Source organism: Ureibacillus endophyticus, from assembly GCF_003628435.1.
GTDB classification, from domain to species: Bacteria; Bacillota; Bacilli; order Bacillales_A; family Planococcaceae; genus Ureibacillus; species Ureibacillus endophyticus.
This window is the reverse complement of sequence record NZ_RBZN01000028.1, coordinates 1-45,886: the sequence shown is the minus strand read 5'-3', so window position 1 is coordinate 45,886 and position 45,886 is coordinate 1. Positions and strand designations below refer to the sequence as shown.

Genomic DNA, 45,886 nt, shown 5'->3' with positions numbered 1-45,886 from the left:
AAAATATGGGCGCAACCTTTTCGGAATGTTTGTCAAGAGCGATTGTCCCCTCGTTCGGAGAGTACTTATCGCCCAATACCTTGTGTTTTTCAATTTTTCATAGAAGTTTTGACACTACCCATGAATTTGAACGATATCCCCTTCTTTTATAGGTGTAAGGATTTCAGAGCGATGAATTAAAAGTTGATCTGTTTCTTCTGGGCGCTTTAGAAAAATAGCATAATCCAATTCAAATCGATCTAACGTATATAAATTGGACTCCATTTATAAAAACTCCTTTCATACGGATTACCTGCATTAATCTGTATTTAATATAACCATTTCTCTTCATTGCATCCGAAATGAAAAAGCCGCTACATCTATGCAGCGACTTTTTGTTTAATTATATAAATCATTTAACATCTTTATTTTTTTCTCGATTGCTTCTTCAAAGGTCATAATATATGCAGCTGGATCTTTTGGGTTGTGGAATTGTGTAATCTTCCCTGTTTCTGGGTTTACAAATTTCGTTGAAGCGCCACACCCAATTCCTAGAATCGTTTGTACTTCTTCCATGATGACAATATTATAGATACTTTCTTCACCCGGTTTACAGTATCCCACGTTTTCTAAGTTACCTAATATATTTTTTTGACGGTATAAATAATAAGGTACATAGCCATTTTCGCGAGTCCAACTACTTGCCATATCCATCATTTTCGTAACCGTTTCACGATCCGCCACTTTATACTTGTCCTTATTATGAGTCATTTCTGACGCACGTTTAAATGACAATGTATGAACTGTTAAGGATTCCGGTTGCATTTTTGCCGATTCATCCAAGGAATGTTGGAACTCTTCTATCCCTTCGTTCGGTAGACCAATAATTAAATCCATATTAATATTGTTCATACCGGAATTTCGAGAAAGCCAAAACTTATCGATTGTTTCCTGTACAGTGTGATGACGACCGATTGCTTTTAAAGTCTCATCTGTATAACTTTGAGGATTTACTGAAATGCGATCAATTCCCCATTTCTTAAGAACAGCAATTTTCTCTGGTGTTATCGTATCAGGTCGGCCTGCTTCTACTGTAATTTCTCGGATGTTTTCAGGATTTGGGAAGGATTCAAACATCGTTTTATATAAAGCGTCCATTTCCTCTGCTTCAATCGATGTCGGAGTACCCCCACCCCAATAAACAGATGTAATGTTTATATTATTGTCTTTCAACCATTTACCCATTGCGCGGATTTCAATGTGTAATCCGTCAATAAAGGATTCTACTCTACCAGACTTTCGGTTACTTTGGATGGCATAGGCTGGGAAAGTACAGTATGCACATTTTGTTGGACAAAACGGAACCCCAATATAGACTGAAATCTCTTTACCTAGTTCATCTAAGTCAGGGATAGTCACTAATTGGCGTTCAACAATTTCTCGCATAAGGGCTATTTTCGAATCAGATATACGGAAGTCTTGTTTTAAAACTTCATAAATCTGTTCATCAGAAAACCCTTGTTTACGATACTTATGATATAACTTAGTTGGTCGCACCCCTGTTAAGATTCCCCAAGTTTGTGTCATTCCTGTATATTGCTCAAGAACATCTAACATAACATGGGAAAGTGCACGTTTCATTCGAATTGCCTGTTCTTTTTCCGTTCCAACTGAGTCATATTGAATTGAATAGTTACTGCTATATGATTGACCATCTGCAAGCATTTCACATGAAGTATTGATTGTATTAGTTTCATCTATTAAATGTTGAAAACGAAAAGATAGTTCAGCATCTGGAGCAGATACTACTATTTTCGAGTCTTCAAAAAATAAATTTGCTATATGATTTAACACACGATTCCAATCTTCTTTAAATTCTTCATTTACTTCGATTATTTTCATCGTAGACTCACTTTCCTCTTTATTTCAATCATTTTATTATAAAGCATTTTAATATCGAAACAATAGTAAATCACTACTACAGAAAACTACTATTCACACTTAGTACTATGGTAATGGTAAATACTGTAATTAATGTAATTCAAATTTACTATAAGTTCTAGATATATTGAATCAACTCATATATAATATATAATTATTAAATTTTCAAAAAGTTAATAGAGGGGGTAACTACATGGTACTTTTCAAGAAAATCCCATACAAAAAATTAGAAAGTGTTAGCTTCACATCAATCCTTCAACAGCTAAGCATCGATTTTCACTCAATTCCTGAAGCTAAGTGTGATGAAAGGACACTGTATATTACGATTTCTCTCTCCTATTATAGTAAAAAGTCAATTTGTGACCTCATTTTCTTACTGGATAGACCAACTCTTGCTGGAGCAATTTCTCTAAATGAACATTATGATCCGATTCGAAGATTTTTTATGGAACATTTCGACTATACCCTTTGTTATGAAGACGAAATACTCATTGCAAATACCTTTATGAAAACCAATCGTTTCAAAGAGATCTATACGAATTACACTTCAAATATAAAAAGACCACACGAGAGTATCGTGCGGTCTTCTTATTAAAGTCCGTCGTATAACGATTGAATTGGTTTAACTAAAATACGGTTAACTTCTTCAATAATTTTACTTAGAGCCATTTCAGCTTCTAACATAGCAATTATTTTTGGACTACCCTGTGCCAATTGTGCAGCTTTTTGTGCATACACTAACTCATCTTCTTGCAATTCCTCACCGTTCATTTGTTTTTGTTGCAATTTCATTTGGATATCACGGAAATTCGTAAAAAGTTTTGTCGCTTCTTCGTCAGCGCGAACTGCTTCAACAGCTTCCTTTAATGCAATAAACTCCGGAGTTTGACGTAGCGTTGCTTCTAACTTATTAATGTCATTGTAAATGTTAATCAAAAGGTTTACCCACTCTCATTTATTAATTTATTAAAAAAACAATCAACCCTTGAACAATTCCAATTACTCCACCTAAAACAGCACCAAGTATTGTAATCATTTGAAGTTCGCGGTTCGCAATACCAATAACAATCTCTTCTAACTTTTGCAATGGGAAAGAGTTGACTTGCTCTCGAACAACTTCTTCTAGGTTTAGACGAATTAACATTTGTTCTAGTTGTTTTTCTGCCTCAGCAAACCCTTTATCAACTAATTTTGGCAGCAACTCATTATTTGCATAGTCAATACCAGTCGGCCAATAATGATTTATCGTTTGGTTTAGTCTGCTTTCAATTGCAAGTTCTCTCTTAGCGTATGATTGTATGTTTGATAATATTGGTTCGAAATCAATATCTTTAAGAAAATTTATCGCAGGTTGTTGTTTAATTTTATCCCATTCATTAGAGAAAATGCTAATTAAAAGAATTTTTGTACCAGGAGCGTTAATGAATTTCACAAGTTCTCTCTGAAGTTTTGTTACTAGGGATGTTGAATCACCTAAGAACATTTGGACCATCCCACCAAATGACCCTTTTGAAACTAAAAAATCATCCATCATATTTTTAATGGTTGTTTCACCTTGGGGAGATAAAAAATATTCTTCCCCTCTTTGAAGTAAATAGGAAACAGCCTCTGGGATTTTCTTTTCAATTGCTTGATGCATTTCTTCAGGTAGAAGTTCATTAATTGTTGTGGAAGATAAAGTATTCTTTACATTTAAAAATTGGTTTTCTATTACTGTATCGATTTTAGTTTCAATTGTATTAGGCAAATGTCCAAATCCTGCAATTTGTAACCATTGTAATATCGTTTTATCATCAGTAAAAACAGTGCTTTGAACCTTTTTTTGTGCAAAATCCAACACAGAATTTCGCATTTCTTCAGTAAAGAGCTTTTTTTGAAAGACTTCCGGTGTTAATAAATATTTATTTACCGTTACTCCAATTTGTGTTGCAAGTTCTTCTCTTCTTTTTGGTATAAGCCCAGGTGTAAAAGGTAAACGCCAATTTTTAATGTAGATTGCATTATGTGGTCGGAATAGCATTTTGATTGCTAAATAGTTTGTAAATCCACCTATAGCAGCTCCAACCAATGCCATAAATATTATCGTGACTAGTGCATTTTCCATAAATAACCTCTCCGTCATTTAAACTTGTGTTTATTATATCAAAGTGGTGGAACTTAAAGATAATAATAGCCTTTCATACCTATTTTTAGTACGATTAACTAAAGCTATAGGTTTCAAAGGGGGATTTATGGATGATACAACATTTTCACTTCAAACCATTATTTGAAAATAGTCAGTTACCTGGATGGGTGATTACGTTTTACTACAAACAACAATATTATAAAGCAGAATATAATAAGGATGGGTCGATAAAATGGATTGGTATAAAACCATCCGAAGAAGAGTTAGTAGCAGTTGAAAAAATGATTCATGAATTAATGCTCTTTCATGTTTATGATTAATAAATAGAATATCAGGGAATTTTTCCAAGGTAATATGTACTCTTTGATTAAAAATATTTTTTTAGTGAACAATAATAACTAAAAACAATTACTAACACTGTAGTAGTGCTACGGCTCAATTTCAACTTTTAAGCAGTGACAGTAATAGTACTTAACAGCTCTTTTTCCTATTAATTTATAGATACTAATATTCTCTAAAATTCAAAATTTTCTCTTTTAAAATTTGTTTTCACAATTTGTATTTTTTCATAAAATATTTTATCATTGTATTATTACATTATTTTTATTTCACGGGAGGTGTACTCTTTGATCGCCCCCCTCATTTGGGCTTGCGACAAAGAACGTATTTGGACGTAGACATAGTAGAGTTAACCATTAAGTTGGCAGCATTTTTCTTGTTAATTGCTGCTACGGCATTTTTCGTTGCAACTGAGTTTGCAATCGTAAAGGTGAGATCAACACGAATTGATCAATTAGTTGCTGAAGGCAATAAAAAAGCAATAAAGGCTAAAAAAGTTATTTCAGATTTAGACGAATACCTATCTGCCTGTCAATTAGGGATTACAATTACAGCCCTTGGTTTAGGTTGGCTAGGTGAACCTACATTTGATATGATGTTACATCCTTTATTTGAAATGTGGAATTTTGATGCAAGAATTTCTTCACTTCTTTCTTTTGCTATTGCATTCTTACTTGTAACATATATACACGTTGTCGTAGGAGAATTAACACCAAAAACGTTTGCCATCGAAAAATCAGAAGAGCTTACTTTAAAACTTTCGGGGCCTTTAATTCTTTTCCATAACGTCATGTATCCGTTTATCAAACTTTTAAATGGATCTGCACGTGGTTTATCTGGATTATTCGGATATAAAATGGCTTCTGAATCTGAAGTTGCTCACTCTGAAGAAGAACTTCGTTTAATTTTAGCGGACAGTTATAAAGGTGGAGAAATTAACCACTCAGAATACGAATATGTAAACAGTATTTTCGAATTCTCTGACCGCACTGCGAAGGAAATTATGGTTCCTCGAACTGAGATTGTTAGTATCGAAAAAGATTTAACAGTTAAAGACGTGTTCGAAGTTATGGGTGTCGAACAATATACACGTTACCCTGTTATTGATGGAGACAAAGACCACGTAATAGGTTTAATTAACTTAAAGCATCTTTTAACTGCTTATATCCAAAATCCTGCAAACGGTAACAAACCCGTTGTAGACTATATGCAACCAATTATTCGAGTGTTTGAAACCGTGCCGATTAGTGATTTATTACTTAAGATTCAACAAGAACGAATTCACATGGCTATTCTAATGGACGAATACGGTGGTACATCAGGATTAGTTACAATAGAAGATATTATTGAAGAAATTGTCGGCGATATTCAAGACGAATTTGACGAAGACGAAATACCGGAAGTTCAAGAAATAAGCAACGGTCACTATATACTAGATGCAAAATTGTTAGTAGAAGAAGTAAACGATATGCTCGGTATTGAAATTACTGACGAAGACGTTGATACAATCGGTGGCTGGTTCTTAACGCAACGCTTCGATGCTGTCGAAGGTGATAGCTATGACTTCCAAGGATATGAATTTAAAATTAAAGAATCGGATGGTCACCATATCCTTTATCTTGAAGTAACCAAACTACCTGAAGAAGAAAAAACGTCAGAAGAAGACACTGAAGGTAACGAACAGAATTAAACATACTTAATACAAACGACTTTCCATTATATGGGGAGTCGTTTTATCATGGGTTAAAGTTTTGCTTGGAGGAAACAAAGTGGAGTTATATACAAATTTACGAGCAGGGGAAAAAGGTGCTTGGTTATCAATTGGAACCTATATCCTTCTCAGCGCTATCAAACTAGCAATTGGACATTTCGGATCTTCAGAAGCATTAAAAGCAGATGGTCTGAATAATACAACAGATATCATTGCATCTGTAGCTGTATTAATTGGCTTAAGAATTTCTCAACGACCACCTGATTTAAATCACCAATATGGGCACTTAAGAGCAGAAACGATTGCTTCAGTTATTGCATCCTTTATCATGATGGTTGTTGGTTTGCAAGTACTCCTAAACTCAATTAAGCATTTGTTGAATCCTATTAAAGAAACGCCCTCCATCTTAACAGCGGTTGTTGCAATGGGTAGTGCAGTTGTAATGTATGGAGTATATCGATATAATCTTTCCTTAGCCCAAAAAATTAATAGCACTGCCGTAAAAGCCGCTGCTTATGATAATCGTTCAGATGCTCTTGTAAGTATAGGTACTGCTATTGGTATTTTCGGTGCGATAATCGGATTCCCAATCGTCGATACTTTTACTGCTTTAATTGTCGGTATCATCATTATTAAAACGGCTATTGAAATTTTTTGGGAAGCTGTACATACGTTGACGGATGGATTTGATATTGAAGAAGCTGAGACTTTATCAGTTTTAATTCGTAATGTTGACGGGGTAATTAGTTTATTGGATTTTAAAGGTCGTACTCATGGGAATATGAGTTTTATAGATGTAACGGTCACTGTAAATCCCCATTTAAATGTTTGGGAAAGTCATCGAATTACAGAGAAAATCGAATCAACAATCAAACAATCCAATCCTTTTTGTAGGGTACATGTTCATATCGAACCCCACGAAACTCCTAAGCCAACTGAAGAAGATTACCATTTCTAAATAAAAGTGCCGATTCTAAAGAATAGGCACTTTTTATTTCCATACTCTCTTCAATTTAAATACCTCTTCAATATAACCATATAAGGAGATTGGAGATAAAATAAATTGGTATGTTAAAACATATAAAATAAATCCCATTTTATTTTTTCGAATGCGGAGATTTAAATGCTTAAATACATTTTTCTGGTACTTATACAATATATAACTTTGCAGAAGAGCTAAAGGTAAAACTAGTAATGTCATTGGACCTGCTATCCATGTGATTCCGAAAAAGGCTAATATAAGACCTGGAATCCAAGCTAAAGAATAGACAATATCGATATACGGCATGAGTAAATTTAAAAATGTTGCATACCTTGGGAAACGATTCGGTTGTTGCCAAGGTTTAATTTGTTTTAATGCTTCAATCATTCCCCTTGCCCATCTGGAGCGTTGTCGCTGAAAATGTTTGAAAGTTTCTGGCACGTCCGTAAAAGCAACAGCTAACGGTTCAAAGTACACTTTATACCCTTTACCTAATAAAAGCCATGTTACAACAATATCTTCTCCAATTACATCTGGAAAACCACCGATATCAACTAGATTCTTTGTTCTAAAAATGGAAAATGCCCCTTGTGCTACTAATGTTCCTTGATACATCCCTTGCATTCTCTTAACAGAAGCAATTCCTAGGAAATATTCCCACTCCTGCAATTTCGTCCAAAAATTTTTACGACCATTTCGAACTAATATTGCTCCCGCCGTTGCAACGACATCGTCAGGTGCAGTTAGTTGTCTTGAAACAATATACCTTAACGATCCCGGCATTAATATTGTATCTGCATCGAGGATAATGGTATAGGGCGTATCCACCAATTTTAAAGCACTGTTTAAAGCATGATGTTTTCCCTTTTTTGATTCATGGATGACACGGATATCCATCTTAAATTTTTTTGCAAACTGTTGAGCATATTCAGCTGTTCGGTCCGTTGAATTATTATCAATAACAATTACTTTAATCTCACCAAGATAAAATTGTTTATATATATATTGCAAAGTCGTTCTAATATTTTTTTCCTCGTTATAGCAAGCTATTAATATAGTAATCGGTACAGTAGGATTCGATACTTTAAATTTTGGTTGACGGTCTAATAGAAGACTAATCACATTAAAGGCATTGATGTACCCCGGGATATAAGCAATTCCTCCAATAATAAATAGCGCAACAGGTAATGTAACAATTAGTGATAGTTCGTGTACCCAATTTAATGAAAGATAAATGGATAACAATAACCAAATAAGCGCACCGGAATGGGCTATTTTCAACTTTTTTAGTAAAGGGATGTATCCATCTGATTCCCTTTTAAACTTTCCCTTTAATTTATTTTTTGAGGAGGGTGCCTTTAAAATCAACCTAGTGTCCCCCTTTTCAACTTTTACACTATGAGGATACTATTAAGTATGTAAAAAAACAATAAAGATGCAAAAAAAACGCAAGAACCTTAAAAAATACTATTCTTGCGTAAAAATATGCTTTTATCTATCTGAACTTCCATCTGTTAAATTATGTTTTACTGCATAAAGTGCTGCTTGTGTCCGATCTTGGACTTCCAATTTTGTGAAGATATTTGAAATATGTGTTTTTACCGTTTTTTCAGTTACAAATAAGGATGCTGCAATTTCACGGTTACTTTTCCCCTTTGTTAACTCTGCTAAAACGTCTTGTTCTCTTGGCGTTAAAGGATTTTTTACGTGAGGTAAATTTTCTTCTTCTCGAAGTGTTTCTTCTAACTTTGAATTAGCTACAGGATGTAATATATTCTCTCCATTAATAATTTGACGAATCGAACTCACTAAATCATCAGGTTCTATATCTTTTAATTGATAACCAGCTGCCCCCGCCTCTAAAGCAGGCAATACGTGGTCTTTATCTGCAAAACTAGTAAGCATTAAAATGGAGATATCCGGCCATTGTTCTTTAATTTTTTTCGTTGCTTGAATACCATCCATTTCAGGCATCACTAAGTCCATTAAAACGATATCTGGTTGCAACGATTCAACAAGTTCAACCGCTTCTAATCCGTTTTTCGCTTCTCCTACTACTTCAATGTCTTTTTGTGTTTTTAAAAAAAACAATAAACCTCGTCGAACTACGTGATGATCATCTGCTATTAATACACGTATCATAATTTTCCCCCTAATAAGGTAAACGGATTAACAGTTCCGTCCCCTTACCTATTTCACTTACTATGTCCGCTGTTCCACCAACAGCATTGGCACGATCTTTTATGGATTGTAAACCGATTGAAGGAATGTTTAACTCGTTATCAATAATGAAACCTCTACCTTCGTCTTTAATTACAAGTAGAATATCAGTAGGTGTTACGTTCATATATAATGCCGCTTCCTGTACCCCAGCATGTTTTCGAACATTGTTTAATGCTTCTTGAGCGATACGGAATAATGTTTCTTCGATTCGAGATGGAAATTGAATTACACCAGAAACATGTACTGTTAAATTAATATTTAACATTTCAGCATAAGCTTTGATTGCTTCTATTAATCCACTTTCTAAACCTTTTGGACGCAATTGCCAGATAAGGGCACGCATCTCTGTCAGGGCTGATTGAGTAAGTTGTTGAATTTCCTTAAATGTTTCTTTAATTTCTTGTTGCTCGCTCATTTCAATTCCAGCTCTTGCAGTTAATGTAACCGAAAATAGTAATTGATTTACTGAATCATGTAAGTCTCGAGCAAGCCGATTTCGCTCCTGCACTAGTGCTATTTCTTGTTCCTGTTTCGTTAAATAAATTCGTTTGATAGCAGAACCCATTTGGAAAGCAACAGATTCAAGTAATTCTAATTCTTCATCAGAAAAACTAACTGTATTTGCCGAAGCGACATTCAATATTCCAAAACGTTCATCACCTGATTGTAAAGGAACTGTGGCATGATGGGTAATACCAGCAGGGTCCCCCACATTCGCTTCAAGAGCCGCTTCAATTCTCTGACATTCAATAATGTTAGAAGCTTTTTTCAATTCATTATTTCGATATCTTGAAACACACCAACAGCCACCAGTTTTCAAATGTTCACATTCATTATATTGAAGGGCTTCTGGTAAATTTTCATGGGCTACTAATTCAGCCTTACCTTTGTCATTTATAAAAAATATCCAACCAGTCTTAAAATTCGTACCATTTAAAAACTTACTTAAGGCACCATGTAACATAGGAATCATTTCGGTTTCTTCGTTTAATAGCTCAGCGATTTCTTTTAAAATTGTAATATTTGAGTTATCCTTCATAACCATTTACGTCACCTCGATTGCTAAGACTATAATATCATTGAAATCTTACGCTTAGAAAGAAACACGCTTGGACAATACAATAGTAAATTTGCTACTAGTTTCATTCGAATTAATAAGTCTTCAAATCAAATTATTTTAGAATAATAATCCAATATCATTTACATCTATTTATGAACACTCTATAATCATAACTGCAAGAGTAAACTTTACTTAGGAGAAAGCATTATGAATAAAAAACTAGAGAATAGTTTGCTATTTATTTGGCTTACGTCATTTGTAGCAACATTAGGTTCTTTATATTTTTCCGAAGTACGTGGCTATGAACCCTGTGAATTATGTTGGTACCAACGTATTTTAATGTATCCAATATTTTTAATGACGACCGTTGCATACATTCAAAAAAATGCTCGTATTGCTGTCACTACGGCAGTGTTTTCATGCATCGGTGGGTTGATTTCTCTATACCATTATGGAATACAAAAGCTAGATTTTTTATCTGAAAGTGCTCCAGCATGTGGTAGAGTGCCATGTACAGGTCAATACATCAATTATTTCGGTTTTATCACAATTCCATTTTTAGCTTTAGTTGCATTTATCTTAATTGCCATTACTAGTTTTTACATGATTAAAACCTTAAAGGAGGGTAAATAGCTTGAAAAAGTTAGGTATTATTGGAGCAGTTGTTGTTGTATTATTTATTGCTGTTATTTTATTAACGAACCTATCAAATAAGGATAAGTTGGCAAACAATCCGTACGACACAGATAATTTAAGACAGTCTACTATCGATTTATTAGATGACGAGAATTATCAAAACATCATTCTACCAGATGCATTAGAAGATAAAATTGCTTCTGGAGAACCTGTTGTAGCATACATGTTTAGTCCTGAATGTCCACACTGTAAAAAAATGACACCATCATTAATGCCGATTGCAGATGAATTTGGGGTTCAAATAGATCAGTTAAACATTTTAGAGTACGAACAAGGTTGGGATGACTACAACGTTGAAGCTACACCGACATTGATTTACTTTAATGAAGGAAAAGAAGTAAACCGTATTGTTGGAGACTACTCAAATGATACAAAAGTAATTTATGATTTCTTAGGACAAGTGGAAAAATAAAATTACTAGTACGATTAAGACAAGGTCGATGTTTCGACTTTGTCTTCTTTTTTAGCAATAATAATATCATTAATACATTTTGGAGGTAACATGTTTAAATATACAATTCCGCAAAGCAATTTAACCGTAGAACAATTGCTTCGAACAAAATGGCGCTTAGGAAAAAAGCTCGTTCATGAATTAAGAATGGCAAAAGCGGTTACTTATGAAGATGGCACTGCCGTGGTCTGGAATGATAAATTAGAAGCAGGAACGATCATTCAATTTACTTTTGAAATGCCAACATCCAACTATATTCCAACAGAGATTTGTGAAGTGAAAATTTGCTATGAGGACGATCATTGTTTAATCGTCTCAAAACCTAAAGGAATGGCAACTCATCCTAATGATGAACACGATACAGATACTTGTATGAACCATGTGATGGCGCATATAAAAGCAAACGGTGGCGATTATGCAGAGCACGTTCATCGATTAGATCGCGGAACAAAAGGTTTATTGCTGGTTGCAAAGCATCCGATTGCAAAATCCATATTCGACCGAATGATTGAGGAAAAGTCGATTATTCGTATGTACAGTGCAGAGGTTCAGGGGAATATTCGCCAAGAAAGTGGTACAATCAATGCATCGATTGGAAAAGACCGTCACCACGCAACGAGACGTGTCGTTTCCAAATCAGGACAACATGCCATCACTCATTTTGAAGTGGTAAAACGTTTTAAAAATACTTGTATTGTTCATTTAATTTTAGAAACAGGACGAACACACCAAATCCGTGTTCACATGGCACACATCGGTCATCCGATTGTTGGAGACACTATGTATAACGCTAGAAAAACTGCTTCTGGCGATTATGAACTCCACGCCATCCAACTGGAATTTGAGCATCCTTTCTTGAATGAGAAAATTATTGTGAAGGATGAATAGCTAAAATTGAACCGGCACTCGTGATTGAGTGCCGGTTTGTTTTTTGTTCTGGACGAGCTGCTTGTCGCCGGTCTCCAGTTTTTTCGCAGCTGATTAAGCCGCCTCCGCTTTTCTATTGTCCAGCTACGCGCGTTAGCTCCTCGGCAACTTCAGAATCGTCTTCAAGGGCAAAAAGCGCCCTTTTGCCGATTCTTCCAGTTGCTTTCAGAGCTGAACGAACGCGCTCCGCTTTTCTTATTTGTCCAGCTACGCGCGTTAGCCGTTCGGAAACTTCGACATCCTCCTGCGTGTGCGAGCACACTTCTCGGATGTCTCCAGTTTCTTTCACGGCTAATCGAACGCGCTCCGCTTTTCTACTGTCCAGCTGCGGCGGCTTGGCTCTCGCGTCGCTTCAACTTCTCCTACGAAGGCAAAGAGCGCCTTCTTGTCGAAGTCTCCAGCGCGTGTCGAGCCTGGACGAGCCGCCTCCGCTTTTCTTATTTGTCCAGCTCTGCGCGTTAGCTCCTCGGCAACTTCAGAATCGTCTTCAAGGGCAAAAAGCGCCCTTTTGCCGATTCTTCCAGTTGCTGTCGGAGCTGAACGAACGCGCTCCGCTTTTCTTATTTGTCCAGCTACGCGCGTTAGCCGTTCGGAAACTTCGACATCCTCCTGCGTGTGCGAGCACACTTCTCGGATGTCTCCAGTTTCTTTCACGGCTAATCGAACGCGCTCCGCTTTTCTAATTAAAAATCAAAGTGGAAGTTATCCGGATCTTTTCCTACGCGTTCGTTTTTATTAACGTTGTTGATGCGTGCGATTTGGTCGTCAGTTAGTTCAAAGTCAAAGATTGAGATGTTTTCTTCGATGCGACTGAGTGTTACTGATTTTGGGATGGTGATAACGTCATTTTGATAGTGCCAACGTAAAATTACTTGGGCTTCTGTTTTACCTACTTCGGAAGCAATTTTTGAAATTGTTTCGTCTTTCAAAACTACTCCACGGCCAAGTGGTGACCAGGCTGTTACGGCAATGTTGTGTTCTTTGCAAAATGCCCGTAATTCTTCTTGAGATAAATATGGATGCAGTTCAACTTGATTCACCATTGGCATTACATTTGCTTTTGCAAATACCTTTTCTAAATGATGCGCGTGATGGTTTGAGACTCCTGGTACACGAATTAATTTCTCTTCATAGAGTCTTTCAATTGCTCGGTACGTATCAACAAATTTCCCTTCCACTGGCCAATGTGTTAAATATAAGTCCACATACTCAAGACCAAGTTTTTTCAAGGATGTTTCAAATGCTCTTAACGTTTCATCATAACCTTGGTCCGAGTTCCACACTTTTGTTGTTACAAAAATTTCTTCACGATTAATTCCTGAATTACGAATTGCTTCCCCTACTTCTGCTTCATTATAATAAAGTGCAGCTGTATCAATTGCGCGGTAGCCAATTTCAAGTGCCTTTGATATCGCTTGAAGGGTTTCTTCACGGTCTGTCATTTTATAAACACCTAGACCCATATACGGCATTTCTACTCCATTTGCTAATGTTTTTGATGGAATTCTTGTCACCATGCTCACTCCCCTAATTTATTATCTTTATTATACGATGAATTAAATCGCTCTTAAACGAAAGCGACTTTCAAATTAATAGTTTATCTTTCTACTAAAATTCTCCTATTTTTCTCCTCTAAATGGTTCTATTTTATATTACTTTTTAATATATAAGTATGAAGGACTTTTGTCTCTTTGGATATTATTTGGAGGAGCTGATTGCTAATGATGGAAACACCTTTATTATTAACAAGTTTTTTAAAAAGAGCTGAAAAGTATTTTCCAGAAAAACTGATTATTTCTAGGACAAGTGCTGAAACAATTCATCGCATCCCTTACAAAGATTATGTTAAACGAACAAGGAAATTAGCCGATGCCTTAACAAAACTTGGTATGAAGCGTGGTACAAAGGTTGGCTCTTTTGCATGGAACCACCATCGTCATCTTGAGGCATATTTTGCAGTTCCTTGCACAGGTGCAATTCTCCATATGATCAATATTCGTTTATCTCCAGAACATATTATCTATGTAATTAATCATGCAGAAGATGAAATTTTACTGATTGATGGTGATTTATTCCCATTATTTGAAAAAGCCATCCCGTTTTTAAAAACGGTCAAACATATTATTGTCATGCAAGATAATAAAGAAGTTCCAAAATCTAGTTTCCCAAATGTATATTCCTATGAGCAACTTTTAGAAGAAGCGCGTGACGACTTTAAATTCCCTGAAGATTTAGATGAAAACCTTCCTGCAGGTATGTGTTATACAAGTGCTACAACAGGTATGCCTAAAGGTGTTGTTTATTCCCACCGCGGTTTAGTGTTGCATAGTCTTGCCCTAGGGTTAGCAGATAGTATGGGGTTGAGAGAAAAAGATATCATTATGCCTGTCGTTCCAATGTTCCATGTGAATGCATGGGGAATGCCATTTGCAGCAGTTAATTATGGATCAACACAAGTTCTGCCTGGTCCTATGTTTAATGCTCCATTACTACTCGACTTAATAGAGCAAGAAAAAGTAACGGTAACAGCTGGTGTGCCAACGATTTGGCTGGGTGTTGCTCAAGAACAAGAGAAAAATCCACGAGACTTATCATCATTACGTGCTGTAGTTTGTGGTGGATCTGCATCGCCAAAAGGATTAATAAAAACCTTTGAAGAGAAATTTAATGTTCCATTCATTGTTGGATATGGAATGACTGAGACAACGCCAATTGTTAGTTTATCTAACTACACTTCAGCAATTGAAGAATGGACTCCCGAGGAAAAGTTAGACACTCGCGCTACACAAGGTTTACCTGTTCCTCTTTTAAACACTGAAGTTGTCAATGAAAATGGTGAGGTTCCTTGGGATGGCAAAACAATGGGCGAACTACGTATTCAAGGCCCCTGGATTGCCGATGAATATTATAAAGATGAACGTACAGCAGAAGCATTCCGTGATGGATGGTTATACACAGGAGATATTGCCGTGGTAACACCAGAAGGATATATCAAAATTACTGACCGTACAAAAGACTTAATTAAAAGTGGTGGTGAATGGATTTCTTCTGTTGATTTAGAGAATGCATTGATGACCCATGAAGCAGTCTTTGAAGCAGCAGTTATTGCAATACCTCACGAAAAATGGCAAGAACGTCCATTAGCCTGTGTCGTTTTGAAAGAAGGAAAAGATGTAACGAAGGATGAACTACTAGCATTTTTAGAAGGACAATTTGCAAAATGGTGGCTTCCAGATGATGTAGTCTTCCTTAATGAAATCCCTAAAACATCAGTTGGAAAATTCTTAAAAGCTAAATTACGAGAAGACTTAAAAGATTATAAAGTGAACGTATAAAAATTTTATGGCTAGTCCGATTTAGCTTTTCGGTCTAGCCTAATCTTTAATTTTTTCTAGTTAAACTTTGCTTCTCATCATTATCATTATCAAGTTCATCGAATTGAATTGGATCTGGAAAACGCAAATCATCTTCCAATTGCGACCCATCACGCATCCGTTCCATCTGCTTTCCAAGCCAAATTAAATCTCCCATATTATTTGTCATATGCCCGCTCGGTTCCATTTTTTCTCTCTCCATTTTCGTCAACCTCCTTCTTTTACTATTCCCAAATAATAAGATTTGAACCAACTTAGACACAAATTAATGTAGTAAAGTACTATTAATTGAGCTATACTGAAAAGAGAGTTTTATTACATGAGGAGGATTACTTCATGAATTTAATTTTAATTCTGGGTGTTGTTGTCGCTTTCGTTTGTGCAATTTTCACAGCAGGTTATGAAGGAAACTACAAATCAGAAAAATAATTTCACCCAAAAGGACTGATACATTGATATCAGTCCTTTTTAATTTGCTTGACTTTATATTGATATACAAAATATACTTAGTTACATAAAGTAAGTATATTAATTAAGGAGGCTACCTATGCCGACACATTTTCATAAAAAGCCAAATATGTATGTTTCACACGTTCAAATAAAAGTTTCAAACTTAGACCGTTCTATCGAGTATTACAAAGATATCATCGGTTTTGATGTACTAGTACAAGATGAAAAAACTGCAGTACTCACGTTTGACGGTAGAACTAGTATTTTATCTTTGGAACAAGTTGATAATGCTCAACCTCTAGCAGGTGGTCAAACTGGTCTTTATCACTTTGCAATTTTGCTTCCAACTCGAAAAGACTTAGGAAACTTCATTCAGCATATTGCACAAAAAAATGTACGAATTGGTGCGGGTGATCACCATGTTAGTGAAGCACTTTATTTATATGATCCAGATGGTAATGGAATTGAAGTTTATATCGACCGCCCAGAAGACGAATGGATTTGGTACGGAGATTCTACCGTTCATATGGTAACCGAACAATTAAATATTCAATCAATCATGGCAGACGGCGATGGTCAGTGGAACGGACTTCCTGAAGGTACTGTCATGGGACATATCCATTTGTCCGTATCAGATTTAGCGAATACTGAAAAGTTTTATACAGAAGCACTTGGTTTTGAAGTAGTATGCCGATTTGGTATGCAAGCATTATTTATTTCAACTGGTAAATACCATCACCACATCGGACTGAACACTTGGAATAGTGAAGGTGGTAAGAAAGCTCCTGCTAATAGTGTTGGCTTAAAATCCTTTACGTTAGTGTTAGATAATGCTGAACAAGCTGAACAGATTAAGAAAAACCTAACTGCTATGGGTGCGATTGTGGAACAATACGAAGGTGCACCTAAATTTGGTGGGGCTCAACTATTTTCAACGGAAGATCCATCAGGCATACGTATCATTTTCACATTAGAAGGTGAATAAAAAATTCATAGTAGACCTTCTAGCTATTGTGGTAAATAATTGAGGTACAAACAATCTTTAGGAGGTCACTATGAAAGCAATTCAAATGACAACATTTGGTGAACCAGATGTTTTAAAGTACAAAACAATAGAAGATCCAAAGCCAAGCAATAATGAAGTTTGCGTGAAATTATTTGCTGCCGGGGTAAACCCAAATGAAGCTTATGTACGAACAGGCACATATGCATTTCTAATCCCAGACCTCCCTTATACACCAGGGTTTGACGGAGCAGGGATAGTAGAGTCTGTTGGTGAAGACGTTACCCGTGTAAAAGTTGGCGACCGTGTATTTGTTGCTGCATTACTAGCACAGAAAAACACTGGTACCTATGCTGAAAAAGTAGTATGTGATGCTAGTGCAGTTCACTTATTACCAGAGTCTTTTAGTTTTGAACAAGGTGCTGCTTTAGGAATTCCTGCAGTTACTGCTTATCGTGCTATTTTTCAGAGAGCTAATATTAAACCCGGAGAAACAGTGTTAATTCATGGAGCAAGCGGTGGCGTTGGACTACTTGCTGTTCAAATGGCGAGTAGCATCGGGGCAACAGTGATTGGTACAGCATCAAGTGAAGAAGGTAAAAATCTAGTACTTCAAAGTGGAGCTCAATATGTTTGCAACCATGTAACAGAAGATACTATCGAAGAAATTTTAGCGTTAACGAATAGTACTGGTCCTGATGTGATTATTGAATTCTTAGCCAATGCAAATTTAGAAACGGATTTAAAAGTTATCGCACCATATGGCAGAATTGTGGTTATCGGAAATCGAGGCTCTATCGAAATTAATCCGAGAAATGCAATGGCAAAAGAATGTGATATTTTAGGTACAGCTGTTTTTAATATTCCTAAGAAACAATATGAGGAATGCTTAATCGGGGTTTCAGCTTTATTAAAGTCGGGTGTTCTTAATCCTCAAGTAGGAAGTCGTTTGCCTTTAAGTGAAGCTAAACAAGCTCATATTGATATTATGTCTAAGAAAGCTAAAGGAAAAATAGTTTTAGTAATCGATTAATTTTAAAAGGAGGTGTCCAAAAAGTAATAATTTTTTGGACACCTCTTTTCTTTCTTGATAAATATCTCTTATGAATTATTGTTCCTGCGGTGGTTGTCACCATCCTCGTCACAATAAAAATGCTCCTGCAGTAGTAGAAATAAATTTCCACTATCCTCATCGCAAAGGAGTTGTCTCAAAATGACTTTTCAGACAACTCCTTCATTTTATTTTAATCCAGGATAATTTTGTTGTCTTAATGCCTCATAGATAACGATTGCTGCTGTATTCGATAAGTTTAACGAACGGACTTTATCGCTTTGAGGAATTCGTAAACACATTTCTCGGCGTTCATAGGCAAAGCCCTTAGGTAATCCCGTAGTTTCTTTACCGAACATAAAATAAATATCCCGCTCTTGATCACTAAAATCATGGGTAGTAAACGGTTCATCACTATAGGTTTCGATTAAATAAACATCCCCATCCTTTGAATATTCAACGAAATCTTCAAGTGAATCGTGATAAACGACATTTACGTGCTCCCAATAATCAAGTCCCGCACGCTTTAGCATTTTATCATCCGTCGAAAACCCGAGTGGACGAATTAAATGTAATGATGTATTCGTACCAGCACAAGTTCGGGCAATGTTCCCCGTATTTGCTGGAATTTCTGGTTGATATAAAACGATATGCAATGGCATATGGTGACACTTCCTTATTGAATTTTGTTCGTTTGTGTTTCCGTTTTGTGCGGATAGAGTATTGTTTCGTTCGCATAAGCTGTTGATTGGTGCGGATACGCTTTTGTTTCGTTCGGATAAATTGGCTTTTCGTTCAGATAGCTTCAAGCTCGGTCAATGAAGGACACTCGAATTAATTTTCCCTCGCGTTTTGTCCTTCATCACGGGTATGAAGGTCACTACATTCTATTTTCTCGTGCGATTTGTCCTTCATCAACGCTATGAAGGTCATTCGAATTAATTTTCTCTCCCGTTTTGTCCTTCATCACGGCTATGAAGGTCACTACATTCAATTTTCTCGTGCGATTTGTCCTTCATCAACGCTATGAAGGCCATTCGAATTAATTTTCTCTCCCGTTTTGTCCTTCATCAACGCTATGAAGGTCACTCGAATTAATTTTCACACGCGATTTGTCCTTCATCTCGGCTATGAAAGTCACTACATTCAATTTTCTCTCACGTTTTGATCTTCATCACGGCTATGAAGGTCATTCGAATTAATTTTCTCTCCCGTTTTGTCCTTCATCACGCCTATGAAGGTCACTCGAATTAATTTTCACACGCGATTTGTCCTTCATCACGGCTATGAAGGTCATTCGAATTAATTTTCTCTCCCGTTTTGTCCTTCATCACGGCTATGAAGGACACTCGAATTAATTTTCCCTCGCGTTTTGTCCTTCATCAACGCTATGAAAGTCACTCGAATCAATTTTCACACCCGGTTTTGTCCTTCATCCCAAGATAACTAAACCTCCAACAACAAAAGCCCCTTCTCAATCTCCGCCAAAACATCGGAATCACTTTCCTTCTCACGCGCGGCAAGTAAAGCTTCTTCTGCTAATGGTCCACCGATTTTTCCGATTGCCCATGCAGCCGTTCCGCGCATGACAGGTCGTTCATCTTTTTTCAATATCTCAATTAAATCGGGTACCGCTGCTTCCTCTTTAAAATGCGCTAGAGCAATAATCGCATTTCGTTGAATCGGCTTTTTGCCACGCCATGAACCAGACATCGGACCGAATTTCGCCTTAAACTCTTTATTTGAAATATTTAGCAATGGCTGTAAAAGGGGCTTTGCCAATTCTGGGTCTGGTTTAAATTCATCATGAATCCAATTGATTTTCCCTTTATTTTTCGGACAAACTGTTTGACATGTATCGCAACCGTAAATTCGATTACCGATTTTTGCACGAAATTCATCCGGTAAAAAATCCTTCGTTTGCGTTAAAAAGGCTACACACCTTTTTGAGTTTAGCTGGCCTGCTTCAACCAGTGCACCTGTTGGACAAACATCTAAACATAAGCGGCAATCACCGCACTCATTTTCGATTGGATTATCGGGTTGGAATGGAATATTCGTAATCATTTCCCCTAAATAAACATACGAACCAAACTCAGGAGTAATAATCGAACAGTTTTTTCCGCTCCAGCCAATTCCAGCACGTTCAGCAACTGCGCGGTCTACCAACTCTCCTGTATCGACCATGGATTTTAGCGTAACATTTGGCACTCTTTCTCTTAACCATTCTTCAATTAATTGAAGTCGTTCGCGAACAGCTACATGATAGTCAATTCCCCATGATGCCCGTGCAAATATCCCGCGTCTTGCTCCTTTTTTCCCGGTAGGTGCCTCTTCCATTTTTGAAGGATAGGCTAAAGCTATCGCTATGATACTTTCCGCACCCTCTAAAAGACGATGGGGTTCCGTTCGCAATTCTATGTCGGACTCTTCAAAACCAGATTGATAGTTTAGCTCTTGCTGGCGTTTCAATCGGTTTTTTAACTCTTGAAAAGGAGAGGCATGGGTGAAACCAATTTTGTCGACACCGATTGACTTTGCATATTCAATTAAGTCTTTTTGCAATTGTGCAATCATTTCACTTTTCCACTCCTTGTCTGCTAAACTATATATTAACGTGCGCTTAAGATAGCGCAACTTTGAATAGTAGGTGATTTTCAATGAATATTTCATTAAATGATTCACTTCTAGAAATAAATGACCAATTAAAAATCGGCATTATCCATTATACCAAAATAGTCGTATCAGAATCTCCTCAAATGATAAAAGGACGAACACAACTTTATCAAGAAAACCTTTATTTAGAACTTCAAGAAACTCCTGTAACAGAACGCCCTGGCATTAATGAATGGCGTAAAGTATGGAAAGCTTTTGGAGCAGATCCAAATCGCTACCGTCATTCCGCAGAAAGTTTGATGCGTCGAATAGGAAAACAAAATTATCTAACACCTTTCCACTCAGCTGTTGATTTGAATAATTTCTTCTCCCTCCAATACGAAATTCCTATTGGTATCTATGATGTAGCCAAATTACAAGGGGCCATCGAAATCGCTTTAGGTGACGAAGAAACAGGCTACGAAGGTTTAAATGGCCGATACAATACATTAAAAAATATTCTATATAGTAAAGATGCAGAAGGTGCTTTCGGTAGTCCTTTTGTTGATTCTTTACGCACTGCTGTTACAGAATCTACAACAGAAGCCATTCAAATCTTTTATTTACGACCATCACTTGATGAAAACGAGTGTGAACAACTATTATCTACTGCTGGTAAAATGTTTACACAAATTAGTGGTGGTGATTATACTACAACCATTTTATCGAAAAATAAAACTGTTATTTCAATATAAGGGGATGTGGCAAAATGAAAAAGATTCCACTAGCTGAAGGGATTAAATTAAAAAGCATTCTATCAAAAAAGATACAAGAATTAATTAGTGAAATTCATTTAGTTGCTCACGCAGTTGTTGAAAAGGGAGAAAAACCAAATCCATCCGGAAGATCCCTTGCTGAAGTGGAAAAAGAACTTGCACAAGTCCGTAAAGATGCTAGACTCTTAGACAAGCTTATTTATCGTGCAAATATTGATAATACAGTAAATTTCAAAGGTGAAGAACTTCCAATTGTAGAAGCGATTGAATTAGCCTCACAATTACGTGCTGAGGCTAGTCTTGCGAAGGAGTTAGGAAGATCTGAAAAAGAAAGACTTTATCATAGTACAGGAGAAAGTGTCATCTTCTATCAAGTGGCAATGTATGACCCTGCTGAATATCGTGCCCGAGCAAATGAACTAGAAAAAGAGGCTCATAGATTGTCCAACTTGATTAACGCAAAAAATTATCAAGTTGAAATCGAATTTGATGATTCGAATTACTTCTAATTGAAAGAATCCTCGGGGCGGTGAGACTCCAAACCGAGGCATAACGTCTGTTTTTTGCCTGTCGTGCAATTTTAATTCGTCAACCGATTACCATTTACCTGTTACTTTGTTACCGATGACTAATAACCAACTATAGTAAAGGTACACAATATAACTTTTTAAATAGTAATCTTGATCCAACAGACGTTATGTAAAGAAGCCGCCTCTTAAATAGAAGCGGCTTCTTTTTTACTCATTCAACCCCAGGTAAGATACGTAACAGTTTTGTATCTGCATCTAAGATTGCATCTACTCCTAATGGTACTGCAATATTCGGTTCGCAATGGCCAATTTTATAGCCTGCTACTGCAGGTTTTCCAAGTGGTTTTAAATATTCTTCAAAAATTGCCCATACATCTTCAATACAAGCGCCTTTTTCTAACTCTGCAAAATCTCCGATGACAAAGCCTGCAGCCTGATCTAACTTCCGCGCAAGACGTAGTTGATTTAACATACCATCTATTTTTTGTAATGGTTCACCGATATCTTCAAACAACAGGATTTTACCTCTTGCATCAAATTCAAATTTTGTTCCCATTGTGCTCATTAATCGATGAAGATTTCCACCTGTCAGTTCACCACGTACTACTCCAGGCACGATGGTATGAAGAGAAGAAATTTTTTCATCATACTGAATTTCAAATGGTGTAAATAGTTGCTGAAACATTCTTTTCGAGAAATCCGATAGTTTTTTCTGTACAACTGATGAAAGCATCGGTCCATGGAAAGTTACAATATCTGAGTACTCCTGAAAGGCATTATGGAAATACGTTACGTCCGAAAATCCCCAGAAAATTTTAGGATTTTCATTTAGCAGCTGATAATCTATTTTGTCTGCGATTCGAGCTGCACCATAACCACCTCTAAGGCAGAAGATTGCTTTAATTTCCTTATCTTCAATCATCTCATGTAAATCTTCTATTCGTTCATCATCTGTTCCTGATAAATATTTTCCCGTCAGACCAACCGTTTTTCCAATTTTAACTTTGAGTCCGAGTTCTTCTAAAAAATCAATCTTTTCAGGGAGTGTTTCCATTGCAAGTGGACTGCATGGTGCAAGAACACCAACTGTATCCCCTGGTTGTAATCGTTTTGGACGAATTTTCATAGGTTATTCCCTCCAATATCTATAAAGATTGTATCATATTTAGCTTCCAAAATCTGAATAGTGTGTTGAACTAGCAATTGCTATATAGCTATAATGGATACATTATGGAAAAATAAGCGCGTTTTCTACACGCAAAATTATAAAGGAGTTTATTCATGAAATTCCCACCACATATACTATTAATTTTAGCAACATTACTTTGGGGAGGAAATTTTGTTATTGGACGGGCCGTTACTGGAGAAATTCCGCCATTTACCCTCGCTTTTCTCAGATGGTGCGTAGCCTTTGTTATTTTCTTACCTATTGTATATAAGAACCTTAAAATTGACTGGCCAAAAATTAGGGCAAACTGGAAGATTGTTGTCATTCTTTCTTTAACAGGGGTAGCAGCATTTAATACGCTTGTTTATATAGGGGTATATTCAACTACTTCAATTAATGCTTCATTAATGAACTCGTTAACCCCTATTTTTATTTACATATTATCTTTTATTGTTTTAAAAATCCGCGTTACGAAACATCAAATGATTGGAACGATACTCTCCATTGTCGGCGTACTATTTATTTTATCAGGTGGTAAACTTTCTAATATTGTGAGTTTCACGTTCAATAAAGGCGATTTAATTATACTAGTAGCTGTGCTTTGCTGGAGCATTTACTCGTTACTTGTAAAACAATATTCTAATCAATTACCTGGATTCTCCACATTTTTAGTGACAATTGCTGTGGGGGCAATGATTCTTTTACCTTTCACTATTTATGAATTACTAACATTAGAGAATCCTATTATTTGGTCTCCAAAAACAATTGGTGCTATTTTTTATGTTGGAATTTTTGCTTCTATTATTGCTTTTTTAAGTTGGAATACCGGTGTAGTGAAGATTGGAGCTAACCGCGCAAGTATTTTCTTAAATTTCATCCCAGTGTTTGCAACAATATTTGCTACTATCTTTTTAGGGGAACAACTTCAAATTGCTCAAGTAATTGGTGGATTAGCAGTCATTAGTGGAGTAATTCTTACAAATCGTTCTAAAATCTAAGGGACGTTTCAAAAAACTTTGAAACGCCCCTTTTTTATATGATTAACAGTTGGTAGCCGTTAATAACTAAAATTAATAATTTGATTGTCGATACTTATCGCTAAATTCTTTAGTTGCTCAAATGAAATACCACTGGAGGCTAAAACAAATAGCATTTTGTTTCGTTGCCAAATAATATAGGTTTCTTCATTTATATTGTTTGAGCTTTGATAGCTATATACATCTGCAAGGATATTGTTAATTTTAATAGATTCTTTTTTTGTCCCTATAATAGTTGGTGAATTCACTGGGTTTGTTACAATTGATAAAAATGCCGCACCATTCTCAAACGGTGCAAAGGCTTTTATTAAAAATTCCTTTTCACCATACTTATTTACTCTAATATTATTTACAGTTGATCCTAGTTGAGGAACAGGAAAACCGACAAATTGATTTAGTTCTGCCGTATATCCTTCAAAAATTTTTAAGTCCTGCAATTCTTTATTAAATGGACCATCTTCACCATAAGCAATCGTTCCTAAATTTAATGTAGATGGGACAAAGTGATTCCTCTGAACATCCTCATAAGTTCCTGTGTACATAAAACTTAGCCCTGGTATTTTTGTTATCATATTGGCCATTGTAGGGGAAGAAAAACTACATATACCAACACTTACGATGATTATCCCTAGGAGTGTAATCGAATGAAACCATCGCCAATTCCTTTTGTTCTTTAACCTTGAAGATCCCCCCTCCCCTTTTTCTAAAGAGGACAATCCATCTTTATCTTTTCTCATATTAATCCTTCCCTTTTCGAATATGTATAAGTGCTTCTACGTTTAATAGAAGCACTTATTTTATTATTGAGCCACGTTATGAACTCGCCAACCTTCCCCTGTAACAAAGTGTAGTTCAACTTTGTTTATTTCATATTCATCAAAATCAGCAATTGGAACTTTTACCTCAAATACTTTTGAAGTTGTAGTGCTTTTCACTATTTTAGCTGTAGCCTTTTCCCAGTTAAGAAGACTTCCACCGTCTGCATTTGGTTGAGCTAGTTTACCATTATGAGTAATGAAACCAAGGTCTTTAAATAATTTTGCAGTTTGTTCTGGAGAATACCATTTTCCTAAGTAGTTTAATAGTTTTTCTTCAGAATCAAGCGTTTCACCCATATAGCGGTACTCTAAATCACCAACCATGAAGTTTTCTAGATTTCTAGGACCTTCACCACCAGAAACGACATACCAGTAAGCTTTATTTGCACCTGAGACAAGTTCTACTGCCTCTTTCGAAGTAACAATCGAATCATCTTCTTTTAAATGTGGCGTCTTCCCAATTGAAGTAATTTTGAAATCCATGTATCCTTTTTTAGAAACTAAGAAATACAGCTTATTTTCCCCTTCTTTAAGGAAATCTTGCTCTACATCATTTAGTGATGCGTTTAATGTTACAGAAAACTCGGTAACGCCGTTTAATCTTGCAACTTCTTTAAGTTCAACTAATTCAATTTCCTTAATGGCCTTACTTAAATTTGAAAGGTCTATGTTACCTTTTAAGTCTAGTAAACTTGGTATACCTAGTGGATTTTTCGATACATAATCAAACAGTTTAATAACTGGATTTACATTCATTGGAATATTGTATTGGTTTGGTAAAAAGTCAGGGTTCAATGCACGAGCCATGAATACAGAAAATTGATCTCTTGTAACCTTTGCTTTTGGTTTAAAAGTACCATCTGCAGATCCAGTTGTAATATCATTTTCAGCTAAAATCGAAATCGCTTTGTAACTCTTAGACGTCTTAGGAACATCTTTAAATTCCTTTGTTCCTGCACCTTCTAATTTAAATGCATTCACAAGAACCTCTGCCATTAATTCTCTCGTCATAGGCTCATTTGGTTTAAATTCTTTACTTGGTGGGAAAATTCCAGCTTCCACAACGGCCGCAATTTCTTTATATGAAGAATGAGTTTTTGGTACATCTTTAAATGTCACCTTAATGTTTTTTGTATTTAAATTTAGCGCTCTTACTAACATCACTGCTGCTTGTGCCTTTGTAATCGTTTTGCCAGGTAAGAAAGTGCCATCTGGATATCCTTTAATGATTTGCTGGTCAACTAAATATTCAATCTCATGCTGTGCCCAATAATCTTCTTTTAAATCCTTAAAAGACGCAGCAGAAGCGATGCTGCTTGTAAACAAAATACTTCCAGTAATTGCAGTTACAACTAACAATTTACTAAACTTCTTCAAATTAAAAATCCTCCTAATTTGTCAGTTAAATTCAAATCAACCATTAGACGGAGATAAAACGGAAAAGGTGACAAAAAATAAAAAGAAAATTTTTAAAAAAATTTAGCAGACTTTTTTTCGTCTAGGAGCAAATAAGCCGGAATTTTCAAGTTTTTTGTAAGTGACATGATTATGTAAAAGAATTATTCTAGACAATCTATAACACTTAGAGATTAGAAATCAACTGTTCACAAATACTTCTAAGGGTCTTATAATGAAGGAAATCATTGAAATGATAGAATTTTCAACTAGAATTACTTAACATTACCATGTAATATATCAGAAATCATTTTTTTAAAGGAGCAGGAGAAATGGCAAAAATTAAAATAGGAATTGTAGGTTACGGTAATCTTGGAAAAGGGGCAATTGAAGCTATAAAAGTTTCACCTGATATCGAATTAGTTGCTGTTTTCACTAGACGTGATCCTCAATCCCTTCAAATTGACGGTGTAAAGACTTTACATATTGGTGATGCACCAAATTATCAAAATGAAATTGATGTTATGATTCTTTGTGGTGGTTCTGCAACAGATTTACCTGAGCAAGCCCCTATTTTTGCAGAAATGTTTAACACAGTAGATAGCTTCGATACACATGCTAAAATTCCAGAATTTTTCGAATTAGTGAATAGAGCAGCTGTATCAAGTAAGAAAACATCCATTATTTCTGTAGGTTGGGATCCAGGTCTATTTTCAATTAACCGTGTATTAGCTGACGCAATTTTACCAGTGGGTGAAAACTATACATTCTGGGGTAAAGGTTTAAGTCAAGGTCACTCAGATGCTATTCGCCGCGTAGAAGGTGTAAAACATGGTGTTCAATACACAATTCCTTCAGAAGATGCAATGGATAAAGTTCGTAGCGGCTTAAATCCAGAACTTTCAACTGCAGAAAAACATAGTCGAGTATGTTACGTTGTGGCTGAAGAAGGAGCAGATCTTGCAAGTATTGAAAATGAAATTAAAACAATGCCTAACTATTTCGCGGACTACAATACTGAAGTAAACTTCATCACAGAAGAAGAATTACAACGCGATCATTCAAAAGCTCCCCACGGTGGATTTGTAATTCGTGGTGGTAACACAGGTAATGGCAATAAACAAATTTATGAATTCTCATTAAAATTAGACAGCAACCCAGAATTTACCGCGAGTGTATTAGTTGCTTATGCCCGCGCCGCTTACAGATTAAATAAAGAAAATCAATACGGAGCAAAATCTGTATTTGATGTAGCACCAAGCTATATTTCTCCGCGCACTGCTGAGGAGTTACGCAAAGATTATTTATAAGAATTTGATTCGCGGCTTACAATGAGTAGGTCGCGATTTTTTTACAAAATTAAAACCCGGAAATTAAATTCCGGGCTTGATTTCAACTTACATTAAATTCTCCATGACACACTGCCTCGCTTTTCGCAAAGATTTCATGAAGAAAACTTGCTATAGCTTATTCAGTTTTGATGGTTAATGAATCCCAGTCATCGGGTTAACCCTCCTAATCATAGAGATTGAAGTGAAATCATTTATAGTATAGGTTGTCTTTCATTTTCTATACATTGAAAATTTAAATTTCTATGGCACCACCATTAATCCTTTTAAATCCGCGCAATTTGCCAAGCTGTTCTACAAGTCTCAAAGCTGCTTGATCCTTTAATTTTGCTTCAATCATAATATCAGCAGATTTACCAAACGCTTTTAATGCCTGAATAAATGGTAAAGCAAAATCGATATCCACGTAATCCGCATGGGCTCGTATTAATTTCTCTGACTTCGGTGAGGAAAGATGAAATTTTGGTACCTTCCCCGTTCTTTCCCATGTTGCAAAAATTCGTTCTAGTAATTCCTCAAAATTCTCATCTTGTCGATTTACCCAATAATGATGATAATCAAAAACCATTGGGACATTTTGTTGCTCACAAATTTGCAACGTTTCCGCTGCGGTATAGGTTTTATCATCATTTTCTAAGGTCGTTTGCATTCGGATTTCTTTGTCTAGTTTGACAAAATTCTTATGAAACCTCGTCATCGCTTCCAATTTATTACCGTACATCCCACCTACGTGAATGTTTATATTCGCATCCTTATGTAATCCCATAGCCTCTAACATATTATAATGATAGGTCATGTCTATTATCGCATTTGCTGTAATATGTTTTTGGGGACTAGTAAACAAAGTAAATTGGTTTGGATGAAAGCTCACACGTAAATTATGTTTTTGAACCAATGACCCGATTTCTTTAAACAACTCTTTAAAAGGGGTAATATAATCCCACTTTACATCCGGATGGGTGGCAAGGGGGACGAGGGATGAGGACATTCTGTAAAGTTCAATACCATGTGCAATATTGTAATGAAGGACACGTAATGTATTTTTTAAATTTTGCTCGGTAAGATATAAAAGCTTATTGCTTCTTTCTTCTTCTTCTTGTTTATTCCAATTCGTAAAAGTGAGCGTTCTTGAAGGAGAAGCTTCCCATAATGCAAGGGCTGTCGAAACATAACCAAATCTTAGAATCATTCTTTACACCAACTTTTCATGATAGAATATAGCGCCCACAATAAGATTCATGAGCGCTTTACCTTGTTTATTTATCATGCTTATTTGCTATTTGCTTATTGATACCTCGATACATTTGAGTATACATAGTCCCTTGAACAACATGCTCCAAGAAAAAATCGCCGACTAACTTTAAATACTCATCATCGTCATACATCTTTCTATTTTGAATTTCCATTTCAGCCATTCCTTCATATGTCGCAAGAAGTGCATATGTGTAATCATGTCCAGTGATAGGAAGTAAAACTTCAACAGTATGATCGTAATTATCATTACGATATTTTTTCAGTTCTTGTAAGTTTTCTATCGCATCTTTAAATTTTTCTTGTTTTATTTCAAATGTTTGATAAACATAAACTGCCATTTCAATAACTCCTTTAAGCGATTTTACTTAATAATTTGTCCTATTACTTTAAAGTCATGAATAGGATGTACAAACCATTTTTACTTACTAAAGGAGTTATTAAATGAGCGCTTTTTTTGGTTACGTATTTCTAGGGATTTCTCTTGCAGCTCCAATTGGCCCCGTTAATGCCGCCCAATTAACAAAAGGTATTTACGGAGGCTTTTGGCATGCATGGCTAGTAGGCTTAGGAGCGATGTTAGCTGATGCCTTTTTTATGCTAATTGTATATTTAGGTGTATTTCATTTTTTAGAAACTGAATATATGCAAACTTTATTATGGTCATTTGGTTGTTTTGTACTTATTTATACTGGTGTTGAAAGTATGATAAATGCTGGAAATAAGGTACAAATGAAAAATACAAAAGACAATTCGTTAAAAAAATCATTTGGTTATGGTTTTTTATTATCTCTTTCAAATCCATTATCTATGTTATTTTGGCTTGGCATCTTTGGATCTGTTTTAGCCAAAACTGTATCAACTTATGATATTGATCATGTTATTTTATATAGTGCTGCTATTTTCGTTGGTTTGTTTATATGGGATATTACGATGGCTTTTACAGCAAGCAGTTTCAAAAAAATACTAACTTCTAAAATTCTAATCATTATTTCGATATTATCAGGATTATCATTAGTTGGTTTTGGCGTTTATTTTGGTGCACAAGCAGTTAAGTTACTCTTTTTCTAAAGACCTTTAGGATATTCGTTCTTTCCTTTCCCTCTTTTTTTGATACAAAAAATGACAATAAGAATGATCGCAATGAAAATGACACTTACCAACAGCCCCATACGATTATTCTTATCTAGCAAGGTACCAAAAATTGCAAGAAGTATAAAAACCATTGCAAGATATCGCTTTATATGATCAATTTTTGTTACTTTCATAAGTTTTGGGAATGAAAGTAAAATAAACAACCAATTATAAATAAGCATTAGTCCAGCAGCGGTTGTAATATACTCATATACTCGATCAGGTACTAATCGAGCGATAATAATGGAAATGACTAAAACGGATATAGTTAAGGAAAGAGCAAATGGAGGTACTTTAAGTTTACCTTTTTTCGCAAAAAGTTTCGGTGCATCGCCATCTTCTGCCATTGTGACAAGCATGCTAGTAACTGCAAATAAAGAGGCAGCCATTGTAGAAAATCCTGCAATAATAATACCTGCATTAAAAACATGAGGGAAAAATGCAAGATTATAATCTGCTAAAGCAATGGCAAAAGGACTTTCTTCAGCATTAAATTTGTTATGGGATACAAAACCTGATGCTAAAAAAATGGAAATTAAATAGATAGACGTTAACAATATAAGCATGACGGTTGTTGATTTAACAACCTCTTTCTTCTCTTGAAGTCTTACTGACAATATTCCCATCACTTCTATTCCGCCAAAAGCATAAAATCCGAAAATGAGTGATGACCATAAACCCATAATGCCATGTGCAAAAATCTCATCCGTTGAAGTAGGAACATTAAAATCATTTTTACTACCACCAAAAAAGCCAAATAATACTAATATGGCAAGTATAATGAACATTAAAATTGCGGCTACTTTTATGACCGCAAATAAGTTCTCTACACGTTCAAATCCTTTTGTACCAATTAAAACGACAATTATTCCTAATGTTGCATAGATAGATGCTAAAATCCAAAGGGGTACATTTGGAAACCAAAATCGGGTAAGGATAGAAAGTGCGGTTAATTGACTCCCGGAAATGAGCATTTCAGAAAACCAATATACCCAGCCACTACTAAAACCTGCCCAGCGTCCAAAAGCTTTTTTTGTATATGAACGGAAGGATCCCTTTTGAGGATCTTGTACAAACATTTTCCCCAATGCTTCTGAAACAATCATTGCAGTAATTCCAGCAAGGATAAAAGAAATAACAATAGAAGGACCTGTTTTAGAAATTCCAATACCAGAACCAAGAAAGTAGCCTGTCCCAATGGTGCAACCTACACCGATTAGAGAAAGTTGCCACCATTTTAACTTACTATCTTTGTTATTGTCTTTCTTCCCCCCTACGCGTGCTGGTAGCTCCATCAAAAACTCCCTCCCTTAATTCCTAGTTATTATGAGCTTTGGAAAGAAGTTTATGCCCAGTCCACCCTTCTACTAAAATCCTTCAAAATAGTTAGGAAATTTATGTATTAAATGATATTATATTCCTATAATGATAAGGAGGAATAAATAATGAAGAAACTAATTACTGCAATGCTTCTTTTTGCTTTTATTTTCATTACTCCATCTATATTTTTGGATGAAGTACATATAGAAGCAGCAGGAAAGACAATGTATGTTAATGCAAAAGACGATATTATTTTGCGAGAAAAACCATCTCAAAATGCTAAGAAACTGGGCACAATTAAAAATTACTCAGCTATCACTGTACTATCATCATCAAAAGGTTGGTCTTATGTAGAAACAAATAAGACAAAAGGCTATGTTTATACAAGTGCATTATCAAGTAAAAAACCTACCCCAACCATTAGTGGAGGATTAATACCAAAGGCTGGAATGAAGCTTACTTATTCACCATCGTTTCTATCCACGAATAAAGAAGAATTTATCGTTAGCAAAGACACCTACTGTACATACTTAATAAATATTTCAAGTAACGGTTCTGACCTTTGTTATTCTGAAAAACAGTCAAAGCTATCTATGGGTGTATCTGGAACAGATTGGGGCTTTTTCAATCTCACATACCCGATGAAACAAGGCCAATATATTAAAGATACGTATTTTGATTATGATTCAATGAAAGAAAAATATAATAAAGTACTTGTTGAAAGTACTTCTAAACAAGTCAAAGTGAAAGCAGGAACCTTTGATAATGTTGTAATCCTTAAATACACAACAGGTGAAAGATATTATTTTGTAAAAGGTATTGGGATAATAAAAGCAACGGACAAAAAAGGAAAAACTGTTACAGAATTATCATCAGTAAAAAATATCAAACTTACAACAACAGATGCTGTAAAATTGGTACAAAAATATACAGGTTTCACGAATGATTCTGACATGATTTTCGAATATGATCATAAAAATGATGAACAACATTATATTATCCATGTATTTAGATTTGTAGGTGAACATACTGCAACGTACGGTTGGTATGGAGTAGATCCATATACTGGTGAGATTTACGATGCACTTACAGACAACCGTATTTAATTAAAAATAGACCTTCAACATACTTACTGTTGAAGGTCGTTTGTTTACTTATTATTATTTTGATGGCGTGAAGTGGATGAAGCTTTTCCTCTTCGTTGCTCCGGTGGAATTTTTGGTTTTGCATCATTTGTTTTTTTCTTTGGTGCGTACGAGTCTTTTACCATGTGCTCTTCCTCCATATTCGTATTGGTGTCGTTTATAGAATAACCTTTATGTAGTGAATTATTTGCGAAAGATATTGGCATATTATTTAAGAACTTGCTTTACCGTTGATATAAAATTGTTTGTGCAACCCCGATAAAATACTCAGATTCCACAATAATATGGTTTAATACTACTTTTGCAGTTGGATTCGTACGAATAGGAACACTTTCTTCCATCATGGTGTGGAGAAAGTTAATAAATTGTTCACTCTGTCTTAAACAATATCTGATAAGCTGCATGATATCATTGTATAACGATTGAGAAATATAGCCATTTGAACGGTTGACTGTTTCAATATATCGAACTACGCGTTGATGTGTTTTGGCAAATTCCTTTTCCCAATCTTTTAATGCCTGTACATACTTTTGTTCAAGATTTCCTACAAGCTCACGAATGACAACTGTGTGCTCCTCTTCTTGATGTTTCCAAAATTCAGCTTCATCAAGTACACGTAACGGCATCATATCTCCATAATAGTATTGCAACTCTTCTTCCTCCTATCTATTTATGGTCTTCTTAATTTATATTCAAATGAAGAAAGGGGAAGAACAAATAATCTGTCATGCAATTAGTAAGAAAAAAAGACCATCAAAAGATGATCTCTCAATAAATATTATTCAAATATTTCTAATCTCTTTTTCATCACATCTGCCATTTGCTTTGAATTTGGATCTTCTTCTTTTTGCAAGTTTTCAATAATGCTGAGATAATCTGCTTCATTTCGATTTTGACTAAGTTTATATGCAGCCTGTATGTCTTCTATTTTTATTTTAATACCTACAATTCCCTTTAATTGGCTTTCTAAAAATTGTGGAGAAAGTTTATCCCATAAAATTGGATTTTCACGATGTTGTTCATACTTTTCTAACAACCTCGTTAAATCTTCTATTAACTCTTCTTTTTCTAAAAGACTCCCTTTCCCATACATATGTACCGACTGATAATTCCAGGTTGGAGCATTTTCATGAGAATACCACGAAGATGAGATATACGAATGTGGTCCTTGGAACATCACAAGTACATTCTCACATGCTTCAATCGTTTTCCATTGAGGATTACCATAAGCCAAATGACCCTTAACAAAGTAATTTTCGCCTTCTTTAATTAACGTCAAAGGTAAATGCGTAGCAATTGGTTTTTCTTGCACGGTTGTCACAATCGTAGCGAAAGAATTATTTTGAACAAAGTCCCAAATTTCATCAACATCTGTTACTTTATATAGTTTGGGGATAAACATACATCTCACTCCTAACTCAGCGTTTTTGTCATAATATAATCGAGCTGTTCTTCATCACCTAAATAAAATGAATGTGATCCAGTTTGGACAAAGCCCATTTTCTTATAGAAAGCAATGGCATTATCATTTTTTTCCCATACGCCTAGCCAAATTTTCTTCCGATTAAGTTGAAGTGCAATTTCAACTGCTTTATTTAATAGAAGTTTACCAAGCCCATGTTTTTGATAATTCGTTTTTAAATATATTCTCTCAATTTCAATACAATCCTGCCCTACTTCTGCTTCATTTGTATTAACCTTCAAATATCCAGCAACATCATCATTCACATAAACAAAATAAAATTGCGAAGATGTAGTAGATAATTCCGTTTCTAATTGCTTTAAATTAAACGCCTTGTCTAAATAGGCATTCATATTTTCAGGTGAATTTTGATCCTTAAAGGCACTGTTAAACGTATCGATACTAATTTCTTGAAGTGTTTGTAAATCTTCAAGGGTACATTTTTTGATATAAGCAGTCATTGTTGCAAGTCGCTCCTTCTTACATTAATAGTTTCGCTTATTTCCCTTTTTAACGTGTTCCCAATCTTTCTCCACATTTTTTCTAACTCTTTGAAGGAGATTAAAAATGGTTTCTACTTCATCTTCAGATAATCCCTGTAAGGCTACTTGATTGGAATAATCATTTTCTCTTTTTATAAAAGGATAAATTTGCTGTCCTTTTTCGGTTGGAAAGAGTTTTTTTATTTTTTTGTTATGGGGATCATCCTTTTTTTCGATGAAACCGTTTAATTCAAGTTTTTTAATTGCGCGGGCAGCTGTTGTTCGATCTACTTTGATCATCTCTGCTAATTTTTCTTGAATAATACCAGGGTTTTCACAGATTCGAACAAGGTATAAATATTGTCCTTTTGTTAAGTCATATTCTTTAAATTCAATATTACTTATTGAATCTAGTGCCCTTGCAATCATTCCTATTTCTCGAAGAATTTCCTTCATGGTCAATCTCCTTTTTACGATTGTTGCAAATACAACAAAAATTTCTATAAAATAAATTTAACTTCATTTTGTTGTAAATGCAACAAAAAAATTTTCTAATTCAACCAACCAGTACAATATCACCAATTGATTTTGCTTTTAATAACATGATATATAGAAATGCAAGATTTTCACCCTAAATATCAATGTGCATGTTCTAACTACGAAAATGAGCTATACGTAAACAATCCTTTTATACCTAAGTGTGTTACATTAAATCATTAATTAGGAGTGACAATGTGGGGGCTATTAATGGAAAAGAGTACATTAATCGATTAAATCAGTTAAAAAACGAAATCTGGTTAGATGGAAAAAAAGTTGAAGGATTACTTTCTGAACACCCTGTCTTTAAAGGCCTCATTCAAGAAAAAGCTGCATTATATGATTTACAGCTAGATCCCCATTATATTGAGGCAATGACTTTTATTTCACCTGAATCAGGTGATCCAATTGGGCTATCCTACATGCAACCAAGAAGTATAGATGATTTAAAAAGAAGACGAAAAATGTTTGAGCAATGGGCAAAGAAAACCTATGGGATGATGGGGAGAAGTCCTGATTATTTGAATACTGCAATAATGGCTTTCGCCTCTTCCGCTAGCTTTTTAGAGGGAAAAGAAAATTGCTTTCCAGAAAATCTTGTACAATTTTATAAAATGGCAAGAGAAAAGGACTTAAATTTCACACATACATTTATTAGTCCACAAGTGAATCGTTCACAATTCTATTTTGAAGATAGTAAAGAACCCATAGCAGCAAAAATTGTTGACGTGACGGATGATGGACTTGTCATTAAAGGTGCTCGATTACTTGCAACCCAAGGCGGATTAACGGATGAAGTATTTGTAATTAGTATTGGTAAATTTTTTAATGAAGATGAGGTATTTGCGTTCTCAATACCATCCAATACAAAGGGACTTAAATTTATTTGTAGGGATACTTTTATCGGAGGAACATCTCACTTCGATCATCCATTAAGCTCAAGATATGAGGAAATGGATTCCATTGTCGTATTCGATAATGTATTAGTTCCTTGGGACAGAGTATTTTATTACAAGAATGGTGAAGTAGCAGAAAAATTTATTAATCAAAGTGCGTTTCATAATCTTGCTATACACCAAGTAATCACAAGGCAAATAGTCAAAACTGAATTTATTTTAGGGATTGCACAAGTATTAATTGAAACCATTAATATTGGAGAATATCAGCATATACATGAGAAAGTATCCGAAATCATTTGTGGATTGGAGACAATGAAAGCATTATTGGAAAAAGCAGAAAATGACGCCTCGATTGATGAATATGGAATCATGCGTCCTGATATTACCGCTTTAAGTGTAGCTAGTTTAACTTTTCCGAAATTGTATCCTCGATTCACTGAAATCATTCAAATAATGAGTGCTAGCGGCATCATTACATTACCTACTGAAAATGCCTTTCTATCAGAGATAAGACATGATTTAGACCAATACCTACAAGGAGCAACAAAATCAGCTGAAGACAGAGTAAAGGTCTTTCGCTTAGCATGGGATTTAACGATGAGTTCTTTTGGAACAAGGGAAACACAATATGAACGTTACTTTTTTGGTGATCCGATTCGTTTAGTTAGTAGTGTTTATAAAAGCTATCCGAAAGAGCAATATGTAAAGGATGTATGCAAATTTTTACAGATAGAAAATATATAAAGATATCAAGCTCACAAACCTCGTTATTCAAAGTTTGTGAGCTTCCTTTAACTAAAAACGTTCATTAAATTATTGAACAGTAATGTTATCAAAAGGTGTTGATATGCCATTTACAAGAACATCGATTGAATCGTGTTTAGCATCTGTTGTTAAATAAAATGTCTTTTGCTTAATAACAGTATCATCTAAATTTGTTTCATCAATCTTTATGATTAAATCCTTCCCTTTTGTTTCTAAATTCGTCTCAATATCTCCTTTTGAATAAAACACAATATAAAAACCTTTTCCTCCATCCGAGATTAATTGAAGTTTGAGATTGGAATCCACAATTTCTTGCACACTATTTGGTACGTTTTTAATTTCCTTTAAACTCAATGTTGACGAATCGCAACCAAAAATCATCAAGATTACCAAAAACACAATTAATCGTTTCTTCAATAAATCACCCACCTTTCTTTGTTTTATGTAAGGACAGGCTATTAGAAGGGGCTTCGAGCACTTATGTATGTATTCTTAAATATATAGCTAGCTAATAAAAAAGATGTTAAAATATATGTCATTCATCTTAGAAGGAGCATAAATATGGAACAAAAAATATCATTTTCTACCTATGCCATTATTGGCACGATGCTATTTGGAATGTTCTTTGGTGCAGGAAATTTAATCTTCCCAATCCAAATGGGACAACTTGCAGGCACGAATTTTTGGCCAGCATTAATTGGATTCCTTATCACGGCCATAGGACTTCCATTCATCGGAATTTTAGCGTTTGGGTTATCCGGAAGTAGTGGATTACGTCATTTAGCAAGCCGTGTTCATCCAATCTTTGGACTAGTCTTTTCAGTAGCACTTTACTTAACGATTGGACCATTCTTTGCGATACCGCGTACAGCAACGGTACCTTTCGTAGTTGGATTTGAACCTTATATTAATCAAGCACAAAGCAACTTATATTTAGGAATCTTTAGCTTTATATTTTTTGCAATAGTCTATTATTTCTCTTTGAATCCAGCAAAAATTATCGACTATATTGGTAAATACTTAACACCTGCATTTTTAGTGTTTTTATTCATATTAATTATTACTACGATTGTAAAACCAATGGGACAATTCGAAAATCCGACTGGTGATTATATCGATTTAGCCTTTATTACAGGCTTTAAAGAAGGATATAACACAATGGATGCCCTTGCCTCCCTTGCATTCGGTATTGTTGTTATTCAAGCCATCAAGAGTCAAGGTATTACTAATACAAAAGAGATTGCAAAAGCTACTTGGAAATCAGGAATTTTCGCGATGGCATTAATGATGCTAATTTACGGGCTCATTACTTACATGGGGGCATCTAGTGTTTCAGCAATCGGCTCATTCGATAATGGTGGTTTAATTTTCGCTGCCGTGTCTCAACACTATTTCGGATCATTTGGGAATATCTTACTTGCCATTATTATCGTCTTAGCTTGTTTAAAAACAAGTATCGGACTTATTACGTCTTGTAGTGAATTTTTTAATCAAGTCCTTCCAAAAGTAAGCTATAAATGGTTTGTTCTAATATTATGTCTTGTATCATTTTTCATTGCGAACTTTGGACTGACGAATATTATTCAATATGCTGTACCAGTTTTAATGCTTCTCTATCCTTTAGCTATTGTGCTAATCTTATTAACTCTTTGCTCACCTTTATTTGGCCATAAGCAAAGTGTTTATGCAGCAACAATGTTCTTTACGTTCTGTGTAAGCTTATTGGATGGTTATAGTGCATTAGTTGGTAGCTTGCCAGGAGCTGCTTTCTCGGTATTCGAAAATATAAAAGTGTTCTACATGGATTATTTGCCACTTTACGATATTGGTCTTGGCTGGATTTTACCAGCTATGGTTGGTGTAGTGATCGGGGTATTATGGCCAAAGAACACTAAAAAAACAGCAGTTCAATAATGTATCTTCTGAACCAGCTTAGCTACTAAGCTGGTTCTTAAATTTATATATCCAACACGAAAACACCCGTAAATAGTTACGAGTGTTTAATAAAATTATTTTAAAGCTATACAAATATTTTTTGCTTCCGTGAAAAATTCCATACTGTGATGGCCACCTTCACGTCCTACCCCACTTTTCTTAAAACCTCCAAATGGCGCACGAAGGTCTCGAACAAACCAACAATTCACCCAAATTGTCCCCGCTCTAACAGCGTGAGAAATTCGATGGGCACGTTGAAGATTTTCAGTCCATACAACCCCATTTAATCCGTATTCTGTATCATTGGCGATACGAAGCGCTTCTTCTTCTGTATCAAATGGAATAATTGTAACGACTGGTCCGAAGATTTCTTCTTGGCATAAACGTGTTTTAGGATTTTCTTGGATATATACAGTTGGCTCTAAATAATAGCCGTTTTGTAAATATTCAGGTAACTCTGGGCGTTTTCCACCACAAATTAATGTCGCATTCTCATCTTTAGCAATTTCTAAATAACTTGTTACCTTTTTATAATGCTCTTCACTAACAAGAGGGCCCATTCTTGTTTCCGCATCTTGTGGATCTCCCACTTTAAGTTCCATCGCCGCTTTTTTAAATCGGTTAATAAACTCATCTAAAATGGTACGTTGCACTAAAATTCTTGATCCGGCAAGGCATACTTGGCCTGAATTCATGAACGCTGCTTGAATCGAAACAGGAATCGCTTTATCCAGATTCGCATCTTCAAATATGATATTTGCCGCTTTTCCACCCAACTCAAAGGAGAATTTCTTCAAAGAATCCGCGCCGTTTTTCATAATTCGTTTTCCAGTAGCCGTTGAACCAGTAAATGAAACTAGATCTACTTCTGGATGCGTTGTTAAAGCAGTACCTACAACCGACCCTTTACCATGAACGATATTTACTACACCATCTGGAATCCCTGCTTCTTTCGCAATCTCTCCAAGAAGTGATACCGAAAGCGGAGTCATTTCAGCTGGTTTTATAATAGCTGTGTTACCTGCTGCAAGGCATGGGCCAAGTTTCCATGTAGTTAACATAAACGGAACATTCCATGGTGTAATAAGTGCCGCAACTCCAACTGGTTCGTATCGAGTATAATTGATATACTCTTCTTCCATTGGATAAACTTCACCGCCTTGATTCTCCATAAAATCGGCAAAAAATTTGATATTATTTGCTGCACGAGGTACTTCGTGTTGCACTGCAGAATGGAACGGTTTTCCTACATCAATTGCATCTAACCCCGCGATTTCCTCTTTCCGTTCAAGTATAATTTCAGCCATTCGGCGAAGTTTTGCACATCGCTCTGCAACTGTCATCGTTCTCCATGGACCATTTTCAAAAGCGTTTCGTGCTACATGACAAGCACGATCCACATCTTCAATCGTCGCTTCACTAACTCTTGCAATTACTTCTTGTGTCGCAGGATTTTTCACCTCAAAAGTAGCATCGTCCATTGCTTTCGTATATTCTCCGTTTATATATAAACCGACTTCTCTTACCTTCGTTTGTATATTTGTCATTTTGTAACCTCATTTCTCTTCTTAACTGACTCTCCTGCAATTCCCCAATGTTCTGGCTCTAATTCGTTAATCATAATACGAACATTTTGAACGGGAGCTTCTAAGACATTCGAAACGACATCCGTAACTTCACGTATCAATCGTTCTTTCTTTTCTGGTGATCTACCTTTAAGAATATTAATCTGAATAAATGGCATAACTATCTCCCCATTCAACTTATTCAATGAATCTAGCTTCCACCGTTCCAATACCGTCAAATTCTGCTGAGAAGTGGTCACCTGGTTCAATTTTAATGGCCGCAGATAAAGAACCACTTAAAACAATTTCACCAGGTTGTATACTTTGCCCGACTTTATATAATCGGTTAGCTAACCAGGCAATAGCTCTTGCTGGATGACCCATAACTGCTGCACCCGCACCTGTTGCAACCACTTCTCCATTTTGCTTAAATACCATGCCCATTAATTTCAAATCAAATTCTTTTGGTGAATAAAATCTTTCACCAATAATAAATCGAGAAGAAGAAGAGTTATCTGCTACCGCATCTTGTAACGTAAAACTGAAGCCATGGAATCTACTATCTATCAGTTCTATGGCAGGTGCTATATATTTCGTTGCATTCAGTACATCAGCCACCGTCACATGAGGACCTTTTAATTCTTTATCAAAAATAAAAGCAATTTCAGGTTCCAACTTGGGGTGGATGAATGGTGAAATTGATATTTTATCACCTTCGAACAGTTGCATACTTTCTAGTAACACACCATAAGAAGGTTCATGTACACCCATCATTTCTTGTTTCGCTTTACTCGTTAATCCTAGTTTTCTACCAATTCTTTTTGTATTTTCTTCTTTACATTTCATTTCAATTAGTCGTTCCTGTACTTCATAAGCTAATGCTTCGTCTAGTTCAGGATACTGGTCTACAAACTTACTAACTGCCTTTTTCCTTTTTTCCGCTCGTAGTAGTTCATAGGCAATTTGATCAATCATATTTGTTTTTATCATGTTATCACCTAGTTCCTTTACTATCATTTAAACGAAGCTGTAACTGAACCGATATGGGCAAATTCCGCTGTGAATGTATCATTTTTCTTTACTTCCACCGCACGGGTTAAAGCACCTGAAAGTATAATTTCACCTGCATTTAGAGAGACACCATATTTACTTAATGAATTGGCTAACCAAGCAACAGACCTCAATGGATTTCCTAATACGGCTGCCCCAGCTCCAGTATCAATCATTTCACCATTTTGATATGCTACCATGCCAATGCGTGTAAGATCGATTCCCTCTAGTTTTGTCGGTTTCCCACCGATAATTGCACTTGCTGAAGATCCGTTGTCAGCTACCGTGTCTTCAAATTTAATTTTCCAATCTTCAATTCTACTATCTATGACTTCAATGGCAGGGACAATATAATCCGTGGCATCGATCACATCTACTATCGAAACATTTGGTCCCTTTAAATCCTTTTTCAAAATAAAAGCTATCTCAAATTCAACTTTTGGTTGAATATAGTTTTCTAGAGAAATAGTCTCACCTTCGATAAACATCATATCTGCTAGTAGATGCCCGTAGTCAGGCTGGTTAACACCAAACATATTTTGGATTGCTTTACTTGTTGCGCCTATTTTTTTCCCTACAATAATGCCACCATTTTCAACTTTTCGGCGAATAATCTCTAATTGTGTATGATATGCTTCATCAACTGTTATTCCTGGATAGGAAACGGTTAATGGCTCGATTACCTGTTTTGTTACTTCGGCTTCTATTAATCGAGTAGCGGCCTCTTGAACAATCGTCATAACTGTCCCCCCTTACCTTGGACTATACTTTTACTCCCTTTTTGTTCGCTAGTTCTACAGCCACATCGATAATCCAGTCTTCCTGTCCTGCGATGGTTTGCCTTTTACCTAGCTCTTCCATAATTTCACCTACACCAACACCAAACTTCTCTGCAGCATGTTTAACATGTAAAAGGAAGCTATTATAAACTCCAGCATAGCCACTTGATAAATTGTCACGATCGACAACAATAGGAGATTTCATAATTGGTGCTACCTTTTCTTCTGCCGCATCCATTAAAATAGCTAGATTGATGCCCGTATCTATATTCATCTTGTTTAAGACAGCAACAAGGACTTCAGTTTGTGCATTTCCTGCTCCCGCTCCTAGCCCTCTTAATGTTCCGTCAATTTGGTCTGCTCCACATTCAATGGCAGCCAAAGTATTTCCAATTGCTAATCCAAGGTTATTATGCGCATGGAATCCTACTTCAATGGACAATGCTTCTTTTAATGCAGATACTCTTTCCCGAACGCCCGTTGGAACTAGAGCCCCAGCAGAGTCTACAACGTAAACACAATCCGCACCATAGGATTCCATTAATTTTGCTTGCTCTACAAGTACTTTTGCCGGTTGAGTATGTGACATCATGAGGAATCCAACCGCTTCAAGGCCTAACTCTTTAGCTAAACGGAAATACTGTTCTGTCACATCAGCTTCTGTACAATGAACTGCAATTCGTATTATTGAAATACCTAAGTCCGCTGCTTTTCTTAATTCTTCACTCGTACCTATCCCTGGAACAAATAAAGAAGCTATTTTAGCATTTTTGGCGGTTTGCACCGCCACTTTAATTAATTCTAATTCCGGATGTTTAGAAAACCCTTGTTGGATTGTTGAACCATTTAAACCAGATCCATGACTTACTTCAATCACAGGTACACCAGCTTCATCTAAATCTTTTACGATAGTTCTTACTTGTTCTGGTGTATAACTATGACTAATCGCATGATCACCATCTCGTAATGTTGTATCTGTCAATCTAGGTATTTTCATCGTGCACCCTCCTTCACACTAAGTACATGTGCTGCATAAACATCGCCAACTTGATAAGCTGATGCTGTCATAATATCCAGGTTTCCAGCATAAGTAGGGAAAAAGTCTCCTGCTCCTACTACCTCATTCATAATGACAACAGTTGGTAAACGACCCCAAGGAGTGTCACGATAATCGACAATCGGTGATCCTTTTAATCGATAGCCAGGGACATACTTCGAAATCTCTTTTGCAATGGATTCAACAGATTGAATTACCGCGCGCTCATCAAATTCTTCTTTAATCACAGCGTAAACAGAATTTGTCATATTAATCGGTGGCTGTGCTGGATTAAATACAGGAATGGCTCTAGCAATTTTTGCTCCACCAATTTTTTGTACTGCACTAGCCGTTGTGCGAACAAATTCATCAACATTTTGTCTTGTTCCTGGCCCAATTGATACACTTGCAGCTGTTGCGATAACTTCTGCATAATGTACAGGTACTACACGATTGACCGCATATACAAGGGGAGTTGTTGCCTGACCACCACAAGAAATCAAATTCACATTCATTTCTTCAAGATGTTCATTTAGATTTACTGTTGGAACCACAAAGGGCCCAACAGCTGCTGGCGTCATGTCTACGGCAAATTTCCCATGTTCTTTTAATTTAGGTGCATTTACTTGATGGGCTTTCGCGCTAGTTGCATCGAACACAATCTTAATTTCTGAGTCTTCTAGAATCTCATCAATTCCATAATGACTTGTCGCAATCCCCTTCTCCTTTGCTCTAGCAAGCCCCTCAGATTTTGGATCAATCCCTGCTACTAGGGCTAACTCCATATTCCCATCATTTTTTAATATTTTATACATTAGGTCTGTCCCAATATTTCCAGAACCTAGTATTGCTACTTTTACTTTTGCCAAGTCATCACCCCACTATTCTAGTAATCTATTATCATGATTTATAAAACTTCTTCTTTAACAGTCTCTTTTAATGTTAGTGGCGTTCCTTGTGTCCACCAAGATTCTGGGAAGTCTGTTCCAATCCATGTATCACCATTACCTGGAACATCTTTCATTTCCCAAATTACTGGTTTCCATGCTGGGTCTGTAATGATGTACCCTGCATCACCGAATAATTCAATGCGGTTTCCACCTGGCTCATGTACATACATACAAAATGCTTGGCTAATTCCATGCTTATTCGGTGGAACTTCAATCTTCACATCATGGTCTTTAAGTAAATCCGCCACATCATAAAGATTTTGTGGAATACCATACCAGTAGCATAAATGGTGCAGTTTTCCTTTAACTGCATTTGGTTCTTGCATATAGGCAATTTCATGTACCAGGTTCGATACACTAATCCAACTGCCTAACACATGGCCATTATCTTGAATTTGCTCTCTCAAACGGAAACCTAACGTATTAATCATGAATTCTGTGTCAGCTTTAGGATTGGATGTCATCAGATTAATATGATCTAAACGTCGTACCGGAACACCACGGTCAGGGCGTTTCGATGCTCTGTTTAATAGTTTTGAACGATCTTCTGGTTTTACATGATAATATTCAACGTCCCATAAAATTTCCATTAAGTGTCCATCTGGATCTGTAAATCGGTATGCTTTCCCGTGTCCGATATCCCCGTCTATCCAACCGATTCCTAATCCTGTTTTTTCAATTTCTTCTACTCTACGATTTAAAGCTTCTGGAGAGCTTGCACGCCATGCTACATGTCCAACACCTGCTTGGTCCGATTCAGTAATAATCAACGTATTATGATAGAAATCTTCATACGCTCGAAGGTAAACAGATTTTTCAGAACGAGCAGTTACTTCCATTCCTAAAAATCTAGTAAAGAACTCTACGGATTCTTCTAGTTTTGGAGAAAGAAGCTCCACGTGTGCAAGTTGTGCAACATCAAAAATTTGTTCTTGGTTTAATGTCATATAAATTCCCCCATTTTATAAATTTTTATTTATTAATAAAACTCAATTCAGGTAATAAAGAGCGATATTTCCCTCTAAAGAACATTAGTGGATCTTTCTCTTCAACCTTAATGTCTAGCACCTTACCAATAAACAAAGTATGATCCCCTTCAACATGTTCGTTTACAACTTCGCAAGCCACTTGTGCGATTGCACCCGGTAAAACAGGAAGTCCAGCAAGCGTTTCAAAGTTAACTTTTCTCTCTTCTTTTATTTGACCAGCAAATAACATTGAATATTCTTGTTGGGTATCCGCTAAAATATTAACTGCAAACTTTTTACTTTTTTTGATTTTCTCTAGCATTTGAGCTTTTTCTCCAATGGAAATCACCACAAGCTTCGGATCAAGGGAGACGGACATGAAGGCATTTGCCGTCATGCCATGTTCTTGTCCATCAATTTCCGTTGTAATTACTGTGACACCCGTAGCGAAATTGCCCATCGCTTGGCGAAATTGACGATCATCCATGTTTTCCCCTCCTATGATTGTTTCGTATTGTCAAAACTTATATATATAAATCGCTAATAATCGTTGGTTTTATAGTCTTTTACGCAAAAAAACTTGCCACCCCCTGGATTTTGGTGTTAGTTGAGGTTACCACACACAAAA

General features: G+C 35.8%; 48 protein-coding genes. 18 read left to right on the top strand and 30 right to left on the bottom strand.

Annotated elements, in window-relative coordinates; translation table 11 throughout:
• Window positions 1–114: 114 nt before the first annotated feature.
• Both D8M03_RS11635 and D8M03_RS11630 read right to left on the bottom strand, forming a co-directional pair.
• A complete protein-coding gene (locus D8M03_RS11635; protein WP_121214951.1) occupies window positions 115–264 on the bottom strand; it encodes a DUF3006 family protein in 150 nt (49 codons plus the stop codon).
• A gap of 114 nt (window positions 265–378) precedes the next feature.
• Window positions 379–1,881 carry a coproporphyrinogen III oxidase gene (locus tag D8M03_RS11630; protein ID WP_121214950.1) on the bottom strand — a complete coding sequence of 501 codons (1,503 nt, stop codon included), beginning with the start codon at window positions 1,879–1,881 and terminating at the stop codon, window positions 379–381.
• A 232-nt stretch (window positions 1,882–2,113) separates the two neighbouring features.
• Here D8M03_RS11630 and D8M03_RS11625 point away from each other — a divergent pair, with 232 nt between their 5' ends.
• Complete coding sequence (locus tag D8M03_RS11625; protein ID WP_121214949.1) at window positions 2,114–2,515, top strand: hypothetical protein; 402 nt, start codon at window positions 2,114–2,116, stop codon at window positions 2,513–2,515.
• Here the strand turns inward: D8M03_RS11625 and D8M03_RS11620 are convergent.
• Window positions 2,512–2,856, bottom strand: a complete 345-nt coding sequence (locus D8M03_RS11620) for a YlbF/YmcA family competence regulator (RefSeq protein ID WP_121214948.1) — start codon at window positions 2,854–2,856, stop codon at window positions 2,512–2,514. The genes D8M03_RS11625 and D8M03_RS11620 overlap by 4 nt on opposite strands.
• A gap of 22 nt (window positions 2,857–2,878) precedes the next feature.
• Entirely contained in the window at window positions 2,879–4,024 is a 1,146-nt protein-coding gene (locus D8M03_RS11615; RefSeq protein ID WP_121214947.1) for a DUF445 domain-containing protein, read from the bottom strand.
• Between the two features lie 131 nt (window positions 4,025–4,155).
• Here D8M03_RS11615 and D8M03_RS11610 point away from each other — a divergent pair, with 131 nt between their 5' ends.
• The 3 genes from D8M03_RS11610 to D8M03_RS11600 all read left to right on the top strand — a co-directional run bounded on the left by D8M03_RS11610 (window position 4,156) and on the right by D8M03_RS11600 (window position 7,053).
• The gene (locus D8M03_RS11610; RefSeq protein WP_121214946.1) at window positions 4,156–4,365 is read left to right on the top strand and encodes a YheE family protein; all 210 of its coding nucleotides are present in this window, start codon (window positions 4,156–4,158) and stop codon (window positions 4,363–4,365) included.
• Window positions 4,366–4,745: 380 nt separating this feature from the next.
• Window positions 4,746–6,074: a hemolysin family protein gene (locus D8M03_RS11605; RefSeq protein ID WP_211330911.1), complete on the top strand. Its 1,329-nt coding sequence runs from the start codon at window positions 4,746–4,748 to the stop codon at window positions 6,072–6,074.
• Window positions 6,075–6,153: 79 nt separating this feature from the next.
• The gene (locus D8M03_RS11600) at window positions 6,154–7,053 is read left to right on the top strand and encodes a cation diffusion facilitator family transporter (RefSeq protein ID WP_121214945.1); all 900 of its coding nucleotides are present in this window, start codon (window positions 6,154–6,156) and stop codon (window positions 7,051–7,053) included.
• A 33-nt stretch (window positions 7,054–7,086) separates the two neighbouring features.
• Here the strand turns inward: D8M03_RS11600 and D8M03_RS11595 are convergent, their stop codons facing one another.
• The 3 genes from D8M03_RS11595 to D8M03_RS11585 all read right to left on the bottom strand — a co-directional run bounded on the left by D8M03_RS11595 (window position 7,087) and on the right by D8M03_RS11585 (window position 10,339).
• Complete coding sequence (locus tag D8M03_RS11595) at window positions 7,087–8,376, bottom strand: glycosyltransferase family 2 protein (protein ID WP_414674160.1); 1,290 nt, start codon at window positions 8,374–8,376, stop codon at window positions 7,087–7,089.
• A gap of 192 nt (window positions 8,377–8,568) precedes the next feature.
• Window positions 8,569–9,219 carry a response regulator gene (locus D8M03_RS11590; protein WP_121214944.1) on the bottom strand — a complete coding sequence of 217 codons (651 nt, stop codon included), beginning with the start codon at window positions 9,217–9,219 and terminating at the stop codon, window positions 8,569–8,571.
• A gap of 10 nt (window positions 9,220–9,229) precedes the next feature.
• On the bottom strand, window positions 9,230–10,339 hold the full coding sequence (locus tag D8M03_RS11585; protein ID WP_414674159.1) for a GAF domain-containing sensor histidine kinase: 1,110 nt from the start codon (window positions 10,337–10,339) through the stop codon (window positions 9,230–9,232).
• A gap of 228 nt (window positions 10,340–10,567) precedes the next feature.
• Here D8M03_RS11585 and D8M03_RS11580 point away from each other — a divergent pair, with 228 nt between their 5' ends.
• The 3 genes from D8M03_RS11580 (at window position 10,568) to D8M03_RS11570 (ending at window position 12,395) form a co-directional block, all read left to right on the top strand.
• A complete protein-coding gene (locus D8M03_RS11580) occupies window positions 10,568–10,993 on the top strand; it encodes a disulfide oxidoreductase (RefSeq protein ID WP_121214942.1) in 426 nt (141 codons plus the stop codon).
• Window position 10,994: 1 nt separating this feature from the next.
• Window positions 10,995–11,468: a thioredoxin family protein gene (locus D8M03_RS11575; protein ID WP_121214941.1), complete on the top strand. Its 474-nt coding sequence runs from the start codon at window positions 10,995–10,997 to the stop codon at window positions 11,466–11,468.
• Between the two features lie 90 nt (window positions 11,469–11,558).
• On the top strand, window positions 11,559–12,395 hold the full coding sequence (locus D8M03_RS11570; RefSeq protein WP_121214940.1) for an RluA family pseudouridine synthase: 837 nt from the start codon (window positions 11,559–11,561) through the stop codon (window positions 12,393–12,395).
• A 722-nt stretch (window positions 12,396–13,117) separates the two neighbouring features.
• On the opposite strand, the gene D8M03_RS11555 is transcribed toward D8M03_RS11570, so the two are convergent.
• Window positions 13,118–13,951, bottom strand: coding sequence for an aldo/keto reductase (locus D8M03_RS11555; RefSeq protein WP_121214937.1), 834 nt, complete (start codon window positions 13,949–13,951; stop codon window positions 13,118–13,120).
• Window positions 13,952–14,155: 204 nt separating this feature from the next.
• Between D8M03_RS11555 and D8M03_RS11550 the strand changes: the two genes are divergently transcribed.
• Entirely contained in the window at window positions 14,156–15,769 is a 1,614-nt protein-coding gene (locus D8M03_RS11550; RefSeq protein WP_121214936.1) for a long-chain fatty acid--CoA ligase, read from the top strand.
• A 46-nt stretch (window positions 15,770–15,815) separates the two neighbouring features.
• On the opposite strand, the gene D8M03_RS11545 is transcribed toward D8M03_RS11550, so the two are convergent.
• Window positions 15,816–16,010, bottom strand: a complete 195-nt coding sequence (locus D8M03_RS11545; protein ID WP_121214935.1) for a hypothetical protein — start codon at window positions 16,008–16,010, stop codon at window positions 15,816–15,818.
• A 345-nt stretch (window positions 16,011–16,355) separates the two neighbouring features.
• Here D8M03_RS11545 and D8M03_RS11540 point away from each other — a divergent pair, with 345 nt between their 5' ends.
• Window positions 16,356–17,243, top strand: coding sequence for a VOC family protein (locus D8M03_RS11540; protein ID WP_121214934.1), 888 nt, complete (start codon window positions 16,356–16,358; stop codon window positions 17,241–17,243).
• A 70-nt stretch (window positions 17,244–17,313) separates the two neighbouring features.
• Window positions 17,314–18,294, top strand: a complete 981-nt coding sequence (locus D8M03_RS11535; RefSeq protein WP_121214933.1) for an NADPH:quinone reductase — start codon at window positions 17,314–17,316, stop codon at window positions 18,292–18,294.
• Between the two features lie 206 nt (window positions 18,295–18,500).
• On the opposite strand, the gene trmL is transcribed toward D8M03_RS11535, so the two are convergent.
• Together trmL and queG are read right to left on the bottom strand one after the other, a co-directional pair.
• The gene (gene trmL, locus D8M03_RS11530; protein WP_121214932.1) at window positions 18,501–18,974 is read right to left on the bottom strand and encodes a tRNA (uridine(34)/cytosine(34)/5-carboxymethylaminomethyluridine(34)-2'-O)-methyltransferase TrmL; all 474 of its coding nucleotides are present in this window, start codon (window positions 18,972–18,974) and stop codon (window positions 18,501–18,503) included.
• Window positions 18,975–19,758: 784 nt separating this feature from the next.
• Complete coding sequence (gene queG / locus D8M03_RS11525) at window positions 19,759–20,889, bottom strand: tRNA epoxyqueuosine(34) reductase QueG (protein ID WP_121214931.1); 1,131 nt, start codon at window positions 20,887–20,889, stop codon at window positions 19,759–19,761.
• Between the two features lie 83 nt (window positions 20,890–20,972).
• Here queG and D8M03_RS11520 point away from each other — a divergent pair, with 83 nt between their 5' ends.
• Window positions 20,973–21,662 carry a B3/B4 domain-containing protein gene (locus D8M03_RS11520; protein ID WP_121214930.1) on the top strand — a complete coding sequence of 230 codons (690 nt, stop codon included), beginning with the start codon at window positions 20,973–20,975 and terminating at the stop codon, window positions 21,660–21,662.
• 14 nt (window positions 21,663–21,676) lie between these two features.
• Window positions 21,677–22,192 carry a DIP1984 family protein gene (locus tag D8M03_RS11515; RefSeq protein ID WP_121214929.1) on the top strand — a complete coding sequence of 172 codons (516 nt, stop codon included), beginning with the start codon at window positions 21,677–21,679 and terminating at the stop codon, window positions 22,190–22,192.
• 232 nt (window positions 22,193–22,424) lie between these two features.
• On the opposite strand, the gene D8M03_RS11510 is transcribed toward D8M03_RS11515, so the two are convergent.
• Window positions 22,425–23,339 (bottom strand): S66 peptidase family protein, encoded by a 915-nt coding sequence (locus tag D8M03_RS11510; RefSeq protein WP_121214928.1) that lies wholly within the window; start codon window positions 23,337–23,339, stop codon window positions 22,425–22,427.
• 155 nt (window positions 23,340–23,494) lie between these two features.
• Between D8M03_RS11510 and D8M03_RS11505 the strand changes: the two genes are divergently transcribed.
• On the top strand, window positions 23,495–24,379 hold the full coding sequence (locus tag D8M03_RS11505; RefSeq protein ID WP_121214927.1) for a DMT family transporter: 885 nt from the start codon (window positions 23,495–23,497) through the stop codon (window positions 24,377–24,379).
• Window positions 24,380–24,438: 59 nt separating this feature from the next.
• Here the strand turns inward: D8M03_RS11505 and D8M03_RS11500 are convergent, their stop codons facing one another.
• Window positions 24,439–25,155 carry a hypothetical protein gene (locus D8M03_RS11500; RefSeq protein WP_121214926.1) on the bottom strand — a complete coding sequence of 239 codons (717 nt, stop codon included), beginning with the start codon at window positions 25,153–25,155 and terminating at the stop codon, window positions 24,439–24,441.
• 63 nt (window positions 25,156–25,218) lie between these two features.
• The gene (locus D8M03_RS11495) at window positions 25,219–26,613 is read right to left on the bottom strand and encodes an S-layer homology domain-containing protein (protein ID WP_121214925.1); all 1,395 of its coding nucleotides are present in this window, start codon (window positions 26,611–26,613) and stop codon (window positions 25,219–25,221) included.
• Between the two features lie 350 nt (window positions 26,614–26,963).
• Between D8M03_RS11495 and D8M03_RS11490 the strand changes: the two genes are divergently transcribed.
• Window positions 26,964–27,941, top strand: a complete 978-nt coding sequence (locus D8M03_RS11490) for a diaminopimelate dehydrogenase (RefSeq protein ID WP_121214924.1) — start codon at window positions 26,964–26,966, stop codon at window positions 27,939–27,941.
• 274 nt (window positions 27,942–28,215) lie between these two features.
• On the opposite strand, the gene uvsE is transcribed toward D8M03_RS11490, so the two are convergent.
• A complete protein-coding gene (gene uvsE / locus D8M03_RS11485; protein ID WP_121214923.1) occupies window positions 28,216–29,169 on the bottom strand; it encodes a UV DNA damage repair endonuclease UvsE in 954 nt (317 codons plus the stop codon).
• Between the two features lie 67 nt (window positions 29,170–29,236).
• On the bottom strand, window positions 29,237–29,572 hold the full coding sequence (locus tag D8M03_RS11480; RefSeq protein ID WP_121214922.1) for a hypothetical protein: 336 nt from the start codon (window positions 29,570–29,572) through the stop codon (window positions 29,237–29,239).
• Between the two features lie 103 nt (window positions 29,573–29,675).
• Between D8M03_RS11480 and D8M03_RS11475 the strand changes: the two genes are divergently transcribed.
• Entirely contained in the window at window positions 29,676–30,302 is a 627-nt protein-coding gene (locus D8M03_RS11475; protein WP_121214921.1) for a LysE family transporter, read from the top strand.
• Here the strand turns inward: D8M03_RS11475 and D8M03_RS11470 are convergent.
• Window positions 30,299–31,660, bottom strand: a complete 1,362-nt coding sequence (locus D8M03_RS11470) for an amino acid permease (protein ID WP_121214920.1) — start codon at window positions 31,658–31,660, stop codon at window positions 30,299–30,301. The genes D8M03_RS11475 and D8M03_RS11470 overlap by 4 nt on opposite strands.
• Before the next feature lie 150 nt (window positions 31,661–31,810).
• On the opposite strand from D8M03_RS11470, the gene D8M03_RS11465 reads away from it, so the two are divergent.
• Entirely contained in the window at window positions 31,811–32,791 is a 981-nt protein-coding gene (locus D8M03_RS11465) for an SH3 domain-containing protein (protein WP_121214919.1), read from the top strand.
• Window positions 32,792–33,054: 263 nt separating this feature from the next.
• Here D8M03_RS11465 and D8M03_RS11460 read toward each other — a convergent pair whose 3' ends face one another.
• From D8M03_RS11460 to D8M03_RS11445, 4 genes are all read right to left on the bottom strand, one after another.
• Window positions 33,055–33,480 carry a DUF2935 domain-containing protein gene (locus D8M03_RS11460; protein ID WP_121214918.1) on the bottom strand — a complete coding sequence of 142 codons (426 nt, stop codon included), beginning with the start codon at window positions 33,478–33,480 and terminating at the stop codon, window positions 33,055–33,057.
• Window positions 33,481–33,608: 128 nt separating this feature from the next.
• Window positions 33,609–34,232: an FMN-binding negative transcriptional regulator gene (locus D8M03_RS11455; protein ID WP_121214917.1), complete on the bottom strand. Its 624-nt coding sequence runs from the start codon at window positions 34,230–34,232 to the stop codon at window positions 33,609–33,611.
• 11 nt (window positions 34,233–34,243) lie between these two features.
• Window positions 34,244–34,753, bottom strand: a complete 510-nt coding sequence (gene paiA / locus D8M03_RS11450; RefSeq protein ID WP_121214916.1) for a spermidine/spermine N(1)-acetyltransferase — start codon at window positions 34,751–34,753, stop codon at window positions 34,244–34,246.
• Window positions 34,754–34,777: 24 nt separating this feature from the next.
• Window positions 34,778–35,230, bottom strand: a complete 453-nt coding sequence (locus D8M03_RS11445) for a MarR family winged helix-turn-helix transcriptional regulator (protein WP_121214915.1) — start codon at window positions 35,228–35,230, stop codon at window positions 34,778–34,780.
• A 278-nt stretch (window positions 35,231–35,508) separates the two neighbouring features.
• On the opposite strand from D8M03_RS11445, the gene hpaB reads away from it, so the two are divergent.
• Window positions 35,509–36,954: a 4-hydroxyphenylacetate 3-monooxygenase, oxygenase component gene (gene hpaB / locus D8M03_RS11440; RefSeq protein ID WP_121214914.1), complete on the top strand. Its 1,446-nt coding sequence runs from the start codon at window positions 35,509–35,511 to the stop codon at window positions 36,952–36,954.
• Between the two features lie 69 nt (window positions 36,955–37,023).
• Here hpaB and D8M03_RS11435 read toward each other — a convergent pair whose 3' ends face one another.
• The gene (locus tag D8M03_RS11435; protein WP_121214913.1) at window positions 37,024–37,392 is read right to left on the bottom strand and encodes a peptidylprolyl isomerase; all 369 of its coding nucleotides are present in this window, start codon (window positions 37,390–37,392) and stop codon (window positions 37,024–37,026) included.
• A gap of 144 nt (window positions 37,393–37,536) precedes the next feature.
• On the opposite strand from D8M03_RS11435, the gene brnQ reads away from it, so the two are divergent.
• Window positions 37,537–38,889 carry a branched-chain amino acid transport system II carrier protein gene (brnQ, locus tag D8M03_RS11430; protein ID WP_121214912.1) on the top strand — a complete coding sequence of 451 codons (1,353 nt, stop codon included), beginning with the start codon at window positions 37,537–37,539 and terminating at the stop codon, window positions 38,887–38,889.
• 95 nt (window positions 38,890–38,984) lie between these two features.
• Here brnQ and D8M03_RS11425 read toward each other — a convergent pair whose 3' ends face one another.
• Genes D8M03_RS11425 through D8M03_RS11390 form a run of 8 tightly spaced genes read right to left on the bottom strand, consistent with a single transcriptional unit; the run spans window position 38,985 to window position 45,745 of the window.
• Window positions 38,985–40,457 carry an aldehyde dehydrogenase gene (locus D8M03_RS11425; RefSeq protein WP_121214911.1) on the bottom strand — a complete coding sequence of 491 codons (1,473 nt, stop codon included), beginning with the start codon at window positions 40,455–40,457 and terminating at the stop codon, window positions 38,985–38,987.
• Window positions 40,454–40,654: a 2-hydroxymuconate tautomerase gene (locus D8M03_RS11420; RefSeq protein ID WP_121214952.1), complete on the bottom strand. Its 201-nt coding sequence runs from the start codon at window positions 40,652–40,654 to the stop codon at window positions 40,454–40,456. Before D8M03_RS11420 ends, D8M03_RS11425 begins: the two co-directional genes overlap by 4 nt.
• A 19-nt stretch (window positions 40,655–40,673) precedes the next feature.
• Entirely contained in the window at window positions 40,674–41,465 is a 792-nt protein-coding gene (locus tag D8M03_RS11415) for a 2-keto-4-pentenoate hydratase (RefSeq protein ID WP_121214910.1), read from the bottom strand.
• A 23-nt stretch (window positions 41,466–41,488) separates the two neighbouring features.
• Window positions 41,489–42,265 carry a 2-keto-4-pentenoate hydratase gene (locus D8M03_RS11410; RefSeq protein ID WP_121214909.1) on the bottom strand — a complete coding sequence of 259 codons (777 nt, stop codon included), beginning with the start codon at window positions 42,263–42,265 and terminating at the stop codon, window positions 41,489–41,491.
• 22 nt (window positions 42,266–42,287) lie between these two features.
• Window positions 42,288–43,301, bottom strand: coding sequence for a 4-hydroxy-2-oxovalerate aldolase (gene dmpG, locus D8M03_RS11405; protein WP_121214908.1), 1,014 nt, complete (start codon window positions 43,299–43,301; stop codon window positions 42,288–42,290).
• Window positions 43,298–44,209 carry an acetaldehyde dehydrogenase (acetylating) gene (locus D8M03_RS11400; RefSeq protein ID WP_121214907.1) on the bottom strand — a complete coding sequence of 304 codons (912 nt, stop codon included), beginning with the start codon at window positions 44,207–44,209 and terminating at the stop codon, window positions 43,298–43,300. The genes dmpG and D8M03_RS11400 overlap by 4 nt, the downstream gene beginning before the upstream one ends.
• A gap of 38 nt (window positions 44,210–44,247) precedes the next feature.
• Window positions 44,248–45,237, bottom strand: a complete 990-nt coding sequence (locus D8M03_RS11395; RefSeq protein ID WP_121214906.1) for a catechol 2,3-dioxygenase — start codon at window positions 45,235–45,237, stop codon at window positions 44,248–44,250.
• A 25-nt stretch (window positions 45,238–45,262) separates the two neighbouring features.
• Window positions 45,263–45,745, bottom strand: a complete 483-nt coding sequence (locus D8M03_RS11390) for a flavin reductase family protein (RefSeq protein WP_121214905.1) — start codon at window positions 45,743–45,745, stop codon at window positions 45,263–45,265.
• Window positions 45,746–45,886 lie beyond the last annotated feature (141 nt).

Excerpts from the sequence above, each read along its gene's own strand:
- D8M03_RS11635 (WP_121214951.1), bottom strand. The coding sequence starts at position 264 with ATGGAGTCCAATTTATATACGTTAGATCGATTTGAATTGGATTATGCT.
- D8M03_RS11630 (WP_121214950.1), bottom strand. The coding sequence starts at position 1,881 with ATGAAAATAATCGAAGTAAATGAAGAATTTAAAGAAGATTGGAATCGT.
- D8M03_RS11625 (WP_121214949.1), top strand. The coding sequence starts at position 2,114 with ATGGTACTTTTCAAGAAAATCCCATACAAAAAATTAGAAAGTGTTAGC.
- D8M03_RS11615 (WP_121214947.1), bottom strand. The coding sequence starts at position 4,024 with ATGGAAAATGCACTAGTCACGATAATATTTATGGCATTGGTTGGAGCT.
- D8M03_RS11610 (WP_121214946.1), top strand. The coding sequence starts at position 4,156 with ATGATACAACATTTTCACTTCAAACCATTATTTGAAAATAGTCAGTTA.
- D8M03_RS11590 (WP_121214944.1), bottom strand. The coding sequence starts at position 9,219 with ATGATACGTGTATTAATAGCAGATGATCATCACGTAGTTCGACGAGGT.
- D8M03_RS11585 (WP_414674159.1), bottom strand. The coding sequence starts at position 10,339 with ATGAAGGATAACTCAAATATTACAATTTTAAAAGAAATCGCTGAGCTA.
- D8M03_RS11580 (WP_121214942.1), top strand. The coding sequence starts at position 10,568 with ATGAATAAAAAACTAGAGAATAGTTTGCTATTTATTTGGCTTACGTCA.
- D8M03_RS11570 (WP_121214940.1), top strand. The coding sequence starts at position 11,559 with ATGTTTAAATATACAATTCCGCAAAGCAATTTAACCGTAGAACAATTG.
- D8M03_RS11555 (WP_121214937.1), bottom strand. The coding sequence starts at position 13,951 with ATGGTGACAAGAATTCCATCAAAAACATTAGCAAATGGAGTAGAAATG.
- D8M03_RS11550 (WP_121214936.1), top strand. The coding sequence starts at position 14,156 with ATGATGGAAACACCTTTATTATTAACAAGTTTTTTAAAAAGAGCTGAA.
- D8M03_RS11545 (WP_121214935.1), bottom strand. The coding sequence starts at position 16,010 with ATGGAGAGAGAAAAAATGGAACCGAGCGGGCATATGACAAATAATATG.
- D8M03_RS11540 (WP_121214934.1), top strand. The coding sequence starts at position 16,356 with ATGCCGACACATTTTCATAAAAAGCCAAATATGTATGTTTCACACGTT.
- D8M03_RS11535 (WP_121214933.1), top strand. The coding sequence starts at position 17,314 with ATGAAAGCAATTCAAATGACAACATTTGGTGAACCAGATGTTTTAAAG.
- trmL (WP_121214932.1), bottom strand. The coding sequence starts at position 18,974 with ATGCCATTGCATATCGTTTTATATCAACCAGAAATTCCAGCAAATACG.
- queG (WP_121214931.1), bottom strand. The coding sequence starts at position 20,889 with ATGATTGCACAATTGCAAAAAGACTTAATTGAATATGCAAAGTCAATC.
- D8M03_RS11520 (WP_121214930.1), top strand. The coding sequence starts at position 20,973 with ATGAATATTTCATTAAATGATTCACTTCTAGAAATAAATGACCAATTA.
- D8M03_RS11515 (WP_121214929.1), top strand. The coding sequence starts at position 21,677 with ATGAAAAAGATTCCACTAGCTGAAGGGATTAAATTAAAAAGCATTCTA.
- D8M03_RS11510 (WP_121214928.1), bottom strand. The coding sequence starts at position 23,339 with ATGAAAATTCGTCCAAAACGATTACAACCAGGGGATACAGTTGGTGTT.
- D8M03_RS11505 (WP_121214927.1), top strand. The coding sequence starts at position 23,495 with ATGAAATTCCCACCACATATACTATTAATTTTAGCAACATTACTTTGG.
- D8M03_RS11500 (WP_121214926.1), bottom strand. The coding sequence starts at position 25,155 with ATGAGAAAAGATAAAGATGGATTGTCCTCTTTAGAAAAAGGGGAGGGG.
- D8M03_RS11490 (WP_121214924.1), top strand. The coding sequence starts at position 26,964 with ATGGCAAAAATTAAAATAGGAATTGTAGGTTACGGTAATCTTGGAAAA.
- uvsE (WP_121214923.1), bottom strand. The coding sequence starts at position 29,169 with ATGATTCTAAGATTTGGTTATGTTTCGACAGCCCTTGCATTATGGGAA.
- D8M03_RS11480 (WP_121214922.1), bottom strand. The coding sequence starts at position 29,572 with ATGGCAGTTTATGTTTATCAAACATTTGAAATAAAACAAGAAAAATTT.
- D8M03_RS11475 (WP_121214921.1), top strand. The coding sequence starts at position 29,676 with ATGAGCGCTTTTTTTGGTTACGTATTTCTAGGGATTTCTCTTGCAGCT.
- D8M03_RS11470 (WP_121214920.1), bottom strand. The coding sequence starts at position 31,660 with ATGGAGCTACCAGCACGCGTAGGGGGGAAGAAAGACAATAACAAAGAT.
- D8M03_RS11465 (WP_121214919.1), top strand. The coding sequence starts at position 31,811 with ATGAAGAAACTAATTACTGCAATGCTTCTTTTTGCTTTTATTTTCATT.
- D8M03_RS11455 (WP_121214917.1), bottom strand. The coding sequence starts at position 34,232 with ATGTTTATCCCCAAACTATATAAAGTAACAGATGTTGATGAAATTTGG.
- paiA (WP_121214916.1), bottom strand. The coding sequence starts at position 34,753 with ATGACTGCTTATATCAAAAAATGTACCCTTGAAGATTTACAAACACTT.
- D8M03_RS11445 (WP_121214915.1), bottom strand. The coding sequence starts at position 35,230 with ATGAAGGAAATTCTTCGAGAAATAGGAATGATTGCAAGGGCACTAGAT.
- brnQ (WP_121214912.1), top strand. The coding sequence starts at position 37,537 with ATGGAACAAAAAATATCATTTTCTACCTATGCCATTATTGGCACGATG.
- D8M03_RS11425 (WP_121214911.1), bottom strand. The coding sequence starts at position 40,457 with ATGACAAATATACAAACGAAGGTAAGAGAAGTCGGTTTATATATAAAC.
- D8M03_RS11420 (WP_121214952.1), bottom strand. The coding sequence starts at position 40,654 with ATGCCATTTATTCAGATTAATATTCTTAAAGGTAGATCACCAGAAAAG.
- D8M03_RS11415 (WP_121214910.1), bottom strand. The coding sequence starts at position 41,465 with ATGATAAAAACAAATATGATTGATCAAATTGCCTATGAACTACTACGA.
- D8M03_RS11410 (WP_121214909.1), bottom strand. The coding sequence starts at position 42,265 with ATGACGATTGTTCAAGAGGCCGCTACTCGATTAATAGAAGCCGAAGTA.
- dmpG (WP_121214908.1), bottom strand. The coding sequence starts at position 43,301 with ATGAAAATACCTAGATTGACAGATACAACATTACGAGATGGTGATCAT.
- D8M03_RS11395 (WP_121214906.1), bottom strand. The coding sequence starts at position 45,237 with ATGACATTAAACCAAGAACAAATTTTTGATGTTGCACAACTTGCACAC.
- D8M03_RS11390 (WP_121214905.1), bottom strand. The coding sequence starts at position 45,745 with ATGGATGATCGTCAATTTCGCCAAGCGATGGGCAATTTCGCTACGGGT.